The 56,268-nt window shown below is 65.9% G+C and carries 59 protein-coding genes, 1 tRNA gene and 2 pseudogenes (1 of these 62 only partly in view); 33 read left to right on the top strand and 29 right to left on the bottom strand.

What is annotated here, in order from left to right; genetic code table 11:
- The 5 genes in view from ACH438_RS44310 to ACH438_RS44290 are tightly spaced (at most 31 nt apart) and all read right to left on the bottom strand, a layout consistent with a single transcriptional unit that may run on beyond the window.
- Nucleotides 1-362: the 5' portion of an HD domain-containing protein gene (locus tag ACH438_RS44310; RefSeq protein ID WP_397016957.1), read on the bottom strand. 199 nt of this gene lie to the left of the window's left edge; only the first 362 of its 561 coding nucleotides appear in the window; its start codon is at nt 360-362; the stop codon falls past the left edge of the window.
- 31 nt (nt 363-393) lie between these two features.
- A complete protein-coding gene (locus ACH438_RS44305) occupies nt 394-1,041 on the bottom strand; it encodes a response regulator (RefSeq protein WP_397016955.1) in 648 nt (215 codons plus the stop codon).
- Nucleotides 1,038-2,174: a sensor histidine kinase gene (locus tag ACH438_RS44300; protein ID WP_397016953.1), complete on the bottom strand. Its 1,137-nt coding sequence runs from the start codon at nt 2,172-2,174 to the stop codon at nt 1,038-1,040. The genes ACH438_RS44305 and ACH438_RS44300 overlap by 4 nt, the downstream gene beginning before the upstream one ends.
- Nucleotides 2,175-2,202: 28 nt before the next feature.
- Nucleotides 2,203-2,904 carry an ABC transporter permease gene (locus tag ACH438_RS44295; protein WP_397016951.1) on the bottom strand — a complete coding sequence of 234 codons (702 nt, stop codon included), beginning with the start codon at nt 2,902-2,904 and terminating at the stop codon, nt 2,203-2,205.
- Nucleotides 2,905-2,923: 19 nt separating this feature from the next.
- Nucleotides 2,924-3,832 (bottom strand): ABC transporter ATP-binding protein, encoded by a 909-nt coding sequence (locus ACH438_RS44290; RefSeq protein ID WP_397016949.1) that lies wholly within the window; start codon nt 3,830-3,832, stop codon nt 2,924-2,926.
- 200 nt (nt 3,833-4,032) lie between these two features.
- Between ACH438_RS44290 and ACH438_RS44285 the strand changes: the two genes are divergently transcribed.
- The 4 genes from ACH438_RS44285 to ACH438_RS44270 all read left to right on the top strand — a co-directional run bounded on the left by ACH438_RS44285 (nt 4,033) and on the right by ACH438_RS44270 (nt 7,907).
- A complete protein-coding gene (locus tag ACH438_RS44285) occupies nt 4,033-4,266 on the top strand; it encodes a DUF6374 family protein (RefSeq protein WP_397016947.1) in 234 nt (77 codons plus the stop codon).
- 194 nt (nt 4,267-4,460) lie between these two features.
- A complete protein-coding gene (gene tsaA / locus ACH438_RS44280; RefSeq protein WP_397016945.1) occupies nt 4,461-4,886 on the top strand; it encodes a tRNA (N6-threonylcarbamoyladenosine(37)-N6)-methyltransferase TrmO in 426 nt (141 codons plus the stop codon).
- Between the two features lie 185 nt (nt 4,887-5,071).
- Nucleotides 5,072-6,352: an oxygenase MpaB family protein gene (locus tag ACH438_RS44275; RefSeq protein WP_397016943.1), complete on the top strand. Its 1,281-nt coding sequence runs from the start codon at nt 5,072-5,074 to the stop codon at nt 6,350-6,352.
- Between the two features lie 820 nt (nt 6,353-7,172).
- On the top strand, nt 7,173-7,907 hold the full coding sequence (locus ACH438_RS44270; protein ID WP_397016941.1) for a DUF4360 domain-containing protein: 735 nt from the start codon (nt 7,173-7,175) through the stop codon (nt 7,905-7,907).
- Nucleotides 7,908-7,997: 90 nt separating this feature from the next.
- On the opposite strand, the gene ACH438_RS44265 is transcribed toward ACH438_RS44270, so the two are convergent.
- A complete protein-coding gene (locus ACH438_RS44265; protein WP_397016939.1) occupies nt 7,998-8,546 on the bottom strand; it encodes a hypothetical protein in 549 nt (182 codons plus the stop codon).
- Nucleotides 8,547-8,750: 204 nt separating this feature from the next.
- Nucleotides 8,751-10,442 carry a bifunctional metallophosphatase/5'-nucleotidase gene (locus ACH438_RS44260; protein ID WP_397016937.1) on the bottom strand — a complete coding sequence of 564 codons (1,692 nt, stop codon included), beginning with the start codon at nt 10,440-10,442 and terminating at the stop codon, nt 8,751-8,753.
- A gap of 90 nt (nt 10,443-10,532) precedes the next feature.
- Here ACH438_RS44260 and ACH438_RS44255 point away from each other — a divergent pair, with 90 nt between their 5' ends.
- Nucleotides 10,533-10,760, top strand: coding sequence for a hypothetical protein (locus ACH438_RS44255; RefSeq protein ID WP_397016935.1), 228 nt, complete (start codon nt 10,533-10,535; stop codon nt 10,758-10,760).
- Between the two features lie 72 nt (nt 10,761-10,832).
- On the opposite strand, the gene ACH438_RS44250 is transcribed toward ACH438_RS44255, so the two are convergent.
- The 5 genes from ACH438_RS44250 to ectB form a co-directional block, all read right to left on the bottom strand.
- Nucleotides 10,833-11,978: an LLM class flavin-dependent oxidoreductase gene (locus ACH438_RS44250; protein WP_397016934.1), complete on the bottom strand. Its 1,146-nt coding sequence runs from the start codon at nt 11,976-11,978 to the stop codon at nt 10,833-10,835.
- A gap of 12 nt (nt 11,979-11,990) precedes the next feature.
- A complete protein-coding gene (locus ACH438_RS44245; protein ID WP_397016932.1) occupies nt 11,991-12,989 on the bottom strand; it encodes an ABC transporter substrate-binding protein in 999 nt (332 codons plus the stop codon).
- Entirely contained in the window at nt 12,986-13,801 is an 816-nt protein-coding gene (locus ACH438_RS44240) for an ABC transporter ATP-binding protein (RefSeq protein WP_397016930.1), read from the bottom strand. Before ACH438_RS44240 ends, ACH438_RS44245 begins: the two co-directional genes overlap by 4 nt.
- Nucleotides 13,774-14,586, bottom strand: a complete 813-nt coding sequence (locus ACH438_RS44235) for an ABC transporter permease (RefSeq protein ID WP_397016928.1) — start codon at nt 14,584-14,586, stop codon at nt 13,774-13,776. The genes ACH438_RS44240 and ACH438_RS44235 overlap by 28 nt, the downstream gene beginning before the upstream one ends.
- 272 nt (nt 14,587-14,858) lie before the next feature.
- On the bottom strand, nt 14,859-16,121 hold the full coding sequence (ectB, locus tag ACH438_RS44230; RefSeq protein ID WP_397016926.1) for a diaminobutyrate--2-oxoglutarate transaminase: 1,263 nt from the start codon (nt 16,119-16,121) through the stop codon (nt 14,859-14,861).
- A 165-nt stretch (nt 16,122-16,286) separates the two neighbouring features.
- Here ectB and ACH438_RS44225 point away from each other — a divergent pair, with 165 nt between their 5' ends.
- The 3 genes from ACH438_RS44225 to ACH438_RS44215 all read left to right on the top strand — a co-directional run bounded on the left by ACH438_RS44225 (nt 16,287) and on the right by ACH438_RS44215 (nt 18,896).
- Nucleotides 16,287-17,090, top strand: coding sequence for an ABC transporter permease (locus ACH438_RS44225; protein ID WP_397016924.1), 804 nt, complete (start codon nt 16,287-16,289; stop codon nt 17,088-17,090).
- Nucleotides 17,083-17,898 (top strand): ABC transporter permease, encoded by an 816-nt coding sequence (locus ACH438_RS44220; RefSeq protein ID WP_397016922.1) that lies wholly within the window; start codon nt 17,083-17,085, stop codon nt 17,896-17,898. Before ACH438_RS44225 ends, ACH438_RS44220 begins: the two co-directional genes overlap by 8 nt.
- A gap of 122 nt (nt 17,899-18,020) precedes the next feature.
- Entirely contained in the window at nt 18,021-18,896 is an 876-nt protein-coding gene (locus tag ACH438_RS44215; RefSeq protein WP_397017035.1) for an ATP-binding cassette domain-containing protein, read from the top strand.
- A gap of 11 nt (nt 18,897-18,907) precedes the next feature.
- On the opposite strand, the gene ACH438_RS44210 is transcribed toward ACH438_RS44215, so the two are convergent.
- Nucleotides 18,908-19,573: a DUF4389 domain-containing protein gene (locus tag ACH438_RS44210; protein ID WP_397016920.1), complete on the bottom strand. Its 666-nt coding sequence runs from the start codon at nt 19,571-19,573 to the stop codon at nt 18,908-18,910.
- A gap of 272 nt (nt 19,574-19,845) precedes the next feature.
- Here ACH438_RS44210 and ACH438_RS44205 point away from each other — a divergent pair, with 272 nt between their 5' ends.
- Genes ACH438_RS44205 through ACH438_RS44190 form a run of 4 tightly spaced genes read left to right on the top strand, consistent with a single transcriptional unit; the run spans nt 19,846 to nt 24,204 of the window.
- On the top strand, nt 19,846-22,707 hold the full coding sequence (locus tag ACH438_RS44205; protein ID WP_397016918.1) for a nitrate- and nitrite sensing domain-containing protein: 2,862 nt from the start codon (nt 19,846-19,848) through the stop codon (nt 22,705-22,707).
- A 12-nt stretch (nt 22,708-22,719) separates the two neighbouring features.
- On the top strand, nt 22,720-23,148 hold the full coding sequence (locus ACH438_RS44200; RefSeq protein WP_397016916.1) for a roadblock/LC7 domain-containing protein: 429 nt from the start codon (nt 22,720-22,722) through the stop codon (nt 23,146-23,148).
- Entirely contained in the window at nt 23,145-23,624 is a 480-nt protein-coding gene (locus ACH438_RS44195; RefSeq protein WP_397016914.1) for a DUF742 domain-containing protein, read from the top strand. Before ACH438_RS44200 ends, ACH438_RS44195 begins: the two co-directional genes overlap by 4 nt.
- Complete coding sequence (locus ACH438_RS44190; RefSeq protein WP_397017033.1) at nt 23,605-24,204, top strand: GTP-binding protein; 600 nt, start codon at nt 23,605-23,607, stop codon at nt 24,202-24,204. Before ACH438_RS44195 ends, ACH438_RS44190 begins: the two co-directional genes overlap by 20 nt.
- A 371-nt stretch (nt 24,205-24,575) precedes the next feature.
- Here the strand turns inward: ACH438_RS44190 and ACH438_RS44185 are convergent, their stop codons facing one another.
- Nucleotides 24,576-24,902, bottom strand: coding sequence for a hypothetical protein (locus ACH438_RS44185; RefSeq protein WP_397016912.1), 327 nt, complete (start codon nt 24,900-24,902; stop codon nt 24,576-24,578).
- A 462-nt stretch (nt 24,903-25,364) separates the two neighbouring features.
- On the opposite strand from ACH438_RS44185, the gene ACH438_RS44180 reads away from it, so the two are divergent.
- The gene (locus ACH438_RS44180; RefSeq protein ID WP_397016910.1) at nt 25,365-25,967 is read left to right on the top strand and encodes a DUF4254 domain-containing protein; all 603 of its coding nucleotides are present in this window, start codon (nt 25,365-25,367) and stop codon (nt 25,965-25,967) included.
- A gap of 122 nt (nt 25,968-26,089) precedes the next feature.
- On the opposite strand, the gene ACH438_RS44175 is transcribed toward ACH438_RS44180, so the two are convergent.
- The 3 genes from ACH438_RS44175 to ACH438_RS44165 are packed head-to-tail and all read right to left on the bottom strand — an operon-like array spanning nt 26,090 to nt 28,657.
- Nucleotides 26,090-26,431 (bottom strand): hypothetical protein, encoded by a 342-nt coding sequence (locus ACH438_RS44175; protein ID WP_397016908.1) that lies wholly within the window; start codon nt 26,429-26,431, stop codon nt 26,090-26,092.
- Complete coding sequence (locus tag ACH438_RS44170) at nt 26,432-27,580, bottom strand: fatty acid desaturase family protein (protein ID WP_397016906.1); 1,149 nt, start codon at nt 27,578-27,580, stop codon at nt 26,432-26,434.
- 12 nt (nt 27,581-27,592) lie between these two features.
- Entirely contained in the window at nt 27,593-28,657 is a 1,065-nt protein-coding gene (locus ACH438_RS44165; RefSeq protein ID WP_397016904.1) for a ferredoxin reductase, read from the bottom strand.
- Between the two features lie 126 nt (nt 28,658-28,783).
- On the opposite strand from ACH438_RS44165, the gene ACH438_RS44160 reads away from it, so the two are divergent.
- Nucleotides 28,784-29,407, top strand: coding sequence for a TetR family transcriptional regulator (locus ACH438_RS44160; RefSeq protein ID WP_397016902.1), 624 nt, complete (start codon nt 28,784-28,786; stop codon nt 29,405-29,407).
- Here ACH438_RS44160 and ACH438_RS44155 read toward each other — a convergent pair.
- From ACH438_RS44155 to ACH438_RS44140, 4 genes are read right to left on the bottom strand one after another with little or no spacing between them, the layout of a single operon-like run.
- Complete coding sequence (locus tag ACH438_RS44155) at nt 29,370-30,722, bottom strand: MFS transporter (protein ID WP_397016900.1); 1,353 nt, start codon at nt 30,720-30,722, stop codon at nt 29,370-29,372. The genes ACH438_RS44160 and ACH438_RS44155 overlap by 38 nt on opposite strands.
- Before the next feature lie 59 nt (nt 30,723-30,781).
- Complete coding sequence (locus ACH438_RS44150; RefSeq protein WP_397016898.1) at nt 30,782-31,102, bottom strand: type II toxin-antitoxin system PemK/MazF family toxin; 321 nt, start codon at nt 31,100-31,102, stop codon at nt 30,782-30,784.
- A gap of 6 nt (nt 31,103-31,108) precedes the next feature.
- A complete protein-coding gene (locus tag ACH438_RS44145) occupies nt 31,109-31,330 on the bottom strand; it encodes a hypothetical protein (RefSeq protein WP_397016896.1) in 222 nt (73 codons plus the stop codon).
- Between the two features lie 48 nt (nt 31,331-31,378).
- Complete coding sequence (locus ACH438_RS44140; RefSeq protein ID WP_397016894.1) at nt 31,379-31,540, bottom strand: hypothetical protein; 162 nt, start codon at nt 31,538-31,540, stop codon at nt 31,379-31,381.
- 14 nt (nt 31,541-31,554) lie between these two features.
- Between ACH438_RS44140 and ACH438_RS44135 the strand changes: the two genes are divergently transcribed.
- The 6 genes and pseudogenes from ACH438_RS44135 (at nt 31,555) to ACH438_RS44110 (ending at nt 38,128) form a co-directional block, all read left to right on the top strand.
- Nucleotides 31,555-31,692: a hypothetical protein gene (locus ACH438_RS44135; RefSeq protein WP_397016893.1), complete on the top strand. Its 138-nt coding sequence runs from the start codon at nt 31,555-31,557 to the stop codon at nt 31,690-31,692.
- Between the two features lie 9 nt (nt 31,693-31,701).
- Nucleotides 31,702-31,911 (top strand): annotated as a pseudogene (locus tag ACH438_RS44130) (DUF1214 domain-containing protein); the annotation flags it as partial.
- A gap of 1,193 nt (nt 31,912-33,104) precedes the next feature.
- On the top strand, nt 33,105-35,654 hold the full coding sequence (locus ACH438_RS44125) for a hypothetical protein (protein ID WP_397016891.1): 2,550 nt from the start codon (nt 33,105-33,107) through the stop codon (nt 35,652-35,654).
- Nucleotides 35,621-35,950: a hypothetical protein gene (locus tag ACH438_RS44120; RefSeq protein WP_397016889.1), complete on the top strand. Its 330-nt coding sequence runs from the start codon at nt 35,621-35,623 to the stop codon at nt 35,948-35,950. Before ACH438_RS44125 ends, ACH438_RS44120 begins: the two co-directional genes overlap by 34 nt.
- Nucleotides 35,951-36,077: 127 nt before the next feature.
- Nucleotides 36,078-36,545: a DUF6301 family protein gene (locus ACH438_RS44115; RefSeq protein WP_397016887.1), complete on the top strand. Its 468-nt coding sequence runs from the start codon at nt 36,078-36,080 to the stop codon at nt 36,543-36,545.
- Between the two features lie 360 nt (nt 36,546-36,905).
- A protein-coding gene (locus ACH438_RS44110; protein ID WP_397016885.1) for an IS3 family transposase occupies nt 36,906-38,128 on the top strand; the annotation gives its coding sequence in 2 pieces (ribosomal slippage) (nt 36,906-37,218 and nt 37,218-38,128; 1,224 coding nt in all).
- A gap of 28 nt (nt 38,129-38,156) precedes the next feature.
- Here ACH438_RS44110 and ACH438_RS44105 read toward each other — a convergent pair.
- The 4 genes from ACH438_RS44105 to ACH438_RS44090 all read right to left on the bottom strand — a co-directional run bounded on the left by ACH438_RS44105 (nt 38,157) and on the right by ACH438_RS44090 (nt 40,775).
- Complete coding sequence (locus ACH438_RS44105; RefSeq protein WP_397016883.1) at nt 38,157-38,291, bottom strand: hypothetical protein; 135 nt, start codon at nt 38,289-38,291, stop codon at nt 38,157-38,159.
- A 1,178-nt stretch (nt 38,292-39,469) separates the two neighbouring features.
- Nucleotides 39,470-39,829, bottom strand: a complete 360-nt coding sequence (locus ACH438_RS44100) for a hypothetical protein (RefSeq protein WP_397016881.1) — start codon at nt 39,827-39,829, stop codon at nt 39,470-39,472.
- Between the two features lie 365 nt (nt 39,830-40,194).
- Nucleotides 40,195-40,494: a hypothetical protein gene (locus ACH438_RS44095; RefSeq protein WP_397016879.1), complete on the bottom strand. Its 300-nt coding sequence runs from the start codon at nt 40,492-40,494 to the stop codon at nt 40,195-40,197.
- 77 nt (nt 40,495-40,571) lie between these two features.
- A complete protein-coding gene (locus ACH438_RS44090; protein ID WP_397016877.1) occupies nt 40,572-40,775 on the bottom strand; it encodes a hypothetical protein in 204 nt (67 codons plus the stop codon).
- A 156-nt stretch (nt 40,776-40,931) separates the two neighbouring features.
- On the opposite strand from ACH438_RS44090, the gene ACH438_RS44085 reads away from it, so the two are divergent.
- Both ACH438_RS44085 and ACH438_RS44080 read left to right on the top strand, forming a co-directional pair.
- Nucleotides 40,932-41,810: a helix-turn-helix domain-containing protein gene (locus ACH438_RS44085; RefSeq protein ID WP_397017031.1), complete on the top strand. Its 879-nt coding sequence runs from the start codon at nt 40,932-40,934 to the stop codon at nt 41,808-41,810.
- Nucleotides 41,807-42,013 (top strand): DUF397 domain-containing protein, encoded by a 207-nt coding sequence (locus ACH438_RS44080; RefSeq protein WP_397016875.1) that lies wholly within the window; start codon nt 41,807-41,809, stop codon nt 42,011-42,013. The genes ACH438_RS44085 and ACH438_RS44080 overlap by 4 nt, the downstream gene beginning before the upstream one ends.
- Nucleotides 42,014-42,187: 174 nt before the next feature.
- Here the strand turns inward: ACH438_RS44080 and ACH438_RS44075 are convergent, their stop codons facing one another.
- Complete coding sequence (locus ACH438_RS44075) at nt 42,188-43,117, bottom strand: helix-turn-helix transcriptional regulator (RefSeq protein ID WP_397016873.1); 930 nt, start codon at nt 43,115-43,117, stop codon at nt 42,188-42,190.
- A 111-nt stretch (nt 43,118-43,228) separates the two neighbouring features.
- Between ACH438_RS44075 and ACH438_RS44070 the strand changes: the two genes are divergently transcribed.
- The gene (locus ACH438_RS44070; RefSeq protein ID WP_397016871.1) at nt 43,229-44,665 is read left to right on the top strand and encodes an MFS transporter; all 1,437 of its coding nucleotides are present in this window, start codon (nt 43,229-43,231) and stop codon (nt 44,663-44,665) included.
- Nucleotides 44,666-44,726: 61 nt separating this feature from the next.
- On the opposite strand, the gene ACH438_RS44065 is transcribed toward ACH438_RS44070, so the two are convergent.
- On the bottom strand, nt 44,727-45,161 hold the full coding sequence (locus ACH438_RS44065) for a type II toxin-antitoxin system VapC family toxin (RefSeq protein WP_397016869.1): 435 nt from the start codon (nt 45,159-45,161) through the stop codon (nt 44,727-44,729).
- A gap of 7 nt (nt 45,162-45,168) precedes the next feature.
- Nucleotides 45,169-45,396, bottom strand: coding sequence for an AbrB/MazE/SpoVT family DNA-binding domain-containing protein (locus ACH438_RS44060; RefSeq protein ID WP_397016867.1), 228 nt, complete (start codon nt 45,394-45,396; stop codon nt 45,169-45,171).
- A gap of 135 nt (nt 45,397-45,531) precedes the next feature.
- Between ACH438_RS44060 and ACH438_RS44055 the strand changes: the two genes are divergently transcribed.
- The 6 genes from ACH438_RS44055 to lysA all read left to right on the top strand — a co-directional run bounded on the left by ACH438_RS44055 (nt 45,532) and on the right by lysA (nt 51,691).
- Entirely contained in the window at nt 45,532-46,086 is a 555-nt protein-coding gene (locus ACH438_RS44055) for a PadR family transcriptional regulator (RefSeq protein ID WP_397016865.1), read from the top strand.
- Complete coding sequence (locus ACH438_RS44050; RefSeq protein WP_397016863.1) at nt 46,083-48,110, top strand: FAD-dependent oxidoreductase; 2,028 nt, start codon at nt 46,083-46,085, stop codon at nt 48,108-48,110. The genes ACH438_RS44055 and ACH438_RS44050 overlap by 4 nt, the downstream gene beginning before the upstream one ends.
- Nucleotides 48,110-48,709, top strand: a complete 600-nt coding sequence (locus tag ACH438_RS44045; RefSeq protein WP_397016861.1) for a VOC family protein — start codon at nt 48,110-48,112, stop codon at nt 48,707-48,709. The genes ACH438_RS44050 and ACH438_RS44045 overlap by 1 nt, the downstream gene beginning before the upstream one ends.
- Before the next feature lie 148 nt (nt 48,710-48,857).
- Complete coding sequence (locus ACH438_RS44040; RefSeq protein ID WP_397016859.1) at nt 48,858-49,277, top strand: DUF4189 domain-containing protein; 420 nt, start codon at nt 48,858-48,860, stop codon at nt 49,275-49,277.
- Nucleotides 49,278-49,361: 84 nt separating this feature from the next.
- Nucleotides 49,362-50,156 (top strand): mycolate reductase, encoded by a 795-nt coding sequence (gene cmrA, locus ACH438_RS44035; protein WP_397016857.1) that lies wholly within the window; start codon nt 49,362-49,364, stop codon nt 50,154-50,156.
- 188 nt (nt 50,157-50,344) lie between these two features.
- Nucleotides 50,345-51,691, top strand: coding sequence for a diaminopimelate decarboxylase (gene lysA, locus ACH438_RS44030; RefSeq protein WP_397016855.1), 1,347 nt, complete (start codon nt 50,345-50,347; stop codon nt 51,689-51,691).
- Between the two features lie 19 nt (nt 51,692-51,710).
- Here the strand turns inward: lysA and ACH438_RS44025 are convergent, their stop codons facing one another.
- Nucleotides 51,711-53,489, bottom strand: coding sequence for a helicase HerA-like domain-containing protein (locus tag ACH438_RS44025; RefSeq protein ID WP_397016853.1), 1,779 nt, complete (start codon nt 53,487-53,489; stop codon nt 51,711-51,713).
- A gap of 193 nt (nt 53,490-53,682) precedes the next feature.
- Between ACH438_RS44025 and orn the strand changes: the two genes are divergently transcribed.
- The 4 genes and pseudogenes from orn to ACH438_RS44005 form a co-directional block, all read left to right on the top strand.
- Nucleotides 53,683-54,297, top strand: a complete 615-nt coding sequence (gene orn, locus ACH438_RS44020; RefSeq protein ID WP_397016851.1) for an oligoribonuclease — start codon at nt 53,683-53,685, stop codon at nt 54,295-54,297.
- A gap of 78 nt (nt 54,298-54,375) precedes the next feature.
- Nucleotides 54,376-54,451: transfer RNA gene (locus ACH438_RS44015), tRNA-His, on the top strand.
- 639 nt (nt 54,452-55,090) lie between these two features.
- Nucleotides 55,091-55,999, top strand: coding sequence for a hypothetical protein (locus ACH438_RS44010; protein ID WP_397016849.1), 909 nt, complete (start codon nt 55,091-55,093; stop codon nt 55,997-55,999).
- Nucleotides 55,999-56,268 (top strand): annotated as a pseudogene (locus ACH438_RS44005) (hypothetical protein); the annotation flags it as partial. The gene ACH438_RS44010 and the pseudogene ACH438_RS44005, both read left to right, overlap by 1 nt.

The following is a 56,268-nucleotide window of genomic DNA, read 5'->3' as shown; positions in this document are numbered from 1 at the left end:
GAAAGCGCGGCGGCGTGTACCGAGTCGGTCGCTGCCAGATAGCGTTTCGCCGTCACGTGCAGTTCGACCAGGCGGGCCACCCGCTCCCCCAGCAGGGTGCGCACGGCGTGCGAGCCATGGCGGCCGTGACCGGCGTCGTCGCCGGGGACGAGAACGTGGCCGATATCGTGCACCAGCCCGGCGACCTGCAGTTCCTCATCGTCGGGGAATTGTTCGCGGAGCAGTTCGGCGCACTGGCTGTCGTGGTCGAGGATGTCGACCGGATCGCCGCTGCGGTCGGGCATGTCCCATTTGCCGGCGCAATCGCCCAGCAGGGTCATGAGTTCGTCGACGGTCGATACAGGCGCGAGGTTCCGATCCACGCCGGGCACCCTACGCGGCCCGGGTTAACTGTCAGCCGAGCCCGGCGCGGTGCACCAGAATGGCGATCTGGGTGCGGTTCTCCAGCGCCAGCTTCGAAATGATCCGGCTGATGTGGACCTTCACCGTCGATTCGCTCATGTGCAGGGTGCGGGCGATCTCGGCATTGCCCGCGCCGGTGGACACTTCGAGCGCCACCTCGCGTTCCCGGTCGGTGAGCTGTTCGAGTTGCGCGCGGGCCTCGGGCTGCTGCGACCCCGCACCGCTGGCGAAGGCGGTGAGCATGCGTTTGGTGATGGCCGGGGCGAGGATGGCGTCGCCGCGCGCCACCACCTCCACACCCTGCGCCAGATCACGCGGCGGGGTGTCCTTGAGCAGGAATCCGGCCGCCCCGGATTCCAGTGCGGCATAGACGTATTCGTCGAGTCCGAAGGTGGTGAGCACGACCACGGCGGGCGGGTCGGGCAGCGCCCGCACCCGCCGCGTCACTTCGAGCCCGTCCACGTGCGGCATGCGGATATCGGTGACGACCACGTCCGGCCGGTGCTTCTGCACCAGCTCGACGATGTTCCGCCCGTCGGTGTCCTGGGCCACCACCTCGATGCCGTCCCGCGCCTCCAGGATCATGGCGATCCCGTGCCGCACCAGCTCCTCGTCGTCGAGCAGCACCACCCGAATCACGAAACCTCCTCTGTCTCAGCGGAAATCAGGGGCAATCTGGCGTGCACGGCGAAGCCGCCGGTGGCGAGCGGCCCGGCGTGCAGGGTGCCGCCCGCCAGCACGACGCGCTCACGCATGCCGACCAGGCCGGAACCGGAACCCTGCGCGGCGACGAAGATGCGATCACCGCGACCGTTGCGGACATCGACCTCCAGCGCGGCGCCGTGCACCCGCATCGCCACCCGGACCTCCGCGCCCGCCGCATGTTTGGCGGCATTGGTGAGCGACTCCTGGACCAGGCGATAGACGGCGCGGCCGACCGGGCCCGGCACCTCCGGAAGCGGTTCGGGCAGTTCGATTTCGAGCCGCTGCCCCGACGCCACGGCCTCGTCGAGCAGCTCCCGGACGGCGGCCAGATCCGGCGCCGGGCGCAAGGGCACGTGCACATCGGAATCGCGGAGCACGCCCAGCAGTTCACGCATCTCGTTGAGCGCCTTGGTACCGGTTTCGCGGATGGTGCCGGCCATCTCGGCGGACTTGCCGTCGGCGGACACCTCGAGCGCCCCGGCCAGCACAGTGACCTGCGAAATCCGGTGCGCCACAATATCGTGCAGCTCGCGGGCGATGCGAATGCGCTCGGCCTCCACCGCGGCGGCGGCGAGCAGGTCGCGTTCACGTTCGGCCTGTTCGGCGCGTTCGCGCAGGCCCTCGAGGGTCTGGCGGCGCTGATTGGTCCACAGCCCGAGTGCCACCGACGCCAGCATGAGCGGGACCAGGACGGCCGCTCGGGGCGCCAGGAGGCTGCCGGTCCAGCCGGGTGCCCATGGCACCAACAGCACGACGATGGTAGCGACGGTCGACAGCCAGGTAACCATCCGATTCCCATAGCGATCGACCACGGTGTACATCGCAAGGAGCCCCGGGAAGGTCGTGCCTACCGCGATGTCCGCCAGCAACACAACTGTCAGTACCGGCAGTGGGTAGTACCGCCGGAACAGCAGGGCGATGCCGGATGCGATCGCGATGGCCGGGCCCGCAGCGGGCAGGAGGACGCCGATCGAACTGGTGTGGACGCTCTCGTACGCCATGAAGCCGAAAACCAGGGCGAGCGCGACGTCGACGATCACTCGTCGGATCAAGTGCAGTCGGCTCACCCTGGCAACCCTAGCCACCGAGCGTTTGTCACACGTCACGGCGCGCAAGCAGCACACCCGAGGCGGTCAGCAAACCTGCCGCCATTGCCATGAGCGGCAGCGGCAGGAGTAGCACGTTCAGTCCTCGGGGCTGCACCAGCTGCGCCGCCGCACTGAACGGCAGGATCCTGATGCTGATCCCGAAGAGCAGCGCCGCAACCTCGACAACGGTCGGAATGGCGAGCGTGGCGACCATGGCGATGGTGGCATTGCGGGTGACCGCGGCGATGCCCATACCGACCAGGGCGGCCAACGCCGCGTACAGCATCACCGCGCCGAAAATCCTTGCGATGAGCCCGATATCGGTCGGCGCACCGGCGCGCGCGGCCTCGATGACCAGGGTCAGCACGACCATGGCGGCGGCGCTCGCCGCGGCGAAGATCGCGCTGACCGATGCCTTGGCCGCGAGCACTCGCCCGGGCCGGCGCAGCGTGAGCATGGTGGTGGTGATGGTGCGATAGCGGTATTCGTGGCCGAAGGAGTTCACCGCGACCGCGGTGGTGAACAGTGTGACCAGGATGAGCGGCAGTCCGTGGAACGACTGGACGAACCGGTCATCGGCCGTCATATCGGTCTTACCGGCGTAGACGAAGGCGATGAAGGCCTGCATCGCCATGCCGGCCGCCAGCAGAGCCCAAGTGGAACGCACGGTCGTCAAACGCGTGACTTCATAGCGAATGGCGTTGAGCATGAGGGGAATTCCTCTCGGTTCAGGCGGCGGAGTGCGCGCGGTACTGGGCGGCGCCGTCGGTGGCGTGGAAGAAGGCGTCCTCGAGGCTGGACTGCGCCTGGGTGAGTTCGGTGATGAGCAGTCCGGCCCGCAGGGCGATCTCGGCGACCGCCTGCCGGTCCCGGCCCTCCACCACGACCGCGCCATCGGGCTGGATGTTCACCCGGAAGCCATTGCCGGACAGGGCTTCCGCGAGCTCCCGTGGCCGGTCCACGCGCGCCACGATGCGGGCGGCGGTATTGCGGTGCACGAACTCGGTCACCGATTCCGCGGCGATGAGCCGGCCCGCGCCGATGACGATGAGCGAATCGGCGAGGTGCGCCATCTCATTGAGCAGATGCGAGGACACCAGTACGGTGCGGCCCTGCTGCGCAAGCTGTTTCAGCAGATCCCGCAACCAGCGCACACCCTCCGGGTCCAGGCCGTTGGCGGGCTCGTCGAGGATCAGGATGGCGGGATCGCCGAGCAGTGCGGCGGCGAGGCCGAGCCGCTGCTGCATGCCGAGACTGAATCCGCCCGCGTTCTTGTCGGCCACGCTGCGCAGGCCGACGATCCCGAGCACCTTGTCCACCCGGGCGCGGTCGATGCCGCCGCCGTCGGCGATCATGCGCAGATGCGCCCGCGCCGAGCGTTTGGGATGCACCGACCGCGCGTCCAGCATGACCCCGACGGCCCGCAGCGGATCATCGATCTCGCGATACTCCTGCCCGCCGAACGTGGTGCGGCCGTCGCCGTGATCCAGCCCCAGCATGAGCCGCATGGTGGTGGACTTGCCCGACCCGTTCGGGCCCAGGAAGCCGGTCACTACCCCGGGCTCTACGTCGAAGGACAGATTGTCCACGGCGGCCGTATTCCCGTAGCGCTTGCACAGACCTCGCGCCTGAATCATGAGATCACCTCGTCTCTCCGGCGCCACCGAGTGCAGCGCTCCCGCGCTATCGACAATCCCGTGATCGGCCCGCGATTCCATCCGCCCAAGGCCCACAACCAGCTAAATCTTTCGGCCTAGACGGACCCGGACGAGTGGTCCTCCGGAACCACAGCCTCACCCACTAGAACACTTGTTCGACTCGAGGTAATCTGCCGGGCATGCCAGAACCCGCGCGGATGCCTTACGTCGAGCGACAGATCAACGACGTGCGGCGGCAGCTACTCGACGCGGCCGCCTTCGCGAAACTGCTCTCGCCGGAGGCGCTGGAGCATATGGCGGGGACCCTGGCCGACGGCCTCCGTGTGCTGTCGGAGGAACGGCAGGTAGGGATGCGCCCGCGCTCGGGTCCGCCGACGCACGCGGCCTGCCTGCACTACCGTCGCGGACGCTGAGGCCGCCCGCGGCGCCGGGTGAGCCTTACCGCAGCGGGCCGGCGAATCGGAACGCGGCGCGGCAGGATCGCCCGCAATTCATCGTGGGGCGAATCTGTCACATCGAGTCGATGATTCGGGTCGAATCGATGCGTGCCGCCCACTGGCGGCGCGGACATATCGACCTGCACGCCGATAACAGAGGAGCTCACAGCATGCCGACCCCCGCTGACCCCGCACTCGAGTTGCGCCCGATCGGCCGGGTGCGGTCGATTCTCACCCAACGGGCCGGCGCACCCCGCCAGCCGGATGAGGACGCCCCGCCCGCGGACCTGCTCCTCGACCCCGAATTCGCCCGCGCCGCAGCCGATTTGCACCCGGGCTTGCGCATCGTGGTGCTCACCTGGCTGGACCGGACCGACCGCACCGTGCAGGCGGTGCATCCGCGCGGCGCACAGGACCGACCGGCCACCGGTGTGTTCGCCACCCGCTCCCCCGATCGCCCGAATCCGATCGGGCTGCACGAGGTCACCATCACCGCCGTCGCGGGGACCACGGTCACGGTGGACGGCCTCGAAGCGCTCGACGGCACGCCGATCGTGGATATCAAGCCGGTGCTCGGCGTGGTCACGGACCGTTGAAGACCGCGGCACCGACCGCCGATCACGGTGGACGGCCTGGCGACGCTCGACGGCATGCCGATCAAACCGGTGCTGGGCGCTCGCACCGAGCGCTGACACACGACCGCCGCTGGAAATCGCAGTGGCCGCCAGGGATGTCCGAAAACAACAGTGACTTGCGGCTATCCGCGACCTACGCTCCGGAGATGGCTGGAGTGCAGGCGCGGGCGACCTTGGATGCCGCTGCGGCGGGGAAGATTCCGACCGAGTTCCGGTATCGGGAGCGGGTGTGGAATCCGGGCGTGCAGCGGGCGCGGCGGGTGACGCGGGCGGTGCTGGGCTTCGACCCGCAGCCGTCGGACCGGCTGGTACGCGCCTTCGGTGAGGCGTACTACCAGGCCGATCCGGTGGCCGAGGCCTTCGTCGACGAGGTGTATCTGGGCGAGATCGGCCCCAAGCGCGGGCGGGCCATGCTCGATCTGGCGCTGGAGCAGGGCGTGGACGCGGTACCGGACGCCCCGGCCTCCCTGCGGCGGCTCTTCGAGGAGTTCGAGACCGCCCCGCAATGGCTGGACCCGGACCTGGTCGCGCAGGGCGCCCGTGTGTTCCGCCGCTGGGGGACATCGGTTTTCAGCTTCGCGACCACCAGCACGCTGGAAATGTATTCGGAGAGTTCGATCACCAAACCGCTCTCCTACGCGGGCGGCTACGCCGGCGACAAGGCGCACAAGCGGCAGCTGGAAACGGTCCGTTTCTGGATCGACGTCTCCGAGCCCGGCGGCCTGGATCCGGGCGCGCGGGGCCGGCAGACCGCCATGCGGGTACGCATCATGCACGTGTTCATCCGCCGGAAGCTGGTGCAGCGGCCCGAATGGGATCACGACGCCTGGGGTGTCCCCATCAGCGTCGGCGACGCGACCCTCACCTTGATGGGCGGCAGCGTGGTGCCCGGCCTGGCGCTGTGGAGCCTCGGCCACCAGACCACCATCCGGGAAATCGAAGCGACCCTGCACTTCTGGCGTTACGTCGGCCATCTGCTGGGCGTGCAGCCGGACTGGTATCCGCGGAATTTCCAGGAGGCGGTGCGGCTCATGTTCGCCGCCTTCGTGAAGCGGGCCCGCACCGCGGGCGCGGACGGCGCGGAGCTGGTCGAATCCTACCTACCGGCCTTCGCCCCGGATCCGGACAGCCCCTGGGCCAAGCGGATCCGCGACGAGTTCAACTACCGGATCCAGATCGGCTACACCGCCTTCTGGCTCCCGCCGGCCACCTACGCGCGCCACCGCATGCCGAAGCGCTTCCCGTGGGTCCTGCATCCGATCATGCAGGCGCCCTTGATATTCGGCGCGGAGACCCTGCGCCGCACCGTACCCGGCCTGGACGAGGTGGCCGACCGGGTGCAGCGGTACCGCCGGGAACACTGGTACCGCAACGAGGTCGGCGACCGGGCCGCCGAGTTCCATCCGGTGGAGGAGTTCCGGCGCTAGCGCGGAACCGGAAAGTATCGGGTCAACGGAGGCTGCCCCATCCAGGTGTACCGCTGCCCGTCGGGATCGGTCCAGTTGTTGGTCGTCAAGCAGGCGACGGACATCGAGCCTCCCGGCATTCCAGTGAAGGATGATCGGCGACAAGCCCCCGCGCGATGTCTTCCACCCTGGACAACCACTCGGTCTCGGCAGTTCCGATATCCGGAACCGTGATCCGCCAGGAACTGGGGCATCCCACCAGAGGATGCGTGGTGCTCGCGGATGACCGTCTCGACCGCATTTTTCCCGCCGGCATTGCCCGACGCCGAGCCACGGCCGATCTCATTGGACTCGACCTCATCTCCATCGAAATCGATGTACGAAACCCACCACACGAAACCATCCAGACCCGACTTCCGGTACACGTGTGCGGAGTACGGGCCGAGAGGCAGCGTGCAGGATTCCTCGCGGTGGTCGATCCAATCGGCGGTGCAGGTGAGCTCCACGTGTTCGCCTTCGATGTGTTCGCGAAAATCCTCGCGCCTCGCGGTCCCGTGAAGAGCGCGAAACGCCAATCTTGTTCGAGCGATCGGACCAGTCACACCACTCGATTAGCATCGGCAACCATGGAACCGCGCGCTTCACAGGCCCGGGCATCCCGGTCGGCGCCGTCCTGTTGAATGTACTGCACTGACAGCCGATTCCGGAATCACTATTGTTCACTAGGCGAAAGGCGCCAGTTGAACGCTGGCACATAATTATTCACTATACGTAGCGAATTATGCAGTCACACACGCGCTCCGTGGTTAGTTGTTCGAAATGTCCAGTCCAAGTTGAGGTGTTGAACACCAGCACCGGCATTCACACTGAGATGCGTCTGAATCGACCGGAACATTGCGAGGAAACGATGTACAAAAGATTCGCCGCCGTCGGCGCTGCCATATTCGCGTTCGCCCTGCCGATTTCGGGTTCGCCAGCTTCCGGGTCGCCGACACCCGGCTCGAACGAACCTCCTCCGCCCGACAAGATTGTCATCGATGTCGTGACCGTCAATGGATCGGGTTGCCCGCAGGGAACCGCGGCCGTAGCGGTCTCGCCCGACAACACGGCCTTCACGGTGACCTACAGCAACTACAACGCGCAGGTGGGTGTCGGAGCCGGCCCGATCGACTTCCGAAAGAACTGTCAACTCGACCTGAGAGTACATGTCCCACAGGGCTTCACCTACGGAATAGCGCAGGCAGATTACCGCGGATTCGCACATTTGGAAGCGGGGGCCACCGCTCTGGAAAGGGCCCGGTACTACTTCCAGGGAGACTCGCCGACCACATACATCGACCATCCGTTCAATGGTTTCCTCGATGACGATTGGCAAGAAACCGACTCGACCGACGTGGGGTCGGTCGTATTCGAGCCCTGCGGTGAAACTCGCGACTTCGACATCAACACCGAATTGCGTGTGAACGCCGGTACATCGGACCCGAAGACAACCACCAGCTTCATCGCAATGGATTCCACGGACGGAAGCATCACCACCACCTACCACTTTGCGTGGAAGCAGTGCCCGAGCACGTAAAGGCGATGTGGTAATCCCTGTTGCTACCGGGAGATTCCGCCTCACCTGGCCGATCCCGGCAACCTTTCGCCCGGCCTCTTCCCTATCCGATCAGTTGCCGGACAAACCCTTAGGACAACCTGACCGATCCAACTCGAGTTCTTCTCCGTAGTCGTGTACCTTGGCGGCCGTAACATACATACAGTGCGGCCCGCAATCCGCATCGCTCGGTGTAGGCCGGTCCGGATCCCCTTCCCGGACCGGCCTATGTTGCTTCACGGTCAGGGCCGGGTCGGTGGCGCGGTCGATGTCGTCGAGGAAGTCGCGGAAATCCACCGCCCGATGCCGGGACGACAGTTTGCCGATCACGGTTCCGGTGGCGGTGTTCAACGCGGCGAACAGATCGACAGTGCCGTGGCGGATGTAGTCGAAACTGCGCCGCTCGGGCACGCCGGGCAGCATCGGCAGCACTGGGACGGTCCGTTGCAGGGCCTGGATCTGTGGTTTCTCGTCGACAGAGAACACCGCCGCGTTCGCTGGCGGAGCCAGGTACAACCCGACCACATCACGGATCTTGTCGATCAGCAGGGGGCCGGGGGAGATCTTGAAAGTTTCGGTGCGCCAGGGTTGCAGGCCGAAGACATGCCAGATGCGCAGCACGCTCGACGGTGAGATCCCGACGTGGCGGGCCGAGCGACGCGACTCCCAGCCGCTCAGGGTCGCCCGCTCGACCTCGGCAACATCAGTGGCTTCAGCCTCGGATCGGGCACACCATCAGAACACGCCCGATCCGAGATCAACCGCTGCCGAACCCGAAAGACAGCCGCCACCCGACCTCAGGACCACCTCACCAGCCGCCCGGGTTCAGCGCTTCTGCACCGGTTCCGCCGGTGGCTGTACGGCGGGCCGTGCCCGGAGGTAGGACTCGAAGGCGTCGAGATCGATGGGCCCGACTCGCACATCCTTGCCCTGCTGGAAGACCGTGAAGCCGTCGCCGCCCGCAGCCAGGAAGTTATTGGTCGAAACCCGGTAGGCGGCACCGGGATTCAGCGGTTGCCCGCCGATCCGGACGGTGTCGTCGAGGATCTTGTGGCCCTTGGGCGCGCTCTCGGAGTAGGCGTAGGTGAGGCCCGCGACCGACAGCACTCCGGCTTCCTCGCTCACGCTGTCCCACTGCTGTTCCAGCAGGCGCAGGATCTGCTCCCCGGTGAGCGTGAGGGCGACCACCTGATCACCGAACGGTTCCACCGTATAGGCGTCGGAGTAGGTGATGTTGCCGCCGTGCAGACCCGCGCGCACGCCGCCGGGGTTCATGAAGGCGGCCACCGCCTGCTGTGGCGCCATGGCGGCCAGCATGGAATCGGCGATGACATCACCCAGCGGCGAGTCCCCGGATCCGCTCGGTTCGGCGGGCAGCGGCGCGGCGGCATTGCCGATGACGGCTTCCGCGCGCGGCTTCACCTGTGCCGCATAGAAATCCACCAGCTTGGCGGTCGCCGGGTCTGGTGTCACATCGCGGGTGACGACGCGGTTCACGGCGGCGGCGTCGACCGTACCGTCATGGAAGCGCAGGGTGACATCCGTGATCAGCCGCCCGAAGGCGGCGCCCTGTGTCACCACCTTGCCGTCGATGGTGCAGTTGTACGCCTGATGACTGTGCGCGGTGAACAACACCTTCACCGCGGCGTCGGTGCGCTTCGCCAGATCGGTCACGTTCGGTGAGATGTTCGCGCACCCGTTGTAGTCGACCGGCGCGCCGTTCGGCGGCTGCTGCGCGCCGCCGTCATGGATCAGTGCCACCACGGTTTCCGCGCCCGCCGCCTTCATCGCGGGGACGTATTTGTCGATGGCGTCCGGTTCGTCGCCGAAGGTGTAGCCCTGGATGCCCGCGGGCAGCACGATGTGCACGGTATCGGGGGTGACCACGCCGACCACGCCGATCTTGTGCCCGCCGACGGTCAGGATGGTCCACGGCCGCGTGCCGGGCGGCAGCTGGCCGTTGGCGTCGGTGACGTTCGCGGCCAGGTAGGGGAAGGTGGCGCCGGTGAAGGGCGCGCCGGGCGAGCAGCCGTCGGCCGCGCAGCCGCCCTGCTGCAGTCGCCGCAATTCCTGTACGCCGTGGTCGAATTCGTGATTGCCGACGGAGGAGGCGGCGAGCCCGAGGGAGTCGAGCAGGTCGATGGTCGGCTCGTCGTGGAACATCGAGGAGATGAGCGGGCTGGCGCCGACATTGTCGCCCGCGGACACGATGGCACTGTCCGGGTAGGCGGCCTTCAGTCGCGCCAGATGCGTGGCCAGGTAGACCGCGCCGCCCGCGGTGTACTGACCGACCTTGCCATTGGCCCCATCCGGCGGCTGCAGGTTGCCGTGCAGGTCGTTGATACCGAACAGATGCACCTCACCGGGCTGGGCCTTGGGCAGGTCGGCGGTCGAGATCAGCGGTACCGCACCGGTTTTCGCGGGTGCGCCGGAGGTACCGGAGCCGCCGCAACCGGCCGCCAGGGTGAGGCTCAGCAGGGCCGCGCACAGTCCGAGCGCACGTCGACGAGCTGTCATGAACTTCGACTGTAATCGCAAACACACACCGCGCCATAGTGTTCGAATTACGCCTGGTCAGAGAATTCCGCCCCTGTTGGATACAAATTCATGACCGCGAGAAATTTGACGCTCGCTACGGCGGCTTTCGCCCTCACCTTCTGGACCTGGAATCTGATCGGACCTTTGTCGTCCACTTATACGAAGATGATGGGATTGTCGCCGGGCGGACTGGGTGGCTACTTCCCGCCACTGGTCGTGGGCATCACTTACGGCCAGCTGGGTATTTACACCCTGGGCTATCTACTGCTGGCCTGCACCGTGGTGGGCGCGCACTGACCGGCCGCCGATACGACCGAACCGGCGCTCTCGTTGAGGGGGAGCACCGGTTCGATCGTCGCCAGTATGGACCTAGCTGCTCGACGCGCCCGCGAAGGGCACCGAGACCGGTGCGGTGCGGCGCCGGGTCGGGTGCTGCCACAGGCCCTTTCGTTCCAGGATGGGCAGCACGCCCTCGCCGAACCAGTACGCCTCTTCCAGGTGCGGGTAGCCCGACAGCACGAAGTGGCTGATGCCCACCTTCGAGTATTCGATGAGCCGCTCGGCCACTTCCTCGTGCGAGCCGACCAGCGCGGTGCCCGCGCCGCCGCGCACCAGGCCGACGCCCGCCCACAGGTTGGGGGCGATCTCCAGCCGATCCACATTGCCGCCGTGCAGTTCCAGCATGCGGCGCTGGCCCTCGGATTCGCTCTGCGCCAGGCTGGCCTGCACGCGTTCGATATCGGCGGGATCGATGCCGGCGATCAGCTTGTCGGCGACGGCCCACGCCTCCTCCGCGGTGTCGCGGGAGATGACGTGGATCCGCAAGCCGTAGTCCAGCTTTCGCCCGTGGTCGACCGCGAGGCCGCGGATCCAGTCCAGCTTGCGGCCCACCGCGTGCACCGGTTCACCCCAGGTGAGGTAGGTGTCGGCGTACTTGGCGGCGACCGGTCCGGCCGGACCCGAGGAGCCGCCGAAGAAGATCGGCGGGATCGGGTCGGGCCGGTTGTTCAGCAGCGCGTTCTCCACGTGCACGTGCTCGCCCTGGAAGGTGAAGGGCGCGTGCGATTCCCACAGCGACTTGACCACGTGCAGGAATTCGCCGGTGCGGGCGTAGCGGGCTTCCTTGTCCGAGAAGTCGCCGTACGCCTTCTGTTCCAGCGGTTCGCCGCCGGTCACCACATTGAGCAGCAGTCGTCCCTCGGAATGCCGCTGGAAGGTGCCCGCCATCTGCGCGGCCAGCGTGGGGCTGATCAGCCCGGGGCGCAGGGCCACCAGGAATTTCAGCGTCTCGGTGGTCTCCACCAGCATGGCGGTGGTGAGCCAGGCGTCCTCGCACCAGGATCCGGTGGGCGTGAGCACGGCCTCGAAGCCGTTGGACTCGGCCGCCGCGGAGAGCTGGTTGAGGTAGTGCAGCGTGGCGGGCCGGTCACCGGACATGGCGGTGCCGTGCCCACCGGCCACCAGGCCGCGGGAGTCGCCGTAGGTGGGCAGGAACCAATGGAACGACAGGCTCATTCGGGGGACTTCCTAGGAGTTGAAGCGGTCGTTGTAGCGGGTGTCGATGAAGTCCTTGATGTTCACCTTGCCGGGGATCAGCTTGGCGTCGGAGAACGCATCGGCCACCTGCTGTTCGGCGGTGATGGTCGCGTCATCGAGCGGATGGTGCGCGTACGTTGCCCGTTGGACCGCGAGCAGCGTGACGTCGTAAGGGACGCCGGTGATATCGGAGGACTGCTTGGCCCACTGCTCCTGGTGGTCCTTGACCCAGGACTGCGCCCGCTGGATGCGGAGCAGCAGATCGCGGATGGCGGCCGAGCTGGCCTTGTTGTCCAGCGCCTTGGTGCCCGCCACGAAGAACGAGTCCGGCTTGATGTAGCCGGTACCGTCGACGAGGACCTTGTCGCCGGCCTTCTGGGCCTGTGCCACATAGGGATCCCACACCGCCCAGGCGTCGACGCGGCCCGTGGACAGGGCGGCGAGCGCATCGGCGGGCTGCAGGTACTGCGGCTGGATATCGGAGAACGTGAGCCCGTTCTTGTTCAGCACCGACAGCAGGTGGTAGTGCGCGGAACTGCCCTGGGCGACGGCGATCTTCTTGCCGCGCAGGTCCTTCGGGTCCTTGATGTCGGAGTTCGGCGGCACCAGGATGGCGTTACCGGCGTAACCGGAGTCGTAGGCGGCCACGATCTTGATGCGGGACTTGGCCGCCGCCGCGAACACCGGCGGCGCGTCACCCACGCCACCCAGGTCGACGGACCCGGCGTTGGTGGCCTCCAGAATCGGCGGGCCGGCCGTGAACTGGGACCATTCGAGCTTGTACGGCAGCCCGGCATCCTGTCCCGACACCTCGAGCAGCGCCTGCAGGGCCTGCCCCTTCTGGTCACCGATGTGCAGGGTCACCTTGGACAGGTCGATGGACCCGTCGGCGTTGACGCCCTGATTGTTGTCGCCACCGGACCCGCACGCCGCCGTCACGAGGGCGGCGGCGGTGACCGCGAGCGCGGCGAACAAGCGTCTGGTGATCATGCATTTCCTTCTTCCGTGGCCACGCCGAGTTCGGCGAGCAATCGCGCACGCAGCGCGAGAAATTCGGGGTGGTCGCGGCGGCGCGGGCGCGGCAGGTCGATGCGGATCTCGCGGGCGATGTGCCCGTCGTCCAGCACCAGCGCGCGATCGGCCAGCAGCACCGCCTCGTCCACATCGTGGGTGACCAGCAGTACGCCGGGGCGGTAGCGGTCCCACAGTTCGAGCACCAGGCCGTGAATGGTGATGCGGGTCAGCGCATCCAGCGCGCTGAACGGCTCGTCCAGCAGCAGCAGATCCGGCTGCCGTACCAGGGCGCGGGCCAGCGAGGCGCGCTGCGCCTCACCGCCGGAGAGGGTCAGCGGCCAGGCGTCGGCGCGGCCGGCCAGGCCCACCTCGGTGAGCGCGGCCTGCGCTGCGGCCTTGGGGTTTTCACGCTTCAGGCCCAGGGTGACGTTGTCCCGCACGCGCTTCCAGGGCACCAGGCGCGGTTCCTGGAAGGCCACCGCGACATCGCCGGAGACGGTCAGTTCGCCCTCGTGTTCGCGGTCGAGGCCGCTCAGTGCCCGCAGCAGCGTGGACTTGCCGGAGCCGCTGCGGCCGAGCAGGGCGACGAATTCGCCGCGCCGGATATCGAGGTCGAGACCGTGCAGGACCCGGCGGTCGCCGAAGTCCTTGGCCAGCCCGCGAATCCGCGCCACCACGCCGTCGGTGGCGGCGGGGGCAGCCGTGGAAACCGTGGCGCGCTCCTCGAATTCGGTCAGGGTGGCCGCGAGGACGGAGGGGGTCAGGATGCCAGGAAGCCGCGTCGCCATGACAGCGCTCTCCTCTCGATGAGACGCACGAAGGCGTCGGTGAGCAGACCGAGGACGCTGTAGACGAGCAGGCCGACCACGATGATGTCGGTGCGCAGGAACTCGCGCGCATTGTTGATCATGTAGCCCAGACCGGCATCCGCATTGACCTGCTCGGCGACGATCAGCGCCAGCCAGGCCACGCCCAGCGACTGCCGCAATCCGACCAGCGCCTGCGGTAGCGCGCCCGGCAGCACGATGTGCCGGATCAGCGCGAGCTTCCCCAGTTGCTGCACCTGCGCCAGCTCGGCGAGTTTGCCGTCCACACTGCGGATTCCGGCGAAGGTATTGAGGTACAGCGGAATCGCCACACCGAAGGCGACCAGCACCACCTTCGGCAGTTCGCCGATGCCGAACCACAGGATGAACAGCGGGATCAGGCCGTAGAACGGCAGCGTGCGCAGCATCTGCAGGATCGGGTCGAGCAGGATCTCGCCCACCCGGCTCAGCCCGGAGACCAGGGCCAGGGCGACGCCGGCCACGGCGCCGATCACGAAGCCCAGCGCGGCGCGCTGCAGCGAAACTCGGATGGCCGACGTGAGCGTGCCGTCGCGGACCAGGTCGACGGCCGTCTGCACGACGGTCAGGGGTGAAGCGAGCAGTCGTTCCGGCAGTACGCCGGTGGCGCCGGCGAGTTGCCAGATCACCACCAGCACCACGGGACTGACCAGCCGCGCCCACGTCGAGACGCGGGGTAAGCGCAGGCGGACCGCAATGGGCCTGGCCTGCACGGCAACTGAAGACACGGCAGTACACCTCGGGCAGGGGGACGGGGGACCTCGGCGGTCGAGCCCGTCAACCGCCTGCTATCCGAGAGTGCCGTCCATGCCCCGGTGCGTCACCGGTTGGAATCCACGTGATTCTTTGCGCTGCCCACTACGGGCAATGCGGGAGTGCCGGAACTATTTCCGAACAGTAGCGTTTGACAAGGTGGTGCCGGGTTCCCTCCGCAGCTGGGAACCCGGCTCCGGTCGGCCACCGGTGTGGGCGGTGGCCGACGTTTCCTGACGTCCGGCGCTCAGTGCGCGTCGCGGACGATTTCCACGGCCCTGGTGAGAATTCCCAGGCCGTGGCCGATCTCTTCCTCGGTGACGGTCAGCGGTGGCAGCAATTTCACCACTTCGTCGGTGGATCCGGAAGTCTCGACGAGCAATCCGAGCTCGAAGGCGATATTGCACACCTTCCCGGCCTGCGAGGCGTCCTCGAAGACCAGGCCCTGCACCAGGCCGCGGCCGCGGGTGGAGATGCCGTCGAAGGCCTCGGTCAGGGCGGTGAGGTGGGCGTGGATCCGCTCGCCCTTGGCCAGGGTGGCGAGTTCGAGCCGATTGTCGGACCAGTAGTGGCGCAGCGCGGTCTCGCCGGTCACGAAGGCGGCATTGTTGCCGCGGAAGGTGCCGTTGTGCTCGCCGGGCGCCCACTGGTCGAGTTCGGAGCGCATGAGCACCAGCGCCATCGGAAGGCCGTAGCCGCCGATGGATTTGGACAGCACCACGATGTCGGGGGTGATGCCCGCGGTCTCGAAGGAGAAGAACGGCCCGGTGCGGCCGCAGCCCATCTGCACATCGTCGACGATGAGCAGAATGCCGCGCGCCGAGCACAATTCGGCCAGTGTGCGCAGCCATTCGGCGCGGGCCACATTGATCCCGCCCTCGCCCTGCACGGTTTCCACGATGACGGCGGCCGGCTTGTCCAGGCCCGAGGAGTTGTCGTCGAGGGCGCGGCGCATCCAGGCGAAATCGTCGTCGCCGGGCAGGAAGCCGTCGTACGGCATCGGGGTGGCATGCACCAGCGGCACTCCCGCACCCGCGCGCTTGGCGGCATTGCCGGTGACCGACAGGGCCCCGAGGGTCATGCCGTGGAAGCCGTTGGTGAAGTTCAGGACGGTGGTGCGGCCGGTGACCTTGCGCGCCAGCTTGAGTGCGGCCTCCACGGCGTTGGCGCCGGTGGGTCCGGGGAACTGCACCTTGTAGTCCAGTCCGCGCGGGACGAGCAGCAGGTCCCGGATGGTTTCCAGCAGGCGGCGTTTGGCGGCGGTGGACATGTCCAGGCCGTGCGTGATGCCGTCACCGATCATGTAGTCGATGAGGGCCTGCTTCAGCACCGGGTTGTTGTGCCCGTAGTTGAGCGCGCCGGCGCCGGCGAAGAAGTCGAGGTAGTCCTTGCCGTTCTCATCGGTGAGCCAGGAGCCGCGGGCGGTGTCGAAGACCGTCGGCCACGCTCGGCAGTAGCCACGCACATTGGATTCGAGCGCCTCGAAAACGGTCGTCTCCGCGAGAGTCATCCTGTGGTCCTAGCGTCGCAGCAAAGTGAAACGAGGAGTTTTCTATCACTTGCACGGCTGCGGCGGGAGGGTTTTCGGCGAATCGGTCGACACCGGGCGAACTCGGCGCCGGACACCGGTAAAGCCATTGCACACCCACCGGCCGGGCCGTAGTGTCAACCTCTTGTGCGCGCCGATGTGGGGGTCTATTGGCAGCTGGCCAAGGCCGGATTCCGCCGCCAGTCGCACTACCGCCTCGCCATGGTCGCCGGACTCATCACCAATGTCGTCTTCGGCTTCGTGCGGGCGGCGGTGCTGATGGCCGCGGTGCACGCCAACGGCAACTTCGGCGGCTACGACCGCGGCACCATCGGCGCCTACACCTGGCTGTCCCAAGGGCTACTGGGCGCCTTGGCCTTCTGGACCCCACCGGATCTCGTCGAACGCATCCGCACCGGCGATGTCGCCATCGACTTCCTGCGGCCCATCGACATGCAGTTCGCGCACCTCGCCGAATACCTCGGCCGCGCCGTCTGCACCCTGCTGCCACGCGGCGTGCCGAGCCTGCTCATCGGCGCCTTCACCTTCGGGCTCGCCTTCCCCACCACGCCGGGAACCTATGTGCTGGGCGGCCTCAGCCTGGTGCTGGCCATGGCGCTGTCCTTCCTGTCCATGTTCACGGTGTGCCTGGCCGGGTTCTGGCTCATCGAGACACGCGGCCTGCGCGGCCTGCACCAGATCTGCGGCACCTTCCTGGCCGGACTGTTCGTACCGGTCCACCTCTTCCCGGACTGGTTGCGCGATATCGCCTACGCCACCCCGTTCCCCGCCATGCTGCAATGGCCCATCGACGTGCTCTCCGGCCGCACCACCGGACTCGCGGCGGTGGAAATCGTTGCCGTGCAATGTTTCTGGGTACTCCTCCTGGTGGGCGCCGGGCAACTCATGCTGCGCGCCGGGCGTCGCAAACTGGAGGTGCAGGGTGGGTGACTCGCGGCCGTCCGCGCTCGCGCCCTACCGTGCCGTGCTCGGCTCCCGGCTGCGCGCGCAACGCGCCTACCCGCTGTCCTTCGCCACCGACGTGCTCAGCGCATTCCTCATCGGGCTGGTGGAATTCGCCGAGATGTGGGTCATCTTCCACAATGTGCCGCGGCTGGGCGGGCTCGATCTGAACGGCATGCTGCTGCTCTTCGGGTTCAGCAATACGTCCTTCGCCATCGCGGACATGGTCGTCGGGCACGCCGACACGCTGCCCACCTATATCCGGCTGGGCAAGCTGGACGCCTTCTATCTGCGGCCGCAGCCATTGTTGTTGCAGCTCATGACGAGTGATATCGCGCTGCGCCGGGTGGCGCGCATCGCGGTGGCCGGCACCGTGCTCGGCTTCGGCATCGCCCGCAACGAGATCGACTGGACCGCCGCTCATCTGGTGTTGTTCACGCTCACCCTGGTCTGCGGGATCGCCATCTTCGCGGGATTGTTCGTCTGTGCGGCCGGATTACAGTTCTTCCTCATCGACGGCGCCGAACTGACCAACTCCTTCACCTACGGCGGGTCCTACGCCTCCATGCAACCGGCCTCGGTCTTCCCGACGCCGATGAAACTGATCTTCGGATTCCTTGTCCCCGTGGCCTTCACCTCGTATCTGCCCGCCATCGCACTGCTCGGCCTGCCCGGGCCCGCCCTGCTGCCGGCCTGGCTGGCCTGGGCGTCACCGCTGGCGGCGCTGTGGGTATGGGCCGCGGCCCTGACCGCGTGGCGCATCGGGACCAGGCATTACCAGGGAGGCGGCGGGTGAACGCAGCGAGTGCCGGCAGCGAGTGGGTCATCGATATCCAGGACCTGACACGCACTTTCGTCCTGAGTCGTAAGGAGGGCCGCTGGCGGCGGCGACGCGAGGTGATCACCGCCGTCGACGAGATGAGCTTCCGCATCGAACGCGGGGCGGCCGTGGGTTATATCGGCGCCAACGGCGCGGGCAAGTCCACCACCATCAAGATGATCACCGGCATTCTGGTGCCGTCGACGGGGACGCTGCGCACCTGCGGCCTGGATCCGGTGCGGCAGCGGCGCGAACTGGCCGGGCGCATCGGCGTGGTGTTCGGGCAGCGGTCGCAGCTGTGGTGGGATCTGCCGCTGCGCGAATCGTTTTCGATCCTGGCCGCCATCCACCGGCTGGAACCGGCCGCCGCCCGCGCCCGCACCGCGGAACTGGTGGAGCAGCTGGAGATGGGCAGCACCCTGGACACCCCGGTGCGGCAGCTCTCGCTCGGGCAGCGCATGCGCGCCGAAGTCGGTGCGGCGCTGCTGCATTCCCCGGAGCTGGTGATCCTGGACGAGCCGACCATCGGCCTGGATGTGCTGTCCAAGCAGCGATTACGCGAGTTCCTGCGGTACGAGCGCCTGCAGCGCGGCACCACCCTGCTGCTCACCACCCACGACATGGGCGATGTGGAACGACTGTGCGAGCGGGTGCTGGTGGTGGACCGCGGGCGGCTCGTCTACGACGGATCGCTCACCGGACTGGCCGCCACCGTCGGCGAACACCGGGTGCTCACCGTCGAGTTGGCCGAGCCCACCGCGGATCTCACCGATCTGCCCGGTGCGAAGCTGCTCGGCACCGAGGGCGCGGGCATGCGGCAGCGGCTGGCCTTCGATACCGAGATCACCACTGCCGCACAGCTGCTCGCCGCCGTCTCGGCCCGTGCGGAGGTCCGCGACCTGTCCATCGAGGAACCCGATATCGAGGACGTGGTCCGCCGCATCTACGAGTCGGCCGAGTTCAGGATTCACTGAGCCTCGCGAGTTCAGGCTTCACTGACCTCGGCGGATCCGGTGTCACCCGGCTCCCGGGCTCCCTGGTCCAGCCGGAAGGGCGGGTAGACGTCGGTCATGAGGCTGACGTAGCCGCGAATCCGGTAGAGCCAGCGGTTGATTCCCATGTTGAAGTCGAACAGACCCTTCGGATAGGAGCCGGTGAACAACAGCGCGATGGCCGCGATGATCACGAGGATCGGCAGCAACGACCAGTGGTAGTGTCGCCCGCCCATACCGGCCAGCGCGATGGCGATCAGATATTGCGGAATGGCCAGCAGCCACCACTTGATGAGGACCAGGCCGCGATGCAACTGCTCGGGGTAGTCGACCTCTAGGTCGGCGGGGTAGTCGGCGTTCGGGGCGAGGCTGAACGGCGGGTACCGATCCGTGCCCAGGGTGGAGTAGGCGTAGAACCGCACGCGCCAACTCCAGCGCATCACACCGACATTGAAGTCGAACAGCGCTCGCGGGTAGCGCCCGGTGATCAGGATCGCGAAGAACGCAACGATTGTCACCAGCAGGTACGCCACGTGCAGCACGATCAGCACGACCAAATGTGGAATGGCAAGTATCCACTTAACTATCCACATCCAGCGGGACAACCCCGGGTCGAGATCGCCGCGCACACGCACCGGGTAACCGGAACCAGGCTGCATGTCCATCACTCCTTCCGAGTGTCGGCGGCGCCCGCACTGCCGCCGCCGGAACAGCGTGAGCCGTTGTTCACCTCAATGTTTCCTCCCGGCCAGGAAGATCACATCTACTTCTCATCGGTTGTGACCAGATTTGTACCGGCGCGCGACCAAAGTTCTGCCTGTCACACCGATTGGCTCCGAATTGCGTGGCCAGGTCGCGTGTGACAAGTTGCTGTTGTTTTTCCGTGCGCTCGGCGTGGGTCGGCACGGTAGCCGATTTACAGGAGCCAGTAGTGAAATTGCGCCCGGCGAAACTGTTGCCGCGCGGCAACGGAAAGCTCACCCCGGCGGCGGAGTTACTCCGTCCGCGCACCATCCGGGCGCGGCTACGCCGCATCCTGATCTTCTCGGTGACGCTGGTACTGGTCCTGCTCGCCATCGTCATGGCCGGCGAGGTCGGGAACTACCGCGCCACCGGCGATACCGTCCGCGCCGTGAATCTTGCACTGGCAGTGCAGGATCTGGTGCACGAGGTACAGAAGGAGCGCGGTCTCACCAACGGCGCGCTCGGCGGCAACAATGCCATGCGCCAATCCCTCGGGGATCAGCGCGCGGCCACCGACACTGCGCTGCAGAGCCTCAACAAGGCGCTGTCCGGCAACCCCACCGGCGCCGACCAGGTGCGCACCGCGCTGAGCCTGTTCGCCGGCGTGAGCGCCAACCGCAGTGACGTGGACGCCCGCCGCATCGACCGCAATGCCTCGTTCACCTTCTATACCAACGCGATTCACGCGCTGAACCAGACCCGGCCGGGCCTGGATCACGCCCAGGACAGCACGCTGTGGAAGGGCCTGGAATCGCTGTATGCGCTCGGTGACGTCAAGGAGTTCACCGGTCAGGAGCGCGGCTTCCTCAACGGCGTCTTCGCCGCCGGCGGTTTCGAACCCGGCGAATACGCGCAGTTCCTCGACATCCGCGCCGGAAAGCAGGCCGCCATGGCCGCTTTCGAGCGCGACGCCACCCCCGCGCAGCGCTCCGAGCTGTACACCGTCATGCGCGGCGACGACGCCACCCGGGCCGGGACCGAGGAACAGATCGCGATCGACTCGGTGCTCGGGCCGCTCACCCAGCCGGTCGCCGCGACCGACTGGTGGAAGCAGATGACCTCGGTCATCGACGCTCAGCGTGTCGTGCAGCGCCACCTCGGTGACGAGATCCGCGGCCGCGCAGTCGAATTGCAGCACGACGCGGCCATGGTGCTCAGCATCTACGCGCTCGTCGCACTGCTCGCCATCGCCGCGCAGATCGCGCTGGTGGTGTCGACCGTGCGCGCCATCGTGCGTCCGCTGGCCGACCTCGCCACCGAGGCCGACGCGGTCGCCGAGAAGCGACTGCCACAGGTCATCGCCGCCTGGGCGGACGCCGACGCCGGCGACCCGGCGCCACCGGAACCCGTACGCGCCGCCGCCGATTCCGGCGAGGAGATCCTCTCCGTGGCGCACGCCCTGGACCGCGTCCAGACCACCGCCTACGAACTCGCCTCGGCGCAGGCGCGATTGCGCCGCAACACCACCGAATCCATGGCCAACCTGGCCCGCCGCAATCAGAACCTGGTCCGCCGCCAGCTCAGCCTGATCAGCGATTTCGAGCAGGAGGAACTGGACCCGAACGCGCTGTCCAACCTCTTCGAACTCGACCACCTGGCCACCCGCATGCGCCGCAACGCGGAGAGCCTGCTGGTGCTCGTCGGCGAGTCCAACCCGCGCCGCTGGTCCAAGCCCATCCCGCTGACCGACGTGATCCGCGCGGGCCTGTCCGAGGTCGACGACTACCGCCGCGTCGTGCTGCGCCGCATCGACGATGTCGCCATCGCGGGCGCCCACGTCAGCGAGGTGGCGCACATGCTGGCCGAACTCATCGAGAACGGATTGGCCTTCTCCCCACCGGATATGGAGGTCGAGATCTACGGCCGCCGGCTGGGGCGGCGCTACACGCTCGCCGTCGTCGACCACGGTGTCGGCATGCCCGCCGATCAGCTCGCCATCTCCAATGCCCGCCTGCAGGGCAAGGCCGACTTCCTGGTCGCGCCCACCCGCTTCCTGGGCCACTGGGTGGTCGGCCGGCTCGCCAAGCGGCTCGGCATCGACGTCGAGCTCAATATCTCCCCCACCAGCGGCGTGGTGGCCCGGCTCACCTTCCCGCCCGAGTTGCTGGGCGACGAACACGCGATGCTGCTCGAACCCGGCAGCGACGCCAAACACCTTGTCACATCGGAACTTCCGGCCATCGGCAGCGCGACGCCCATGCCGGAATCCACCTTCGGCCGGCACCGCTCCATCGCGGCGCCCGCCACGGCGCCCGATCCGCAGCGCTCGTTCGGCGCCGCCGACGTGGACCGGGCCTACATCGGCTCCGAAGCGGACCGCACCTACAGCGCCGCCGACGAGGACGCCCGCCGTGGCTTCGACACCGCTTCCGGCACATCCGCATTCGTCACCTCGTCGGACCTGATCGGCGACGCGGTCTTCGAGCCCTCGGACTCCGGGCCGATCACCGGCTCCTGGATCATCGACGGCCCGCGGACCGAGCGGCCCGGCGACAGCGGCACCACCGGGGCCGCCCGCCCCGCCGATACCGAGCGCGCGATCTCGCGGGAGCACAGCCCGATCAAGTTCATCCCCCTGGGCAGCGAGCCCGGACCGGAACCGGATCGGACGACCCGCAACAACTCGGAGAGCCGGAACGCTTCCGGTGCGCCCCGCGCCAACGACGCCTACGAATGGGGCGCCGCCCGCGAGGACACCACGAGCGCCACCCGCTTCCCGAGCTACGGCAGCGAGCCTGCCGGAACACCCAGCGGCAACGCTGACACATACGTCGACGACACGACACACGCGCAAGCGGGACGAGAGGTTTCAGTGGGTGTACCGGAGGTGCAACGCACACGAAACGGACTCGTCAAGCGCAGCCGGAAGACTCGCGAGAATTCGGGTGTCGCGCCGGGCGGCGCCCAGCGGCCCGCGGCGGAACCGCGTAACGTGGCTCCGCCCGCCGAGCGCACCCCCGAACAGGTGCGAAGCATGCTGGCCGGATTCCGATCCGGGCACCAGCGCGGCGAGAGCGGCGAGCCGCCACGACCCGGCTCGAATGCATAAGGAGGATTACAGGTGACCACCCACTACACCGACACCAATCCGCACACCTTCAACTGGCTGCTGGCCGACTTCGTGCGCACCACCGACGGGGTGCGTGACGCGGTGGCGGTTTCCTCCGACGGTCTGCTCATGGCGATGTCCGACGGCCTGGACCGGACCGGCGCCGACCGGCTGGCCGCCATCGTCTCCGGGCTCACCAGCCTGGGCCGCAGCGCCTCGCGCAGTTACGCCTTCGACGGCCTGCGGCTCATCATGATCGAGATGGGCCGCGGCTTCCTGCTGGTGTCCGCCATGGCGAACGGCAGCTGCATCGGCGTCATCGCCGACCACCACGCCGATATCAGCCTGGTGGGCTACCAGATGGCGGTCCTGGCCGAGCGCGCCGGCGCGCTGCTCACCCCGGCGCTCATCACCGAACTGCGAGAGTCACTGAGCCGATGAACGATCCACACCGGCTGCCGGATTCGAGAATGATCGCCCGGGCGCGGCCGTACGCGCAGCCCGGGATGACACCGGCCGCCGACCATCCGGACCGCTACCAGGAAACGGCACGATCCCGTTCCCACGCAACGGATTCCGAAGACGAGTACGAGCCCGAGGATCAGGTCGTCCGGCCGTTCATGATGACCTCCGGGCGCACCACCCCGCTGGTCGACGGCCTGCGCATCGAAACCCTGGTGCGCGCCACGCCCGCCGCCCTGTCCGCCCCGCTGCGCTTCGAACTGGAGCGCGTGGTGCGGCTGTGCCAGCAACCGCATTCCATCGCGGAAATCGGTGCGGCCCTGCGGGTTCCGGTCGGCGTGGCACGGGTGCTGGTCAGCGACCTGGTGTCGGCCGGCCACGCCATGGTGGGCCAGAACGACGAATTGTCCACCGCCACATTGGAAAGGATCAGGGATCTTGTACGGGCACTCTGAGCATCGCCCCACGGTTCAGCCGCTGGCCTCCTCGGTGAAGGTCGTGGTCAGCGGCGGCTTCGGCGTCGGCAAGACCACCCTGATCGGCGCCATCTCCGAGATCGAACCGCTGGCCACCGAGGCCGATATGACCGAAGTATCGGTGGGCGTGGACGATCCGGGCCTGGCCGCGGGCAAGACCACCACCACGGTGGCGCTGGACTTCGGCCGCATCACCCTGGACGCGAACCTGGTGCTCTACCTGTTCGGCACCCCGGGCCAGAAGCGCTTCGAATTCCTCTGGGACGACCTGCTCGACGGCGCGCTCGGCGGCGTCATCCTGGTGGACACCGACCGGGTCGAGGACTGCTATCCGGTGCTCGACTTCTTCGAGGAGCGCCGCACCCCGTTCGTGGTGGCGGTCAACCGATTCGACCGCGGCATGGAGTTCGAGCTGGAGGAGGTCCGGGAGGCCCTCGACCTGGACCCCAGCGTGTACCTCATGGAATGCGATGCGCGCGACCGGGAATCGGTCAAGCTGGTGCTGGTGGCGCTGCTGGAACAGATCCTGCGCGCGCGGCAGGCACCCGCGTACGCGTGAGCACCGCGCCGCGCGCGGCCGGGGACCGGGTAGGGACAAAGAATTGCCCCGAGTGCCGTGCACTCGGGGCAATCGCCCGAAAACCCTTCGAACGATGAGGTTTTAGCGGCCGAAGGAGCCGGTCCACAGGGTGTTCAGCAGACCGCCCAGCGCGGCCGAACCGGTGTTGAGAACGCCGTTCAGCGCAGCGGAGCCAGTGTCGATGATAACCGGGATCATTGTGAAACCTCTCTGTTCAGTGAGGCCGCCGGTCCGGGATTTCCGTTTCGGCGACCGGACCCACCCTGCCGGGGCTCCCTGAACAAGTCCTTGTCTGTAGCTGAGAGGTTGCTAAGACGCCGGGTAACACCAATCACACGCATAGCGATCAGCTATTGCACTCCGGGGCCGGTGCCGTCCGCCGAATACAGGCTCACCTCGCCGTCCTCGCCCAGGAACGCGTTGACCAGCATCGTTCCACTGGAGCGCAATTCCTCCGGGCTCGGCGGGCCGGTCTTCACCGAGATCTGCGGCACCGCAGCCCAATTGACGACATAGCGTTCGGGCGGACCGTCATCGCTGGACAGGTGTGCCAGCCGGAAGACCGACACCCTGCGGCGAACGATCAGAGTGCGGACGACTTCCGCGATTCGCTCCGGGTCTTCCAGCGCGAACATGAAACCGAAACCGAGCTCCGGCGACGACGCATATGCGGGCATATATACCGAGGCTAGTGGACTGCGGCCCGCAACTCTTCCGGCACGCCGCACCGGTAGCTATTCATAAGCCTCGGTAACCTGATTCATGACGGATCCAGCTGTCCGGGCCCGGCGGCGGGCGGGAGCGGCGTCTCATACACCGCCCGCACAGGTGTCGATAAGCCACCAACCGCAGCGCCCGTGTAACCGGGTTGTAATGCTGTATAACGATTTTCCGGCAGCTTCGCACAGCACGCGCCGGATGGTTGCGCCCGTTCGACTATCGCGCTTTCCTGAATATGTCCCGCATTGTCGGACAGTCTCTTCTCGCATCGTCGCGGATTTCCCGGTTTCTTCACCGTGCCGTAGGTAGGGGACTGTTGCGTTCCGGATGCGGGGCTGCGCCGGAGCCGAGGGGAGCCCCTCCCCGAAACCCCCTCGGCCCTGGCGCATCCAAACATGCGACGGCCGAGGGTGGAACGAATGGCAATCGACTACACCGGAGCGGTATTCGGGGCCGAGCTCCCATCGCCTTCAACGTTGTTGCGCGCCTTCCGGGAACCCGTCACCACCGAGCGCCGCGATCGTGATGTGCTCGACTCCGCTCACGAACTGGCACGCTGCCACGAACGCCGGCACCGCGCCCTGCAGGCGGCACACGCCGCCGGAGCCACACCCGACAACGTGGCCGACTGCAGCCATACCGTCGACACGATCGACACGCAGCGAGCCCACCAGATCGCCCGCATCGACGACTGGGTGGCGGCCAATATCCCGCACCGCGCCGGCGCCTCCCTGCACACCGAGACACTGGGCGCGGTCATCGACCGGATGGCCGCGAAATGGGTTGCCGCACAACAGGCCCTGGGCGTCTCCGCACCCCCAGCCCGGGCTACGACCACCAAGAACGGCGACGGACGATCCCGCCGCCGCGCCGCCGCCCACCGCATCAGCGAGGACGGGCCACGCCGCAATGTGGACAGCGAGGCGCACCTGCAGTGGTATCGCCTCGCCGAACTCGCCGACGGCTACAAAGATCTCATCACCGAAGTGGCACAACACCGACGGCGCCTACCGGTGTGGTGAACCCCCACTCCCGGGGAGCCCTCAGGGGTAACCCCTGAAACCCCACACCGACGAGGCCCGGGGGCTACGCCCACGACCCACTCCCGGGGGTCCTCAGGGGCCTTGCCCCTGAGATCCCATCCCTAACGGGGGTCTACGACCTCGGCGTCGATGACGTCGGTCGAGAGTCGCTCGCTGGGGACCGGCTTGGCGGCCGGGTTCTCCTGTGCGACAGGGGCTTCCGCCTCGTCGTCGAGGTCGGCGGCCTCGAGGTCGGTGTCCTCGGCGCGGTGCGCTTCGGCGTCCTGCTGTGCGGCCACGGCGGCCTCACGCATCTCGATGGCGTCGGTGATCCAGTCGCCGATCTCGCGGGTCACCTCGGCGACCGTGCCGGTGATGATCGATGCGATATTGCCGACGTGCCGCGCTCCGGACGACGTCAGTTCCTGGATCAGATCCTTGTTGCTCTCGAATTTGGAGATCATTTACACGCCCGCTTCGCTCGCCTGCCCCTGGCGCATCACGATAACACTCGCGGTCTGCGATTTCCCCGTCAGGAAGGGCGGCAGGGCCAGCTTGAACAGCTTCGCCCAGACCGAGCCGATCTGCTGGGAGAAGCCGCCCGTGTTGTAGGGCAGGCCGTGCTTCTCGCACAGCGCCTTCACCTCGGGGGCGATCTCCGGGTAGCGGTTGGCGGGCAGGTCCGGGAACAGGTGGTGCTCGATCTGGTGCGACAGGTTGCCGGACAGGATGTGGAACAGCTTGCTGCCCTCGATGTTCGCCGAGCCGAGCATCTGGCGCACGTACCACTCGCCCTGAGTCTCGTTGGCCGTCTCCTCCTGGGTGAACGTCTGTACGCCGGAGGGGAAGTGCCCGCAGAAGATGATCGAGAACGTCCACAGATTGCGCACGATATTGGCGGTGAAGTTGGCCGTCAGCGTGGACACGAACAGCGGCCCGGTCAGCGCCGGGAACACGATGTAGTCCTTCAGCACCTGCCGGCTCGCCTTACGCCACTGCCCCTTGACCAGCGTCTTGATCTCCGACCAGGACTTCTTACCGCGCACGATGTTCTCGACCTCGAGATCGTGCCCCATCACGCCCCACTCGAACGCGAGCATGAGGATGAACGCGTACAGCGGGTTGCCCAGTCGCAGCGGGTTCCAGGCCTGCGCCTCGTCCACGCGCAGGATGCCGTACCCGATATCGCGGTCCATATCGAGGATATTGGTGTAGGTGTGGTGCATGTAGTTGTGCGAATGCCGCCACTGATCCGCGGGGCACACCGTATCCCATTCGAACACACGGGAATTCAGACCCGGCTCACGCATCCAGTCCCACTGGCCGTGCATGACGTTGTGCCCGATCTCCATATTGTCGAGGATCTTGGACAGGCTCAGCGCGGCCACGCCGGCCAGCCAGAACGGCGGCAGGAAACCCAGGTACAGCAGACCGCGCCCGGCGATCTCGAAGCCGCGCTGCGCCTTGATCACCGAGTAGATGTATTCGCGGTCGCTCTCGCCCAGATCGGCGGTGATGCGGGCGCGCAACGCGTCGAGTTCGCGGCCGATCTCCTCGACCTGCTCGACGGACAGGACCAGCGGGCCCTCGGGAGTTTCGGTGAGAATCGCCATGATGATCGCCTTTCAGAGAGCGATGTCGACGTCCCCGACGGGGGCGTTGATGCAGAGCTGGATGGGCTGGTCCGGATCGGCGTCCAGCTCGCCGGTGCGCAGGTTGCGGGTGCAGCCGGTGCGCTTGACGGCGGTGCAGGAGAAGCAGATCCCCATGCGGCAGCCGTATTCCGGAGTGAGACCGGCGCTTTCGGCCTGCTCCAGCAGGCTCGCACCGGTGTTCTCGGTGGTGATGCCGCTACCGGAGAAGGTGACCTCGCCCTCGGCGGTGGCCGGGTCGGCGGGCGCGGCGGTGAGCGTGAACTCCTCCATGTGCAGGCGGTCCGCGAGCTGTTCGGCCTCGTAGACCGTGCGCACCGCCTTCATGAGGCCACCCGGCCCGCACAGGTAGGTCTGCGCTGTCGCGAACCAGGGCGCGAGGCGCTCCAGCTCGTCGTAGCCGAAGACCGGGTCGTGCAGCAGTTCCGGATACCGCATCTCGACGCGGAAGTTGCCGTGCTGCATGGCGATTGCCTCCAGCTCGGCGCGGTGCGGCACCCATTCCGGAGAACGGTTGTAATGCAGGAACAGCACCTGACCGCGGTAGCCCTCGTTGGCCAGCGTGCGCAGCATGGACAGCACCGGCGTGATGCCGCTGCCGCCGCTCAGCAGCACGATGCGCTCGGGGCGCTGTTCGGGCAGGTGGAAAACACCCTGTGCGGGTGAGAGATCCACCGTCATGCCGGGAATCGCGGTGTCGTGCAGGTAATTCGAGACCAGGCCCTCCGGGTGGGCCTTGATCGTCAGTTCGAGATGCCGGTCGCGGCGGTTCTGCGCGTTCACCGGCGAATAGCAACGGGTGTGGCGGACACCGTTGATCACCACACCGACCTGCACGTACTGCCCGGCCACATGCCCCGCCCACTGCCGGTTGGGCCGCAGGGTCAGGGTCACCGACCCGACCGCGCTGCGGCGCACGTGCGTGATCTCCGCGCGCAGATCGCGCAGCGTGAGCGTGGGCCGCACCAGCTCCAGGTAGCGGTCCAGCGGGTGCGGGGTGGTCAACGTCTTCTGCACCAGGTCGATGAGTCCGACCATGCGAGCCTCCATTTCGGTGCACATCTGTACACTGAGATAGTCTGCCCGGTGAAGGCACTCCAGTTCAACCGGCAGTTCGTGTGACCCACACGACATCTCTCGACAGGAACGAATGTGAACGGATGTATGCTCATCGACGTGAGCGAGCAGGCAGCTACCCGAGTCGAGCGCAAAGAACGCACCCGTGCGGCCCTGCTCGAAGGCACCCTCGCCCTGGCCGCCGACCGCGGCTTCGCGGCCCTGAGCCTGCGTGAGATCGCCCGCTCCGCCGGCATCGTGCCCACCGCCTTCTATCGGCATTTCGCCTCGCTCGACGAACTGGGCACCAGCCTCGTCGAGGAGGGCGTGCGCCAGATGCGCCTCGCACTCAGGGAAATGCGCAGAAATCCCGAGGCCAAACTCGGCGACACGGTCCGATTCGTATTCACGCAGGTCGAGGACAAACGCGACCTCTACGGATTCCTGCTGCGCGAACGGCACGGCGGTTCCGCACCGCTGCGCGGGGCCATCGCCGTCGAAATGCAGCTCATCGTGCGGGAACTCGTCGTCGACCTGTCCCGGGTAAGGGCACTGGACGAATGGTCACCCGACGACCTCCAGCTGGCCGCCGACCTCATCGTCTCCACGGTCGCCGACCGCATCGCCGATTACGTGCTGGCCGAACCCCGCGAACGCGGCCGCATCGTCACCGGCGCGGTACAGCAGGTCCGGCTCATCGCGGTCGGGATGGGTGCGTGGTGGCCCCGTTGACCGGGAGCAACAGCACCAGGCCCGCGATCAGCACCAGCAGTAGCCCCACGATCCCGGCGCGCTCGGTGCCGGACGCCCAGACGAAGAACCCGAAAAGCGTTGGGGCCAGGAACGATACCGCCCGGCCCGTGGTCGCGTAGAGCCCGAACATCTGGCCCTCGCGGCCCGGCGGCGCGACCCGGGCCAGGAAGGAACGCGCGGAAGCCTGTGCGGGGCCGACGAATACGGTCAGCAGCAACCCGAAGATCCAGAACATGAGCGGACCGGAAACCACCAGCAACATCAGCCCGCACACGATCATGGCCACCAGCGCGGCGACGATCACCGGCTTGGGCCCGATCCGATCATCGAACCGGCCACCGACCAGCGCGCCCAGTGCCGCAACCACATTCGCGGCGATCCCGAACAACAGCACATCCGAGTCCGCGATGCCGTACACGCGCACCGCCAGAATCGCACCGAAGGTGAACACCCCGGCCAGCCCGTCCCGGAACACCGCACTGGCCACCAGGAACCCGACGGTCCGCCGATCCACCACCCACAACTCCCGGATATCGCGCCACAGCCCGCGATACGACTCCCCCACCGCCCGCAACCAGCGCAGCCGTCCTGCCGGAACAGCAGGATCCGCCGTCCGCTCGACCTCCGGCACGAACATGAACAACGGCACCGCGAACCCCGCGAACCAGACGGCCGCCAGCACCGCCACCAGGCGAATATTCAGACCGTCATCCGTCGGCACCCCGAGCAGCCCGCGCATATCCCCCTTGCCGGAGATGAACCCGAAGTAGCAGATCAACAGCAGCAGAATCCCCCCGAAATACCCCATGGACCAACCGAATCCGGAGACCCGCCCCACCGTCGCAGGCGTCGACACCTGCCGCAGCATCGCGTAATACGGCACCTGCGCCAACTCGAACGCCGCCGACGCCACCCCCAGCAACGCCAAGCCCAGCCATAAATAGTGGTAATTCTCGTGCACGAAGAACATAGCGGCCATCAACACCACCGTCACCGTGCTCAGCATCCCCAGTGACAGTTTCCGTTTCGCACTGGCATCGAACCACTGCCCCGCCACCGGCGCCGTCACCGCCACCACCAGCCCCGCCGCCCCCAGCGCCCACCCCAGCCAGGCACTCGCCGAAATCCCGCCCGGCAGCCCCTCCCCCACCTTGTCGGTCAGATACACCGAAAACACGAAGGTGAGGATCACCGCATTGAACGCCGCCCCCGCCCAATCCCAGAACCCCCAAGCCAGCACCGCCCCACGCCCAGCGGCCCGCCCGATCGTCCCCTCACCCGACACCTCGGTCATGCAGCGCAGACTAGACGGTGACTCGCCACTGTGCGGCCGGACTGTCCAAGGGCAGTCATCTACAGCAAGCCGAGTTTCAACATGAGGGCGCGGTCCAGAGCCGCCGACGCATCACCTTCCAGAGAGCCCTTGAATTCACCCAGCCGGGAGGGGTAGACGGTGTAGATCCGATCGCAGAGGATGCGGGTTTTCGTACCGTCCACATCGATCTCGGGCCGGTAGATCGCCGGTCCCGCGGATGCCGAGGTGAGAGCGACGATCATCGTGCTGGACGCGAACCGGTCCGATTGGATGATCACGCACAGCCGTTTCCCCTGCTGCTCATGACCTTTCACACCCGGGGCCGCCTTGATCTCATAGATGGCGCCACGAAAGATCATGCAACCTCACACCACTCCCATGTACCGCTGAATCGCAAGCATCTCGGCCTGATCATCTTTGTCAGCAGCAAGCCGTTCCGCATCCGCCTCGGCCTGCCGCAGCAACTCATCCTTGTACGCCTTCAACAAGGCATACCGAACCACCTCGGTTCGATTGCCATGGCGGGCGGCTAGAGCCTCGATCGCCGTTTCCATCGCTTCATCGGTGCGAACATTCAAAACGGCCACGCAACCCAGCGTAACACAAAACGTGTTACAGCAGGTAGGGATGGAGAGTCACGCTCGTTCCGCTCCAGTGGTAGAAGCACCACCGAGACCGTGCACGCCGCTACCAGTCGCACCGTCACCGACGCCACCCCACAACTCCAACAACAGCTCGACATCCACCTCGACCACCAAGGCCCCGCAGTACCCGTTGAACCAGCCGATCACGGTCACCGCGGACAAAGTTCGTGCGCGCCGAAACCGACCCAACCTTCGCCGAAGTGTTCGGCAAGGGCGGGTTCGGCAAGTTCAAGCACAACCGCGACTTCCTGCCGATCGACGCTCAGACCGTCATTCACACCAACCGGATGCCGAACATGACGTAGAACGAGGTGGACCCCGTCCGCCACCTCATCGGCGCGGCCTCGGCGTGGGGCGACAATCCCGAGAAGGACGCGATTTACCTGAACGTGTACCCGCCCGTGAACGACGGCAGCGCCAACTACACCCTGCACGTGAAAGACGTTCCTGTGAAAGGGTTCTGGTCGATCAGCCTCTACAACACCCACGGCTACTTCCAAGCCAACCCCTACAACGCCTACTCCCGCTAGCCGACGACCAGCAGCCGCAGTGGCGATTCAAACACCGCTACTGCCGTGTGGTGCGCTGGCCGAACCGGCCGGCGCGTCACGTCGGAAGATCAAGTGGCCGTGGCAATCCGAGGCCGGCCGAACACATGTTGATGTGGGTCGCGCACCGCATCGGGCTTGACGCAGTCTCCAGTCTTAAGTGATGATCTTGGCGGCAACACATCTGTGCGCCTACACCCGCCGATCGCGATATTCGAATCCGTCGTTGAAACCGCTCAGCCGGATATAGAGGCGTCAGGCACCGTCCCGATTTACTCTCGACATGTATCGATTCGGCGATGCCGGAAAGTATGTTTTACCTGCACTGTTGGCTACTTTTCGCCGGTTTTCCATGGTCGTGTTGATAGGCTGCCCGGCGGCGTAAACCATCGGGTCGCACGTTGAGGCCAATGATCTCTGGTCCACACGAGCGTTGATCGAGCACATCAAGAGCAGGTAGATCCTGCGTGTGCCTGAGTATCCTGTCCCGCACGCACGCCCTGCACACAGTGTCTCACTGCAGGAAAGAAGCAGGCCTCGCCCAACGTCTGTGTCGATGCCTGTCCGTGTCTGTCCCGCTCGCACGTCGATCGTGTGCGATGCTCGGTTCATCCCGAATCCAGAACTGCGCCTTGCGTATCCGGCTCCAGCCCGCTCCTGTCTTGGGAGAGGCTTTCTTCACGGCACCGCGACCTGCGAAACACCGGTGTGACCGGTCGCTGCGAAAGCAGCGTGACCGAGGCTGTCCAACATCGCCAGCCGGATACCACTGACGGCTAGTGCTCGCCGGGAAATCCGGTGTTTACCAAGCTCTCTCGCGTCGAGAGTCCCCCCTTGTGCCGTGCACGATTCACATCGAATCGGGTGCGGCACTTTCTATTTCCGCCCCACGCCATTCTCGGACCGTCTCTGTGTCCGCGGGTGGCCGCTGCACAGAAAACCAGGTAAGAATGCTTCGCCCCGAAGTCGACGGTGGTGGTCCCGCTCCCACCACACCCGCACCCGTGCAAGGCCCGTCGATCGCCGAGAGTCAAGGCAAGCCTCGCGTCGCACCCCCGCCGACTCCACCGGCCCCGCCCACACCGCCGACGGACACACCGGTCGGCCTGGTACCCGCGGCCCCCGACGGACCCCATACCTACACCGGGATCACCGGTGACAAGACTCCCGTGACGATCTATGTCCCGGCCCAGCAACGCGCCGATGATTCGGCCTCGCCGCCGTCCACCTCGTCGCCGTCCACCGCGGGCACGGCGCCCGGATCGGGACTCGGTGGTGGTGGCCATGACGGGCGGGCATTCACCGACGCCGCACCACTGTTCGGGACCGGTACCGACTACACCGCCGCACAACGTGACGCGGACCTGGCCACAGTGTCGAACTATCTGCATCCGACAGTTCAAGGCCCCCGCGACTACAACGCGTATAACGCCGCGACGCAGCGCCTGGACCACCACTACATCGGCGGGCTTACCGTCCCGGGCAAAGACACCGATGTTGTCCGGACCGGTCCTGGCTACACCGGGGTCCAGGCGGCCGATGACCTCTATACCAGCGGATTGACCGGTCCGTTGACCCCGTATCAGGACAAGCAACGCCAGCAAGCCTTGGACCGGTTGAAACCGTATTTCTACGACGTCAACGCCCAGCACCGCGATCAAGTGTTCGCCCAATGGGCGACTCCGGAGTTGTGCCTGGTTCCCGGTGCGGCGACCCCGCCCAGTTACGACCCACCCGACCGGGAGAAACTGATCCAGCAGCTGGTCGCGGACGGTATCCCGAACGGCAACCCTCGCCCTACCTGGAAACAAGCAGACGCCTACGTCACCGCGCAAACCAACGACGCGGTCGCGCGACTCAACACCGCTGGTATCGCCATCGACCCGGCCATCGCGGCGCAGTACATGAACCAGCCCATGGCCGCCGACCCGCACTACCCCAACCGGCTCGAACCACTCCTGCACGTCAACCTGCCCTCCGATGACCGCATCGTCAGCGCGTTCGAGAAGGCCTTCGGCGATAACGTCGACTCGATTCCCGCGCTGGCCGGAATCAATGGCCTCAACCAGATGGGGCAGTCCTGGAAGGACCTCGGAGTCGCCACGGAATCGATCCTGGCGGTCGCACCGGTCACCTCCGGTCTCGCGGACCTGCTCGCGAGAGCCAACGGCGGTCACCTGCCGGGCATGTCGGGCCCGTATCAGCCCTACCAGAACGCCGCCGACATGGCCAAAGGGTTCACCGACTGGAACGACTTCCGACACGGTGACATCGAAAGCGGAATCGGCACCCTCGTGGGCAACCTCGCCGGCGGTGCCGTGACCGGTGCCGTCACCGACGGACTCGGGGGCGTCGCCGGGGCTGCCGCGCGCGCGGCCAAGGCCGGGATCCTCGACTCCGCCACCGCCGACACCGTGGTCACCGCAGCCGGGCAGGCCGCCAACCGGATTCGCAGCGGCTTGGCCGACAGCATCGAACCCGACCACTACCCCACCATCGACCGGACCGGCAACAACGCCGGCGCAGCCAAAGGCAAACCCGACGACCCCGACTCCATCCGCCAACGCATCGCCGACGGTATCCGCGGAAGCGGAGCCGCCGCTGCAGATCCCGCCGCCAACCCACTCGTCGACCAACCCGAAGCACGGGAGCCCTCACCCACAGGATCCGCAGCACGCGACAGCGGAGACGCCGATCCCGACGTCCCCAGGCTGGTCACCTACACCCAAGACGCCGATGGTATGTGGCATGCCATCGACCGCGACGGCAACCCGCACGACCTGCGGCCGGGTGTCAGACCGATCGTCGACAAGAACGGCACCACCCGCTGGTACGACTCGAAGAGAACCGACGCGGACGGGAACCCGCTGAGGCCGACGAACACCTCGATGCCGGAGTGGGCCGCGAAAAAGAAATCTAGCATTATCGACGCGCCCGAATACCGTGGCGACCCGACCTCGATGAGCCCGTTCCCCGAATCCTTCCGCGATAAGCGTGCCGGCATCGATGCACAACAGAACACCGACATAGCCACTCGCAAAAATATAGAAAAAGGAATAAACCCGATCATCGACAGGATGACAATTAAAGGCGAAGACGGAAACCCCAGAAAAGTCACTATCGACGACCTATCGAAAACAAAACTCGACGATACGATTGCCAAGTTGAAAAACTCGGGCAGTTACAGCGGCACCCAAGTCAACAAACTTCAGAACCTTGCCAAGGATCTGACTGCGATCAAGGGTGCGATTACCGATCGGTCGGAGGAGCGCGGCCAGTTGGGTGGCGATTTCTATACCCAGGTGGAGAATTTGAAGACGATCTACGAGGGGAAGGGGCCACTCAATCCGGATCGAGTGGCGATCCGCACGATGCCCGATGGAACAAAACGTGTTGTCCTCATCGAGGAGAAAGGCGGCGGCTACCCCCAGCTAGGTACCCGGGATGTAGATGGGTTGAACGCCCAGCAAGGCTCAGCAGCCTACGGCCGCAACGAGTTCCTGCGCAAAGACTCCAAGGCATTGGCCGCGTTGCGAGCCCATGACCCCGAACTCGCCGATAGCCTGCTCGCCGGCGATACGGACTTCGAATACGTGCTCGTGGAAACCAAACCCGGCGCGAACACGATCACCGTAACCCCGTTCGAACCCGGCCGGGGCAACGATTCAATCTCGCACACCCTACGGTGGATCCAACCACGGCCCCCGCCGCGACGGTAGCTACGCCGTCTGCGGACCCCATCGCGGACCCCGCCCCCGCTGCCGGTTTCGGTGCGCCGATGTGGGCGAGCCTGCTCGCCACCAGCGCGCCCTGGTTCAAAGACCTCACCACACTGAGCCGGCATCAGGCCGCGGCTCCCGTGCTCGGCCTGTCGCCGATCCAGTTCCTGAACCGACGGGCCAGGACCACCGATCAGTCACTGACGGTCAACATCGCCACCCGGCCCACACGGACACCAGCTACCACTGGCGAAAACGCGCGCGTACTGGGCTACGGCGGCGCCCTCCTGAGATAGATCCCACCGGGTCGGGGTCGCGGGCAAGCCTCCTCCACCCCGACACCCTCGACCACCCGGTGCAGGGCCGGGCTCCGAACTGGCACACACTCTGTGTCCATCCTCGAACAGAAAGTACGATCCCTTCATGCATGCCGATATCGACGGTGCCACCCGCATCGTGCGCCTCGCCGCCGAATTCGACTGGACCTGGAACCCCGACGACATCCCCCGATTCTGCGAAACCGCAGGATGGGAAATCCTATCGAACGACGAAGGCACATTCGAGATTCGAACCAACCTGCAGATCCAACGCCCAGATTCCAGCGCCTACACACGGAGTCATAAAGTCGAATACATCACATTTCCAATCACGAACAGTAATAGCCAGGGCAGCCCGTTCGCAGAGTCTCACGAACAAGCCTTAGAGATTCTATTGGATGTATCGACAACCTTGTCGGCATTTTTGGGCGAGCCCACATCCATGTTCCCCGCGCCCGATGCGAAAGTTCAATGGCATACGTCAAAATTAATCGTAGAGGCTGTTGAGCTTGGCGATTTTGCGTTGATCAGACTGAAAAGTCCGGAGTATCAAGCATGGCTGGACGAGCCCTAACCGGTCGAATGAGGCACTCTGCATCCTTACCGAGCGTGTACCCGATGCCGCCCCTTTCGTAGCAACTGTCGGCGGCGAGTGTTTCGTTGCTGGTGGCAATGCACCGATGCGTGGAAGCGGTGGAACTCGTTGTCGAATTCGGGTTCGGTGATTGTGCGAGTGAGGTTGTAATAAGCACGTCTTGTCATGCCACATCCCCGGCAACGCCCAACTGAGCCGTTGGTCATGCAGCGTAGCGGTATCGCTCGCCGATGCCATCCTCGTCCTCGAGTACCCGGCGTAGTGCGTCGGGCCTTGACCCCGGGTAGTGGACACGCTTGATCTTGGTCTCAGACCAGGGAAAGCGAGAAGATCTACCCGATGTCCAAGAACTACAACGACGAGTTCCGCCGCAACGCGGTCGCGCTCTACCGCGACACCGACGGCGCGACCGTGGCCGGGATCGCCACCGATCTCGGCATCTCACACGGCTCCCTGACCGCGTGGCTGAAAAAGGCAGGGATCCCGATCCGCAGGCCAGGCACCACCGCGGTGGCGTCGCCGGGTCCCGGTGAGACGCCCGAGCAGGAAGCCGCACGGCTGCGCGCCGAGGTCGCGAAGCTGCGGGCGGAGAAGACCAAGCTCGAGACCGAGCGAGACATCCTGCGGTCGGCGGCCAAATATTTCGCCGGGGAGACGAACTGGTGAACCGCTTCCAGTTCGTCGCCGACCACTCCGACACCTACCCGGTGAAGCGGTTGTGCCAGGTCATCGATATCGCCCGCTCGTCGTACTACGCATGGATCGGTGCCGCCGACAAACGAGCAGCCCGCGCCGGCGCCGACGCGGAACTAGCCGCGAGGATCCGCGCGGTCCACGACGAGGACAACACCTGCGGGCGGCCACGGATCACCGCCGAGATCAACGACGGCCTACCCACCGACGAGCGGATCAACCACAAACGGATCGCAAGAGTCATGCAGGAGAACAACATTCAAGGTTTCCGGCTGCGACGCCGCCACCGCACCACCGTGCCTGAACCCGCCGACACCCCGTCGGCGGACTTGCTCCGCCGTGACTTCACCGCGCCTACGCCGAACACCAAATACGTCGGCGATATCACGTATCTGCCGTGCGGGGACGGCGAGTTCTTGTACTTGGCAACGGTGATCGACTGCTTCTCCCGCCGCCTGGTCGGGTGGTCGATCGCCGATCACATGCGCACCGAACTCGTCGAGGACGCCCTGGCCGCGGCCGCGCGCACCCGCGGCAGCCTCACCGGCGCGATCTTCCACTCCGATCACGGAAGCCAGTACACCTCAAAGGCTTTCGCGGCATTGTGCACGAAACTCGGTGTCACGCAGTCGATGGGCGCGGCGGGCACGAGCGCCGACAATGCCCTCGCCGAATCGTTCAACGCCAGCCTGAAACGCGAAACGTTACAGGGCGCGGCCCGGTGGGAATCGGCCCGAGCGGCACGGCTGGCGGTGTTCCGGTGGGTCACCCGCTACAACACCCGACGACGGCATTCATACTGCCACTACCTCAGCCCCGCCGACTACGAATCCGTCCACGCAACCGATAACATGGCCCGAGCCGCATAATCACAAACCCCGTGTCCAACTTCCGGGGTCAAGGCCCGTCGTCGTCCTCGGCGATATACGCATCGATGATGGCTCGGACCATCCATGCGGCCGACGGATCCTCCGGACTCCACAGCTCGGCGATGGCAATCAACGTTGCGGCACCATCCACCTCGTCGCCCATTCGAATTCCCATCTGCAACTTGGGTGTTCAGGATAGGACAACCGAGCCTTCGGGCTCAGCGTGGTCCGGCCCCGACGGTGAGCCCTGCAATGCCGCGTGGCGGGCAGTTCGAACCAGCCACTATGTCCCCGGCCTCTGCCAGAGGCTACGCTCATTGCGTCTGATAGTCGAAATGCCATGGCGTGCACAGCACCTCACTGCGGCCGAGTCGATTCGGGGGAAGACGGTGGCCGGCATGCACCTCGTCCGGGAACTATCGCTTACCTGGTTTGGTTGGTGAGGACCTATGCCTCGGCCGGCTTCTGGAGGATGCGACAGCCGCTACAGTTGTCCTACTGGCACACGATGACAGCAGCGGAAGCACTCAATGGTCTGGATGCCTCTGTCCTCGACGCGATCACAGCTGCTGACGCGGAGACCGGGTCCACACAGCCTATTCGATTCGACCGCACCACATTCGTCGCCGATCCCCGCAGCTGCACGAAAGGCTTCGACGCGCGCCCGACCGGGCAGGCTCAGGCCATTGTGGAGTATCGCGCGTCGGACGTCGACACGGATGTCGCGACAAGATATCTCAACGCTCTGGGTCGGCACCGGAATACCGGTCTGCAGAATAATGGGCCTGACATAGACGACAGTACCGACGTCTCGAGCGGTCGCTACCGCTACTGGGCAACGTTCAGTTTTCGTGGCCAATCGATTGTGGTCCGCGGTTTTTCGAGATGCGTATGGCCGGAGGGTCGACGAGTCAAGCCGAGGTAGTCACATTGCCCCGCTGCTGATGCAACGGCCCTGGCTGGAGCGGCATTTCAGGCCAACGTCCTGTCACTGCGGACCGCGCTGACCGAACCTGCCACCGCGCCGCGGGGGAGGTCGTTCAGCCGTTGATGATCCGAGGCCGGTTCAGGATGTCGGATGTGTCGGTGGAGCGCGATAACCTGCGTTTGTTGTTGGGATGCAAGGAGTATCACGGTGGGGTTCAGTTCCAGTTGGCTGTTGTTGCACCGCACCGTGCCGGAGGAGGCGTGCACTGCCCTGGGCATGCTGCGTAGCGGGGTTTACTCGGCGTAGCCGAAGCCGCTGCTGTCCGGTGCTGTGCGACCTGGAACCCGAACGCGTTGAACGACAGCACAAACTGGACGAAGAGTTCGACGATGAGTACGGCGAACGTGGCTCCATCAATACTCCCGACTGGTAGACCGCCAAACTGCCCCAGCAACGTCCGGAATCGATCCATTGCTGGTCACACCACGCTTCTTCCGGTTCAGTAGCTCGACGACCTTCGCCCTCTCGCGACGTTCGGCCAGGGCACGCCCCGTCAGTTTCGGTCCGATCGAGATCACCCGGGCGAGGTCGTGATCCTCGCCGGGATCGACCGGAATCAGCTTCGATGCCAGCATCACTCGTTCGCACTCGACCGGATCGCAATCCCGATGCCAGATAATGGCTTCGAGAGCCTCTGCCGGATCCATCTCGATGTCAGTGTCGCGAACGTCGCAGTCTTCGAGCCGCTCGATGCGCGACTCCGGCAGGTCCATCACAGTCGCCCTCCTTCCCTCGGCGTTGCAGGATCGGTCCTCGAGGCTGTCTGCGATCCAGATATCGCGGCCTCCGGCCCCGCGCTCCGATCTTTGCCGCTTGTGACTCGAACTCATGAGTTCCCTTGCAACTGACTGTCTTTCACCGGCCACGCCCTTCGATATCGACGGATAGGGCGATGTCGGCCATGCATTCCAGCGGCTGGCCGGGAGACTTCGATGCGCCTGCGGCCATCAACAGAGGCGAGCCGGTAAGGCGTGTCCCTCTCAGCGATGCGCTCCAGCTGGGCGCACCACCCCGCGAAAGCCAGGGCAGTCCAGATAATGACGAAAGTGTTTCAAGACCGAACATTCCCTAGCTCCCATCAATCGAATGTCCCGCGCCGGTCATCCCGAGCGGCGACTGGCGGCAGGATCGGCAACACCGGTGAGGCGCTGCGCGAGTAGGTCGCCTCCGGGTGCACCGTGATCACATCCAGTTGCCGCACCAGCGACACCGGTATCTGACTGTCCACGAGATGCGCCAGGCCGGGAACGATCACCGCTTCCGCATCCAAGCGAGTCGCCTGAGCTTTCAGTCGGGCCAACGGCGGCCGGACACTGACACGGTCATAGACCACGATTTCGGCCAGGTCATAGCCGAGCCTGGCCGCCAACTCGCGCACCTGCGATTCGTCCCACAGCTGACCGATCCCGGAAACATCGGTGCACAGATAGCCCAAACATGTTGGTTTGTAACGCATTACCACCCTCGCTCGTCGTCGTATTCGGGTGCGATCGTCAGGTGGCATCGGAGAACGAACCCGGCATAGTCGGTGTCCTCGTCGTCGCCGTAGCTCGCCGGCTCGAGCACCCCGGCTAGGAACTCGAACAGCCGTGCGCGCCTGGTTATCCCCTGGTCCGGCTGCTCCCGGATCTCCGAGAGACTTCCACCCTGCTGCCGCATGACGATACGGTGGCCTGCATCACAGGGCCATGGAGTCTCGAGCTGAGAGGTTCAGTGAAGAGGCTTGAACGCCCAGCACGATTCCTGAGCGTCACCTACGCTGGTTCTCCGGGTGAGAAACAGCAGGTGCGCCGGTTGAGAAACAGGGGGCACACAATGCCGAGAAAGGCAGACCTGACGGGTACGACCCTTCCGCGCCGACAACTGGGGCGGGCACTCCGCGACGCACGCCAGGCTCGCGGCTTGACACTCGACCAGGTAGCGACGGCAACCAGCATCAGCCGACCTACGCTGAGTCGCATCGAGTTAGGGCAATACGAGAAGGTTCGAGACATGGAGGTCGACTACCTGTGCAGGTATTACCTCCTGCCAGATGAGCGAACGTGTTACCTGAAATCACTTGTCGGTCAAGCTAATAGCTCCACTGTCTGGTATCAGGACTACCGGCATTTGATCGCCCCCGGATTCGGCACCTATCTGGAGTTGGAATCATTTGCGACCGAGTTCTGGTTCTACCAGCCAATCGTTATTCATGGATTGCTTCAAACTTCCAAGTATTCCCGAACATTGGAACGGCTCCACCCGTCGGACAGCGCTACAGGTGACATCGAAACGCGCGTGAACCTCAGAATGCAGCGGGCGAGAATACTTACCCGTCCGCACATGCCGGTCTGCGCCGAGTTCCTGCTACACGAGAATGTTCTTTACACGCTCGTCGGGTCTTCCCAGATAATGCGCGCCCAACTGCGACACATAGCTGACCTGAGCACTCGCGATAACGTGACCGTTCGCATTCTTCCATTCACGGCCGGGCTTCCTACCGGAACGGTCATACCGCCTCACAACATCCTCGACTTCCCGGACACCGAGCCGTCTGTCGTTTATACAGAGGCAGCAATAGGTTCGATGGTATTCGAAGACGAAAATGACGTGAAACGCGTACGCGCACTGCATGACATCCTCCGTAACGCTTCACTGGGGGAGCAGGAATCCAGAGATCGAATCAGGAAGATATCAAGGAGATACGAACAGTGACCATTGACCTCACCGGCGCACATTGGTTCAAGTCATCGCATAGCGGCGCCCAGAACGATTGTGTCGAAATTGCTTGGCTCACAGGCGGTCACATCGGGGTGCGTGACTCCAAGAACCCGACGGGCCCTGCATTGGTGTTCCCCCCCGGCGAGTGGGATGCCTTCACCGCCGGGATACAAGAGGGCGAGTTCAACCGCCCATAGGTTCCACAACGATACGATAGCGGGGAGTTCGGGCGCAGCGTTCGGGCTCTCCGTTTCATTCAACAGGGTTGGCAGCGTTCGGAATTCGGATTCCTCGTGTCTCCGGACCCGGTACACATGCAGCACATGACCAGCGACCGCGGGCGGCGCGGCACAGCGAAACACCCGGGCCGATCAGTACGCAGGCATCGGATGTGCGTGGTCGCGCTCGAAATGCTCGAGCCACGGCCGGCGGCGCTCCTCCTCGGTCATGGCGAGCAGCGCATGCAGTTGCGCCCAGCCCTTTTCATCGGCCGGCGTCCAGATCTGCATCCAGGCGCCGGCGATCGCAGGCAATGACATGGCCGTCATGACCATCTCCAGCTCACCCACCGCCAGATGCCGGATCATGCGCGTCCGCACGCTGGGTAACGCGACATCATTGCGCTTCCACAGGGTGGAGAACATCGGGCTCTCCGCGCAGAGATCGTCGATGAAGGTCGTCCACTCCGGATCCTGCAGGAATCTCGCGTAGGCCGCACGCAAGTAGCCGACCATCCGGGCCAGGTGCTCCGGTTGCGAGATATAGGGATTGCAGCAGTCGGCGGTCAGGAAGACCTTGCGCAGCACATTGCGTTCTCCCGACACGAATCCCGGGCACAGCACCGCGTAGGCGTCATTGTGCGCGAGCAGGTCGTAGCGGGCGCTGAGCAATGCGGCCGGCAGCGGATGCATGTGGTCCAGGATCACCTGCAGCTCTTCGAGCACTGGCTCATCGCCTGCCGGAGACGGGATGGCCGGCACATCGGCCAGCCGATACAGATACGCATGCTCGGCGCCGTCCAGCGCCAGGGTGCGCGAAATCGCGTTCAGCACCTGCACACTCACTTTGATGTCCCGGCCCTGCTCCAGCCACGTGTACCAGGTGACGCCAACGCCCGCGAGCTGCGCCACCTCCTCGCGCCGCAGGCCCGGCGTCCGCCGCCGCAACCCGACGGGCAAGCCGACATCGGCGGGCAGGATGCGGGCGCGACGCGATTTGAGGAAGGTCGCCAGCTCCTGCCGCCGCGCCTTGCTCAACGCACGCTGATCGGCCTGCTCATCCGGGGCCACTTCGTAATCCACACATCCCACCGCCCCATCCTCCCCGGGCGCGTATCACTTATCCAGGTGGTGCCACTACCCGTATAAGCACGCTCCTGTTACCGGGATAAGTACCGGGACAGGCTGGTCCGCATGACCACACAGAGCCTGAACCAATCTTCATCGGCGGTGGCTCCGGCGCCCGCCGTCTCCATTGCCACGCGGCGGCCGCGTGCCGTGCTGGCCGTGCTGTTGCTCGGACAGTTCATGGCGATTCTGGATGCGTCCATCGTCAATGTCGCCATTCCCAATATTCGAATGTCGTTGCATGCCACGGGGTCTGCGCTGCAGCTCATCGTCTCCGGGTATGTGATCGCGTATGCGGTACTGCTGGTAACCGGAGCACGGCTGGGGGATCGATTTGGGCAGAGGAACGTATTCGTGACCGGGCTGGGGGCGTTCTCGATCGCATCGCTGGCGTGCGGGCTGGCCTGGAATTCGGAGGCGCTCATCGTGTTCCGATTCCTGCAGGGCGTGGGGGCGGCGGTGATGATGCCGCAAGTCATGACGCTGATTCAGCGGACATTCACCGGAGCGGCACGGGCGCGGGCGCTTTCGGCCTATGGCGCGGTCATCTCCGGGGGGATGGTGATCGGGCAGATCACGGGTGGCGTCATCGTGAACGCGAATATCGCCGGAAGTGGCTGGCGGGGAGTGTTTCTGGTGAATGTGCCGATCGGGCTCGCGCTGCTGATCGTTGCACCCAAGGTGCTGCCCTCGCCTACCGTGCGTATCGATCGAAAGCTGGATCTGGCGGGACTCGGGGTGCTCACCGCATCGGTGCTGGCGCTGGTATTGCCACTGGTACTGGGGCACGAACAGGATTGGCCGCTGTGGACGCGAATCGCGTTGGGGCTGGCCGTGGCCGGATTCATCGGGTTCGCTCTGGTCGAACGCCGGGTGCATCGGACCGGCGGCGAACCGTTGTTCGCGGACCGGGCGCTGCGCGCGCCGGAGCTGGTCCTGACCGCGGCCACGCTGCTGCTGGTGATGGCCACCATCAGTGGCTGGATGTTCGTGATTGCCATCCACCTGCAGACCACGCTGCACTACAGCGCCCTGCACGCCGGCCTGATCTGCCTGCCCAACGGCCTGACCTTCGGCATCGCCAGCATGAACTGGGCCCGCATCCCCGCCCGCTTCCATCGCGCGATGATTCCCAGCGGCCTCGCCCTGGGCGCCGCGACCATGGTGGTGATGGGTCTGCTGCTACGCGACGGCCGCGGCATGGGCGTGCTCGAACTGACGGTGTTCGGGATCATGGGCATCGGGTTCGGGCTCGCCTTCAGCCCGCTCATGGCCCGCGCCACCAGCAAGGTTCCGCTCGAGCTGGCCGCGGATGCCAGCGGCATCCTGGTCACCAATGTGCAACTGGGCATGGTTGTCGGCATCGCCAGTTTCGGCTCCGTGTTCCTCAGTCTGGCCGGAACTACGCCGCTGTCCGCAGCGCACGCGGTGAGCTTGACGGCCATCGCCGAGGGGGTGACGGTCCTGGTGGCGGCCGCGCTGGCGGGCCGGGCAGCACGGTAGAAGTCATTGCTGATGGGCCGCTTACAAGAGCGGCTCATCCGTCGCTCGCGAAGTCCCTTGTTCACACCGAGTCGTCGGGCACGACCAGTTCGAGGTGCGGAAAGTAGGTGCGGAAGCGCGCCGCATCACGGGTCAGGAGCCGATAACCTGCCACTGCCGCATGGGCGCCGATGTAGAAATCCGGTAGCGGACTTCTCCTTTCACCGCCCCGGCGGCGATACGCGACGAAGGCCTTGCTTGCCACGAAGCCGGCGGCATACGGCAGATCCTCACGCAGTAGGTCCGATTCGGGCAGGGCCGCATCGAGTTCCTCTATGGTGTCGAATCCGCCGGCCACCTCGGCAAAGATAATCGGGTTGATGACCGTGGGGCCGAGATCCCGCGCGGTGGCCAGCGCATCGTCCGACCACTCCGCCCATTTAGGATCATCGGTGAGGATGTCGAGCAGGACGCACGAATCCACAAGCGTCACAGCGTTATCCGGAATCGCTCGCAAGAATCCGCTACTCGCCACGGAACAGTTCCATCAATTCATCGGTGCTCATCGACGTGGTAGCACGCCCACGCATATGCCCGGTGAGGCGCTTTCCTCGCCGTTCCGAACCCTCACGGCGCACGATCTGGAGCGTGGTGCCGACCTCGACCACTTCGATCTCGTCACCTTCCTCCAGCGCGTACTTCCTGCGAAGGTCGGCAGGAATGGTGACCTGCCCTTTGCTGTTGAGTCGCATCGAATCCCTCGCCTCTCACGTATTACGTCAGATACGTAATACTACGCGCCGAGCCGCAGGAAGCACACAGATCGGCGATCTCACCACCATATGCACTGAATTGCATAGTACGGCTTGTCCCAGTAATCTGGCCGCATGGCCCTCGAACACGCGTTGCTGGTATCGCTCACCGAACGCGCCAGTTCGGGCTATGACCTCGCCCGCCGGTTCGACAAATCCATCGGCTTCTTCTGGAACGCCACGCATCAGCAGATCTACCGCGTGCTCAAGCGTATGGAAGAACAGGGCTGGGTGTCGGGTGAAGCCATCGCGCAAGAGGGCCGGCCGGACAAGAAGGTCTACACCGTCTCCGATGCGGGCCGCGCCGAACTCACCCGCTGGATCGCCGAACCCATCGATATCGCCCCCATGCGCAACGAGCTCGGCGTGAAACTCCGCGCCGCCTCGCTCGCCGATATCCCGGCGCTGTGCATCGAGGTACAGCGGCATCGCGATGAACACGCGGCCCGCCTCGACCTCTATCTCGACTTCGAGAAGAAGGACTTCTCGGCCCCGGAACAGCTCTCCGGGCCGAGGCTGCACCAGTTCCTCGTGCTGCGCGGCGGAATCCGCGTGGAGGAGGGTTTCGTCGGCTGGTGCGACGAAGTACTCGATGCCCTCCGGGGCGACACGAAAGGCACTGCGCAATGAGCGCGTACCCGCACCTGTTCGAACCCCTGGACCTCGGCTTCACCACCCTGCGCAATCGGGTGGTGATGGGTTCCATGCACACCGGTCTCGAGGACCGGGCCTGGCACATCAACCGGCTGGCCGCCTACTTCGCCGAAAGGGCCCGCGGCGGTGTGGGTCTCATCATCACCGGCGGTTACGCCCCCAACCGCACCGGCTGGCTGCTGCCCTTCGGCGCCAAGCTGACCAACAAGAGCGAGGCCTACCGGCACCGCGCCATCACCAAGGCGGTGCACGCCGAGGGCGGCAAGATCGCGCTGCAGATCCTGCACGCGGGCCGCTACTCGTACATGCCGACCAGCGTGTCCGCCTCCGCGATCAAGGCCCCGATCAACCCGTTCAAGCCGCGCGCCCTGTCGAACAAGGGCGTCGAGTCGACCATCGACGACTACGCGAACTGCGCGGCCCTGGCCAAGTTCGCCGGGTACGACGGCGTCGAGATCATGGGTGGTGAAGGCTATTTCATCAACCAGTTCCTCGCCGAGCGCACCAACAAGCGCAAGGACAAGTGGGGCGGCTCGCCGGAGAACCGCCGCCGCATCGCGAGCGAGATCGTGCGCCGCGTGCGCAAGGCGGTAGGCCCGGACTTCATCATCGTATTCCGGCTCTCCATGGCCGATTTCGTGGAGAAGGGCCAGACCTGGGACGAGATCGCCGCCGTCGCAAAGGATGTGGAGGCGGCCGGCGCCACCATCATCAATACCGATATCGGCTGGCACGAGGCCCGGGTGCCCACCATCGTCACCTCGGTGCCGCGCGCCGCGTTCGTGGAGTGGACCGCGAAGGTCAAGGACCTGGTGGACATTCCGGTGTGCGCCTCCAACCGCATCAATATGCCGGAGACCGCCGAGGAGATCCTCACCCGCGGCGACTCCGATCTGGTGTCGCTGGCGCGTCCGCTGCTCGCCGATCCGGACTGGGCGCGCAAGGCGCAGGAAGCCCGCACCGACGAGATCAATACCTGCATCGCCTGCAACCAGGCCTGCCTGGACCACGCCTTCCAGGCGAAAACCGTTTCCTGCCTGCTGAATCCGCGCGCGGGCCACGAGACCGAACTGAAGCTGCTGCCGACCCGCCGCACCCGCAAGTTCGCGGTGGTGGGCGCGGGCCCGGCCGGACTCTCGGCGGCGGTCAGCCTGGCCCAGCGCGGGCATCACGTGGATCTGTTCGAGGCCGATGACAAGATCGGTGGCCAGTTCGACATCGCGCGCCGCATCCCGGGCAAGGAAGAGTTCAGCGAGACCATCCGCTACTACCGCCGCCAGCTCGAAATCACCGGCGTGCGTGTGCATCTCGAGACGAAGGCCACCGCGCAACAGCTCATCGACGGCGGCTACGACGAGGTCATTCTCGCCACCGGCGTGAAGCCGCGCATCCCGAACATCCCGGGCATCGATCACCCGAAGGTCCTCACCTACGCCGAACTGGTACGCGAGAGCAAGCCGGTCGGCAAGAAGGTCGCGGTCATCGGCGCGGGCGGCATCGGCTTCGACGTGAGCGAATTCCTCACCGTGGAAGGCCATCCCAGCCTCAAGCTGGACGAGTGGAAGGAAGAGTGGGGCGTCTCCGACGATCCGAACGTCCCCGGCTTCGTCACCACCCCCAAGACCTCCCCCGCCGCCCGGGAAGTCGTACTACTGCAGCGCAAGTCGTCCTCTTTCGGTAAGGATCTGGGCAAGACGTCCGGCTGGGTGCACCGGGCCGCCGTGAAGGCCAAGGGCGTGGAGCAGATCGGTGGCGTCAACTACGAGCGCATCGACGACAAGGGCCTGCACATCAGCTTCGGCGAGAAGCGGCAGCGCCCCACCGTCGTCGAATGCGACAACGTGATCCTGTGCGCCGGTCAGGAATCGGTGCGCGATCTGCACGAACCGCTGCAGACCGCGGGCGTGACCGTGCACCTCATCGGCGGCGCGGACCTGGCCGCCGAGCTCGACGCCAAGCGCGCCATCAACCAGGGCACCCGGCTGGCGGCGTCCCTGTAATGCCGAACCTCACCCGCCTGGGCCTGCCCGGAGACGAGCAGGCCTGGGCGGCACTGGGTTTCACCGTCACCGGCGGGCGCTTCCGCATCGGCCACGTCGAGTGCGTCGTCGGTGCGGCCGCCTGGGGCTTCGACGAAATCCACGCCGCTCCGGCCGAATTGGGCGTGCCGTACCTCGAATCGGATTCCGGCGCGCCTGGATCCGAGCTCGACGGCAAGCACTCGAATGCCGTCTCGTTCGTCGACCACGTCGTGTACTGGGTTCCCGACCTCGACACCGCTGTCACGAATCTTTCCGCCGTGCTGGGCATTCCGCCGCGCCGGCGGTTCTTCCCGCGCGGCCCGGAGGGCCCCGAGATGGCGTTCTATCGGGTCGGTGAGGCGTTCATCGAGACCGTGGGCGCCGGAGCACGGCCACCGGCGCTTTCGGGCGTCGCGTTCATGAGCCCCGACCTGGATGCCACGGTGGCGGCGGTGCGCGCGGCCGGCGGACCGATCGGCGATCCCAAGCCGGCGGTGCAGGGCGGGCGAATCGCCAGCGTCTGGCACGGGCATGTCGGCTGGGGAATCGCCTTCATGGAGCCCAAACCCCGGAACTGACGGCCCCCGAACCGAACCCGGACGGGGAGTGACCGATTCGATGACCGATACAGCGCACTCCCCGGCCACCCCCGACTGAAGTTTTTGTCGTATCTCCCTGCAATGATCTTGGGGCATTTACTTTTTCGAACTGGGGGAGAAATTCTCTATGAACCTGTCTCGTAAGGCCGCCGCCGGCGTGTTCGGCACGGCGGCCGCCGCGTTGCTCGCCGCCGGTATGGGCACCGCGCACGCCGAGGACCTGTACGGCTCGATGGCCCTGGTCATCGACGGCGACTCCATTCTGGTCGGCACCGGCTGGAACTTCCCGGACCAGGGTGGCGCCGACAACCGCGCCATGCAGGAGTGCGGCCATCCGGAATGCACCGTCCAGGTGCGCTGGTCCAATGGCTGCGCCGCCATCGCCGACCGCGACGGCCACATGTACTGGGCGCTGGGCAACAGCCTGGCCGAGGCCGAGCGCAATGCCATCGCGGCCACCGGCCCGGACCCGAACCCGCTGCTGGTGAGCCTGGGCAGCGCCGATCCCAGCAGCGCCGTCATCCTCGACTCGCAGTGCACCGGCTAACCATTCGCTGAGCCGGTGCGGTCGGAGCGTGCGTCGGGGACGCTCCGCCCTGCCGCGGGCCGGTAGTGGGTAGGCTCAGCAATCGTGAGCCTGCCTGCACCCACAGCCGATAATCGTGCCGTCGTCACCGGAGCCTCCTCGGGCATCGGAACCGCTCTCGCCGAGGAACTCGCCTCGCGCGGCTACTCGCTGATCCTGGTCGCCCGCCGCGGCGATCTCCTCACCGAACTGGCGCAGCGGCTGACCGACCGGTACGGCATCACCGCCGAAGTGCGCGCGGTCGACCTGTCGGACCGCGAACAGCGCGCGCCGCTGGCCAAGGAACTGGCCGCCCGCGATATCGCCATCCTCTGCAACAATGCCGGCGTGGCCACCTTCGGTCCGCTGGCCAAGCTCGATCTCGAGTACGAGCGGGCCATCATGGAACTGAATGCCGTTGCGGTGCACGATCTTTCGCTGGCCGTGCTGCCCGGCATGCTGGAGCGTCGCTCCGGCGGCATCCTGATCACCGGTTCGGCGGCGGGCAATATGCCGATCCCGAACAACACCACCTACGCCGCCAGCAAGGCGTTCACCAACACCTTTTCCGAGTCGCTGCGCGGCGAACTCAAGGGCACCGGCGTCAATGTCACCCTGCTGGCCCCCGGCCCGGTCCGCACGGACAACCCGGACCAGGAGGAGATGGGCAACAAGATCCCGGAGTTCATCTGGGTCACCGCCGCTCACACCGCCAAAATCACCATCGACGCGCTCGCCCGCAACAAGATGCGCGTGGTTCCGGGCCTGATCAGCAAGGGTATGAGCATCGCCGGACAGTTCGGTCCGCGCTCGATCACCTCCGTCGTCGCCGGGGCGGCTTACAAGAAACTGGGCAGCTAAAGGGGTTTTCGGGGGCTTAGCCCCGCCCCTTTCACTCCCTGAGTCGGTCGGCTGATCAATAACGCGTAAGGATCTTCGGCCCCCTCGTCAAGGCCGCGTAGCCACAGGTGTACCGGCTACCCGTACGGGCGTACTCCTGAATAGACCCCGCATAAAAGAAAGCGGGGACGCCCACAGGGAGACACACCTTGACGCTGCTCGAGATATTCCCGTCGTTGCGCGAGGGGGGCATCGTTCCCCGCCTCGACTCGACGGTCTGGCCGCGTGAAACCCACTACGACGCCGACGGGCGAATCACCGTCGGCGGCGTGGCCCTCGCGGATATAGCCGACCAGTACGGCACACCCACCTATGTGCTGGACGAAGGCGAGGTGCGCAGCCGCTGTCAGGCCTACCAGAAGTGGTTCCCGGAGGCGGAGATCATCTATGCGGGCAAGGCACTGCTGACCCGCGCCGTGGCCGAATGGATCGCCGCCGAGGGCCTCTCGCTCGACGTGTGCTCGGCCGGCGAACTCGCCGTGGCACTCGCTTCCGGGGTGGATCCCGCGAAGATCGTGCTGCACGGCAACGGCAAACCGTTCGGTGAGCTGGAGAAGGCGATCAATGCCGGGGTCGGCCGCATCGTGGTCGACTCGCTCACCGAGATCACCCTGCTGTCCGCGCTGGCGGAACGCCCGCAGCGCGTCCTATTGCGCGTCACTCCCGATATCGACGTGCACGGGCATCCCGCCGTCCGCACCGGCGTCACCGATCAGAAGTTCGGCTTCCCGATCGGCAGCACCGCGGTCAAGGAGGCGGTGGATCGTATTGTGCGGCAACCGAATCTGGAACTCGTCGGCCTGCACTGCCATATCGGCTCGCAGATCTACGACACCTTCCCCTACGGCGAGGCCGTGCGCCGCATGATCGGTGAGATGGCCCGCATCCGTGACGAATTCGGCGTCACGCTGACCGATCTGGATCTCGGCGGCGGGCATGCGGTCGCGTACCGCAGCGGCGACGCGGAAATGAATCTGCCGGAACTGTCCGACATCGTGGAGGATTCGCTCGACGCGGCCTGCCAGCGGCACGGCTTCCCGCGCCCGCGTATCGCCCTGGAGCCCGGCCGCGCGATCGTGGCGCGGGCCGGCGTCACCCTGTACCGGGTGCTGTCGGTCAAGCATGTCGAGGGCGGGCACACCTACGTGACGGTCGACGGCGGCATGTGCGACAACCCGCGGGTGGCGCTCTACGGCGCCCGCTACGACGCGGTGGTGGCGAACCGGCATCCGTCCGGCCCGCACATGACGGCCACCATCGCGGGACGCTACTGCGAGGCCGGTGACATCCTGGCCCACGATGTGCGGCTGCCGGTGGATCTGCGGCCCGGTGAGGTGCTGGCCATGCCCTGCACCGGCGCTTATCACCACAGTCTGGCGTCGTCCTACAACGGCGTCGGCCGCCCGCCGATCGTCGCGGTCCGCGACGGCCAGTGCCGTGAACTGGTCCGCCGCGAAACCATCGACGACCTCATGTGCCGGGATATCGGGCACTGAGCCCTATCGGTCGGAGTCGCTACCGTTTCCGGGTGCCGAAGAGGCTGCGGCCGATCTCGCGCCCGGCCACGGTGGCGGCCGACCGCAGGAAGTTCTTGAACGCCGGATTGTTCACGATCTTCTCGGCCACCGACTCGTCCACCGGGGCGGCCTTGGCCGCACGCGTGGGCTTCGCCGGGGCCTCCGCGGCCTGCTGATCGGCGGCCGCCGCCAGCTTCTCGTTCAGGATCTCGTAGGCCGAATCCCGGTCGACGGTGGTCCCGTACTTGCCGTACAGCGTGGATTGCTGTGCGCGAGCCCGGATTCCGTCATCCCCGATGGTGTCCATGAGCGAGCGCGGCGGCTGCATGCGCGCCCACGCCACCGGGGTGGGCGCACCCTTCTCCGACAGCACCGTGACGATGGCCTCACCGATACCCAGTGAGGTCAAGGCCTTTTCGAGATCGTAGGTGGCCGTCTTCGGGTAGGTGCGGACCGTCTTGGACAGCGCCGCCTGATCCTCCGGCGTGAACGCGCGCAAGGCGTGCTGCACGCGCGCACCCAGCTGGGAGAGCACCTGATTCGGTATGTCCGTGGGCAACTGGGTGCAGAAGAACACGCCGACGCCCTTGGAGCGGATCAGTTTCACCGTCTGCTCGACCTGGTTCAGGAACGCCTTGGACGCGCCGTTGAACAGCAGGTGCGCCTCGTCGAAGATGAAGACCAGCTTGGGTTTGTCCATATCGCCGACCTCGGGCAGGGTCTGGAAGAGATCCGCCAGCACCCACATGAGGAAGGTGGAGAACATCTGCGGCCGCGAGGCCTGCGCGCCCAGCTCGAACAGCGTGATGACGCCCTGCCCGCCCGCGGTGCGCATGAGATCGGCCGGATCCAGTTCCGGCTCACCGAAGAAGGTGTCGCCGCCGTCGGCCTCCAGATTGACCAGTGCGCGCAGGATCACGCCCGCGGTGGTCGCGGACACGCCGCCGATGCCCTTGAGATCTTCCTTACCCTCCGGGCTGGTGAGGAATTGGATGACGGCACGCAGGTCCTTCAGGTCCAGCAGCGGGAAGCCGTTCTGGTCCGACCAGTGGAAGATCAGCCCGAGGGTGGATTCCTGAGTTTCGTTGAGCCCCAGCGCCTTACTGAGCAGGATCGGGCCGAACGCGGTGATGGTGGCGCGGATCGGGATGCCGATGCCCTCGGTGCCGAGGGAGACGAACTCGCACGGGTAGCCCTGCGGTTTCCAGTCCGGGTCGCCGGTCTCCTGGGCGCGGGCCAGCAGTTTGTCATTGGAGGTGCCCGGCTGCGCCAGGCCCGACAGGTCGCCCTTGATATCGGCCAGCACCACGGGCACGCCCGCGGCCGAGAGTTGCTCGGCGATGCCCTGCACGGTCTTGGTCTTACCGGTACCGGTCGCGCCGGCCACCAGGCCGTGCCGGTTCATGGTCTTCATCGGAATGCGCACGCGCGCATCCGGATGCACCTGGCCGTCCACGATGACGGTGCCCAGCTCCAGCGCCAGTCCTTCCATGGCGTACCCGGCCGCGATCTCCTGGGCGGCCGCTTCGGCCTTGTCGCCTGAATTACTCTCCGCGGCAGTGGCTTTCGTGCCGCTCTTGGCGCCGGTCTTGGTCGCGGCGGCGCTGCCCGAATCCTGCTGTGCCGCGGCGGCGTCGGCCTGCGCCTTGTCCGCCGCTTCCTGATCCGCGGCTTCCTTCTCGGCCGCTTCGGCTTCGGCCGCAGCCTCGGCGGCGATCCGCGCTGCCTCCTCCGCCGCCTTCCGTGCCGCCGCTGCTTTCTCCTGCGGGGTGGTCATCGCGCTTCCTCCGTCTGCTCTGCCAACTGCGACTGCCTGCGAACGATTTGCTCTGCGAACTGCCTTGCCAACATGCCGACCGCCCTGTTTGCGCGGGGGATGTGGCAACGATACTGCGCGGTTGCTACGGAAAGCAGGCCCGACGCGGCCGGGTGCGCCGGTGCGACGCGGCCGAGCGTCTACGCTGACCACGGTGAGCGACAAGTACGTGGTGTGGATGGATTGCGAGATGACCGGCCTGCGGCTCGACAGCGACAAGCTGATCGAGGTGGCCGCCCTCGTGACCGACAGTGATCTCAATATTCTCGGTGAGGGCGTGGACATCGTGATCCACGCCGACGACGCCGCGCTGGCTTCGATGCCGCCGGTGGTGACCGATATGCACGCCCGCTCCGGGCTCACCGACGAGGTCCGCCGCTCCACCATCACCGTCGCCGAGGCCGAACAGCAGATCCTCGACTACATCAAGCAGTACGTCCCCACCCCGCGCACCGTGCCGCTGGCCGGCAACTCCATCGCCACCGACCGCGGTTTCATCGCCCGCGACATGCCGACCCTGGACGCGCACCTGCACTACCGCATGATCGATGTCAGCTCCATCAAGGAACTGGCCCGCCGCTGGTACCCCCGCATCTACTTCGGCCAGCCCGAAAAGGGCCTCGCCCACCGAGCCCTCGCCGACATCAAAGAATCCATCCGCGAACTCCAGTACTACCGCCGCACCGCCTTCGTCCCCGCCCCCGGCCCCTCCACCGCCGAGATAGCCGCCGTAGCAGCCGACCTCGCCACCCCCGCCGAACACCCGTAAAACCCGCCCCAACCAGCCGATTAGGCACTCACAGCCGATACACGTTAAGCTCTACCGCGCCGGAAGTTACCGGCAATGGTGGCTGTAGTTCAGCTGGTAGAGCACCAGGTTGTGATCCTGGGTGTCGCGGGTTCGAGTCCCGTCAGCCACCCCACAAGGCCCAGGCCAGAGAGTTTTCTCTCGCCTGGGCCTTCTTGCTTATTTGACGTCTTTCCAACTTCTCACCAACTTCTGAGCGCACTTCTTCCAACTCCTCACGCGACGTAGGCGTTGAGCACGTCGCGGTTGTCCGGGACGTCACGCGGCTTCTCCACGTAATGCTCGGCGGTCACTCGCGAACCCAGAACATGATTGAGCTGCAGCCCCGCGGCGTCGATCCCCTTCTCCTCGGCCGTCGCCGTCGCTACCCGCTTTCGGTAGGACCGGAGATTGATGTGCGCGTACTCGGTACCGACTCGAGGACATCACGCTCAGACCCGACTACGCCGAGCGCCTGGATCAGAAGCTCGGCGCTGCGGATACTGCTGCGGTACAACGGTTCTGGGCGATCCGCAATGCCCCTGCCGCTGTCGAACCTGCCGTACCGCAGACTCTCGAAGGGCAGCCCGGATCTGGTGCCGACGAGGACGATTGCGTGATCGTATCGGCCCGTACCCTCACAGGGGAGGTGGTGCTAGTGGCCGTGTCACGCCGCAGGTTCGTCCTCGGAATCGGCGCCGGGGTCATCGGATCCGCAGCGACAGCAACAGTCGCCACCGGCCGAAGCACCTCCGGCAGTAGAGCACTGGCCTCGATGTTCACCGATACCTCACTCGATCATGTCGCGCATTTCGACTCGATGCGGATGTCGCTGATCGAATCGGACAACCTCTACGGCGCGGCCCGGACCTTGCCCCATGTCCTCGACAGCCTGGCCCTGCTCGGTGAGTTGAGGCGGGCCAAGGTCGGCGACGCTCGCGGGCTTCTCCGGATGCAGGCCATGTTCGCCGAAACCGCTGCGTGGCAATATCAAGACCAGCGCGACTTCGTGAACGCGCAGCACTGGGCCGCGAAGGCTCTGCAGTGGTCCCACCAGCTCGCGGACGACTACTACATCGGATTGTCGCTGGTTCGCATGAGCCAGCTCGCCTGCGACCAGGGCGATGCGGGCGAGGCCAAGGAACTCGCCGACGCCGCCCACCGCAGCGCGCCACACGACTCGCTGTTCTCCGCCGCCGCACTGACATTCCGGGCTCACGCGCTGGCACTCGCCGGAGATTCACCAGATAGCGCGCGCACGTATGACGCCGCGCGTGCGATCGTGGCGATCGCCGTCGATGACCCGAAATGGGGCATGTTCCTCGACGACTCCTACATCGACGCCTACCAGGCGCACACATTCGCCGAGACAGGCGCACACTCTCGAGCCACAAGGCAATTCACTGATGCGATGTCTCGGATGCAGCCGGGATTCCCACGAGACAGGGGCGTTTATCTCGCCCGCACCGCGGTCTCGTACATGGCCGCCGGTGAGATCGAGCCAGCCGCCGCGGCGGGGCGATGCGCCCTCGAGATCGGCATCGGTACCAGGTCGGCTCGCATCCTGAACAAGGTCCGCGAACTGTCGGGCATGATCGATCCCGACAGCAAGCAAACCGGCATCGCCGAGTTCCGCGACGCCTTCACCGCTTGGAGGGCGGAAGGTTGGCTCGACCATACGTAGTGCTCTCCGTCGCAGTCAGCCTCGACGGCTATACCGACGACACCATTCCCGAACGCCTCTACCTGTCCAACGACCGGGATTTCGCATTCGGCTGCCAGCGCAGGACGTGCCGCCCTGCCTCAGATCGGCTCAGTCCGTTGATCTTCGGCCCGCCAGCGCTGGCCGGTTCGGTCCGCGCGATTAGCGGCAAAGTAGTGCGTTCGTCGTGTTTTTCCGTCGGCACGAGGGTCGCGACTGGCGCGGACAGTGGTATCCGACCGGACGGAATG

The sequence above is a fragment of the Nocardia sp. NPDC020380 genome (assembly GCF_044386975.1).
GTDB lineage: Bacteria > Actinomycetota > Actinomycetes > Mycobacteriales > Mycobacteriaceae > Nocardia.
This window is presented reverse-complemented; position numbering and strand designations above follow the sequence as displayed.

What these genes read in the sequence shown, in the direction of transcription:
- ACH438_RS44185 (WP_397016912.1), bottom strand. Translation starts at nt 24,902, where the DNA reads ATGCCCGCATATGCGTCGTCGCCGGAGCTCGGTTTCGGTTTCATGTTC.
- ACH438_RS44195 (WP_397016914.1), top strand. Translation starts at nt 23,145, where the DNA reads ATGAACGATCCACACCGGCTGCCGGATTCGAGAATGATCGCCCGGGCG.
- ACH438_RS44010 (WP_397016849.1), top strand. Translation starts at nt 55,091, where the DNA reads ATGTTCACCGATACCTCACTCGATCATGTCGCGCATTTCGACTCGATG.
- ACH438_RS44250 (WP_397016934.1), bottom strand. Translation starts at nt 11,978, where the DNA reads ATGAGCCTGTCGTTCCATTGGTTCCTGCCCACCTACGGCGACTCCCGC.
- ACH438_RS44040 (WP_397016859.1), top strand. Translation starts at nt 48,858, where the DNA reads ATGAACCTGTCTCGTAAGGCCGCCGCCGGCGTGTTCGGCACGGCGGCC.
- ACH438_RS44255 (WP_397016935.1), top strand. Translation starts at nt 10,533, where the DNA reads ATGACCGCGAGAAATTTGACGCTCGCTACGGCGGCTTTCGCCCTCACC.
- ACH438_RS44170 (WP_397016906.1), bottom strand. Translation starts at nt 27,580, where the DNA reads ATGGCGATTCTCACCGAAACTCCCGAGGGCCCGCTGGTCCTGTCCGTC.
- ACH438_RS44070 (WP_397016871.1), top strand. Translation starts at nt 43,229, where the DNA reads ATGACCACACAGAGCCTGAACCAATCTTCATCGGCGGTGGCTCCGGCG.
- ACH438_RS44100 (WP_397016881.1), bottom strand. Translation starts at nt 39,829, where the DNA reads ATGGACCTGCCGGAGTCGCGCATCGAGCGGCTCGAAGACTGCGACGTT.
- ACH438_RS44295 (WP_397016951.1), bottom strand. Translation starts at nt 2,904, where the DNA reads ATGCTCAACGCCATTCGCTATGAAGTCACGCGTTTGACGACCGTGCGT.
- ACH438_RS44245 (WP_397016932.1), bottom strand. Translation starts at nt 12,989, where the DNA reads ATGATCACCAGACGCTTGTTCGCCGCGCTCGCGGTCACCGCCGCCGCC.
- ACH438_RS44180 (WP_397016910.1), top strand. Translation starts at nt 25,365, where the DNA reads ATGGCAATCGACTACACCGGAGCGGTATTCGGGGCCGAGCTCCCATCG.
- ectB (WP_397016926.1), bottom strand. Translation starts at nt 16,121, where the DNA reads ATGACTCTCGCGGAGACGACCGTTTTCGAGGCGCTCGAATCCAATGTG.
- ACH438_RS44160 (WP_397016902.1), top strand. Translation starts at nt 28,784, where the DNA reads ATGCTCATCGACGTGAGCGAGCAGGCAGCTACCCGAGTCGAGCGCAAA.
- ACH438_RS44050 (WP_397016863.1), top strand. Translation starts at nt 46,083, where the DNA reads ATGAGCGCGTACCCGCACCTGTTCGAACCCCTGGACCTCGGCTTCACC.
- tsaA (WP_397016945.1), top strand. Translation starts at nt 4,461, where the DNA reads ATGCCGACCCCCGCTGACCCCGCACTCGAGTTGCGCCCGATCGGCCGG.
- ACH438_RS44055 (WP_397016865.1), top strand. Translation starts at nt 45,532, where the DNA reads ATGGCCCTCGAACACGCGTTGCTGGTATCGCTCACCGAACGCGCCAGT.
- ACH438_RS44290 (WP_397016949.1), bottom strand. Translation starts at nt 3,832, where the DNA reads ATGATTCAGGCGCGAGGTCTGTGCAAGCGCTACGGGAATACGGCCGCC.
- ACH438_RS44060 (WP_397016867.1), bottom strand. Translation starts at nt 45,396, where the DNA reads ATGCGACTCAACAGCAAAGGGCAGGTCACCATTCCTGCCGACCTTCGC.
- ACH438_RS44105 (WP_397016883.1), bottom strand. Translation starts at nt 38,291, where the DNA reads ATGGGCGACGAGGTGGATGGTGCCGCAACGTTGATTGCCATCGCCGAG.
- ACH438_RS44260 (WP_397016937.1), bottom strand. Translation starts at nt 10,442, where the DNA reads ATGACAGCTCGTCGACGTGCGCTCGGACTGTGCGCGGCCCTGCTGAGC.
- ACH438_RS44165 (WP_397016904.1), bottom strand. Translation starts at nt 28,657, where the DNA reads ATGGTCGGACTCATCGACCTGGTGCAGAAGACGTTGACCACCCCGCAC.
- ACH438_RS44215 (WP_397017035.1), top strand. Translation starts at nt 18,021, where the DNA reads ATGAGCTTCCGCATCGAACGCGGGGCGGCCGTGGGTTATATCGGCGCC.
- ACH438_RS44285 (WP_397016947.1), top strand. Translation starts at nt 4,033, where the DNA reads ATGCCAGAACCCGCGCGGATGCCTTACGTCGAGCGACAGATCAACGAC.
- ACH438_RS44210 (WP_397016920.1), bottom strand. Translation starts at nt 19,573, where the DNA reads ATGCAGCCTGGTTCCGGTTACCCGGTGCGTGTGCGCGGCGATCTCGAC.
- ACH438_RS44175 (WP_397016908.1), bottom strand. Translation starts at nt 26,431, where the DNA reads ATGATCTCCAAATTCGAGAGCAACAAGGATCTGATCCAGGAACTGACG.
- ACH438_RS44025 (WP_397016853.1), bottom strand. Translation starts at nt 53,489, where the DNA reads ATGACCACCCCGCAGGAGAAAGCAGCGGCGGCACGGAAGGCGGCGGAG.
- ACH438_RS44045 (WP_397016861.1), top strand. Translation starts at nt 48,110, where the DNA reads ATGCCGAACCTCACCCGCCTGGGCCTGCCCGGAGACGAGCAGGCCTGG.
- ACH438_RS44085 (WP_397017031.1), top strand. Translation starts at nt 40,932, where the DNA reads ATGCCGAGAAAGGCAGACCTGACGGGTACGACCCTTCCGCGCCGACAA.
- ACH438_RS44150 (WP_397016898.1), bottom strand. Translation starts at nt 31,102, where the DNA reads ATGATCTTTCGTGGCGCCATCTATGAGATCAAGGCGGCCCCGGGTGTG.
- ACH438_RS44240 (WP_397016930.1), bottom strand. Translation starts at nt 13,801, where the DNA reads ATGGCGACGCGGCTTCCTGGCATCCTGACCCCCTCCGTCCTCGCGGCC.
- ACH438_RS44115 (WP_397016887.1), top strand. Translation starts at nt 36,078, where the DNA reads ATGCATGCCGATATCGACGGTGCCACCCGCATCGTGCGCCTCGCCGCC.
- ACH438_RS44155 (WP_397016900.1), bottom strand. Translation starts at nt 30,722, where the DNA reads ATGACCGAGGTGTCGGGTGAGGGGACGATCGGGCGGGCCGCTGGGCGT.
- ACH438_RS44275 (WP_397016943.1), top strand. Translation starts at nt 5,072, where the DNA reads ATGGCTGGAGTGCAGGCGCGGGCGACCTTGGATGCCGCTGCGGCGGGG.
- ACH438_RS44090 (WP_397016877.1), bottom strand. Translation starts at nt 40,775, where the DNA reads ATGCGGCAGCAGGGTGGAAGTCTCTCGGAGATCCGGGAGCAGCCGGAC.